The 57107-nt window shown below is 67.4% G+C and carries 49 protein-coding genes and 1 tRNA gene (1 of these 50 running past the window's edge); 25 read left to right on the forward strand and 25 right to left on the reverse strand.

The window, feature by feature from the left end; translation table 11 throughout:
* Nucleotides 1–1248: 1248 nt before the first annotated feature.
* Entirely contained in the window at nucleotides 1249–2358 is a 1110-nt protein-coding gene (locus ACI3KU_RS12940; RefSeq protein WP_404922714.1) for an ROK family protein, read from the reverse strand.
* Between the two features lie 76 nt (nucleotides 2359–2434).
* Between ACI3KU_RS12940 and ACI3KU_RS12945 the strand changes: the two genes are divergently transcribed.
* The 5 genes from ACI3KU_RS12945 (at nucleotide 2435) to ACI3KU_RS12965 (ending at nucleotide 6922) form a co-directional block, all read left to right on the forward strand.
* Complete coding sequence (locus tag ACI3KU_RS12945) at nucleotides 2435–2956, forward strand: amino-acid N-acetyltransferase (protein WP_404922715.1); 522 nt, start codon at nucleotides 2435–2437, stop codon at nucleotides 2954–2956.
* Between the two features lie 61 nt (nucleotides 2957–3017).
* Entirely contained in the window at nucleotides 3018–3695 is a 678-nt protein-coding gene (locus tag ACI3KU_RS12950) for a hypothetical protein (protein ID WP_404922767.1), read from the forward strand.
* Between the two features lie 315 nt (nucleotides 3696–4010).
* Nucleotides 4011–4412 carry a dehydrogenase gene (locus ACI3KU_RS12955; RefSeq protein WP_404922716.1) on the forward strand — a complete coding sequence of 134 codons (402 nt, stop codon included), beginning with the start codon at nucleotides 4011–4013 and terminating at the stop codon, nucleotides 4410–4412.
* Nucleotides 4409–4849: a hypothetical protein gene (locus ACI3KU_RS12960; RefSeq protein ID WP_404922717.1), complete on the forward strand. Its 441-nt coding sequence runs from the start codon at nucleotides 4409–4411 to the stop codon at nucleotides 4847–4849. Before ACI3KU_RS12955 ends, ACI3KU_RS12960 begins: the two co-directional genes overlap by 4 nt.
* 90 nt (nucleotides 4850–4939) lie before the next feature.
* Nucleotides 4940–6922 carry a beta-galactosidase gene (locus tag ACI3KU_RS12965; protein WP_404922718.1) on the forward strand — a complete coding sequence of 661 codons (1983 nt, stop codon included), beginning with the start codon at nucleotides 4940–4942 and terminating at the stop codon, nucleotides 6920–6922.
* Between the two features lie 8 nt (nucleotides 6923–6930).
* Here ACI3KU_RS12965 and radA read toward each other — a convergent pair whose 3' ends face one another.
* Nucleotides 6931–8301, reverse strand: a complete 1371-nt coding sequence (radA, locus tag ACI3KU_RS12970) for a DNA repair protein RadA (protein WP_404922719.1) — start codon at nucleotides 8299–8301, stop codon at nucleotides 6931–6933.
* Between the two features lie 83 nt (nucleotides 8302–8384).
* Between radA and ACI3KU_RS12975 the strand changes: the two genes are divergently transcribed.
* Nucleotides 8385–9440, forward strand: a complete 1056-nt coding sequence (locus tag ACI3KU_RS12975) for a hypothetical protein (RefSeq protein WP_404922720.1) — start codon at nucleotides 8385–8387, stop codon at nucleotides 9438–9440.
* 72 nt (nucleotides 9441–9512) lie between these two features.
* On the opposite strand, the gene ACI3KU_RS12980 is transcribed toward ACI3KU_RS12975, so the two are convergent.
* Nucleotides 9513–10889, reverse strand: coding sequence for an MFS transporter (locus tag ACI3KU_RS12980; protein WP_404922721.1), 1377 nt, complete (start codon nucleotides 10887–10889; stop codon nucleotides 9513–9515).
* Between the two features lie 163 nt (nucleotides 10890–11052).
* Here ACI3KU_RS12980 and ACI3KU_RS12985 point away from each other — a divergent pair, with 163 nt between their 5' ends.
* From ACI3KU_RS12985 to ACI3KU_RS13005, 5 genes are all read left to right on the forward strand, one after another.
* Complete coding sequence (locus ACI3KU_RS12985) at nucleotides 11053–12060, forward strand: siderophore ABC transporter substrate-binding protein (RefSeq protein WP_404922722.1); 1008 nt, start codon at nucleotides 11053–11055, stop codon at nucleotides 12058–12060.
* A 101-nt stretch (nucleotides 12061–12161) separates the two neighbouring features.
* Nucleotides 12162–13145: an ABC transporter permease gene (locus ACI3KU_RS12990; protein WP_404922723.1), complete on the forward strand. Its 984-nt coding sequence runs from the start codon at nucleotides 12162–12164 to the stop codon at nucleotides 13143–13145.
* Nucleotides 13138–14130, forward strand: coding sequence for an iron chelate uptake ABC transporter family permease subunit (locus ACI3KU_RS12995; protein ID WP_404922724.1), 993 nt, complete (start codon nucleotides 13138–13140; stop codon nucleotides 14128–14130). Before ACI3KU_RS12990 ends, ACI3KU_RS12995 begins: the two co-directional genes overlap by 8 nt.
* Nucleotides 14127–14885, forward strand: a complete 759-nt coding sequence (locus tag ACI3KU_RS13000; protein WP_404922725.1) for an ABC transporter ATP-binding protein — start codon at nucleotides 14127–14129, stop codon at nucleotides 14883–14885. The genes ACI3KU_RS12995 and ACI3KU_RS13000 overlap by 4 nt, the downstream gene beginning before the upstream one ends.
* 65 nt (nucleotides 14886–14950) lie before the next feature.
* A tRNA-Ser gene (locus tag ACI3KU_RS13005) sits at nucleotides 14951–15041 on the forward strand.
* Nucleotides 15042–15398: 357 nt separating this feature from the next.
* Here ACI3KU_RS13005 and ACI3KU_RS13010 read toward each other — a convergent pair.
* The 3 genes from ACI3KU_RS13010 to ACI3KU_RS13020 all read right to left on the reverse strand — a co-directional run bounded on the left by ACI3KU_RS13010 (nucleotide 15399) and on the right by ACI3KU_RS13020 (nucleotide 18338).
* Complete coding sequence (locus tag ACI3KU_RS13010; RefSeq protein WP_404922726.1) at nucleotides 15399–16694, reverse strand: type II toxin-antitoxin system HipA family toxin; 1296 nt, start codon at nucleotides 16692–16694, stop codon at nucleotides 15399–15401.
* Entirely contained in the window at nucleotides 16691–17122 is a 432-nt protein-coding gene (locus tag ACI3KU_RS13015; protein WP_404922727.1) for a helix-turn-helix transcriptional regulator, read from the reverse strand. The genes ACI3KU_RS13010 and ACI3KU_RS13015 overlap by 4 nt, the downstream gene beginning before the upstream one ends.
* Before the next feature lie 196 nt (nucleotides 17123–17318).
* Nucleotides 17319–18338, reverse strand: coding sequence for a LacI family DNA-binding transcriptional regulator (locus ACI3KU_RS13020; protein WP_404922728.1), 1020 nt, complete (start codon nucleotides 18336–18338; stop codon nucleotides 17319–17321).
* Nucleotides 18339–18465: 127 nt separating this feature from the next.
* On the opposite strand from ACI3KU_RS13020, the gene ACI3KU_RS13025 reads away from it, so the two are divergent.
* Nucleotides 18466–19956 (forward strand): MFS transporter, encoded by a 1491-nt coding sequence (locus ACI3KU_RS13025; protein WP_404922729.1) that lies wholly within the window; start codon nucleotides 18466–18468, stop codon nucleotides 19954–19956.
* Between the two features lie 31 nt (nucleotides 19957–19987).
* A complete protein-coding gene (locus ACI3KU_RS13030; RefSeq protein ID WP_404922730.1) occupies nucleotides 19988–22438 on the forward strand; it encodes a glycoside hydrolase family 2 TIM barrel-domain containing protein in 2451 nt (816 codons plus the stop codon).
* 256 nt (nucleotides 22439–22694) lie between these two features.
* On the opposite strand, the gene ACI3KU_RS13035 is transcribed toward ACI3KU_RS13030, so the two are convergent.
* A complete protein-coding gene (locus ACI3KU_RS13035; protein WP_404922731.1) occupies nucleotides 22695–23825 on the reverse strand; it encodes a sensor histidine kinase in 1131 nt (376 codons plus the stop codon).
* 47 nt (nucleotides 23826–23872) lie between these two features.
* Nucleotides 23873–24538: a response regulator transcription factor gene (locus tag ACI3KU_RS13040; RefSeq protein WP_404922732.1), complete on the reverse strand. Its 666-nt coding sequence runs from the start codon at nucleotides 24536–24538 to the stop codon at nucleotides 23873–23875.
* 159 nt (nucleotides 24539–24697) lie between these two features.
* On the opposite strand from ACI3KU_RS13040, the gene ACI3KU_RS13045 reads away from it, so the two are divergent.
* From ACI3KU_RS13045 to ACI3KU_RS13060, 4 genes are read left to right on the forward strand one after another with little or no spacing between them, the layout of a single operon-like run.
* Nucleotides 24698–25243: a hypothetical protein gene (locus ACI3KU_RS13045; protein ID WP_404922733.1), complete on the forward strand. Its 546-nt coding sequence runs from the start codon at nucleotides 24698–24700 to the stop codon at nucleotides 25241–25243.
* Nucleotides 25236–26366, forward strand: coding sequence for a peptidoglycan-binding protein (locus tag ACI3KU_RS13050; protein ID WP_404922734.1), 1131 nt, complete (start codon nucleotides 25236–25238; stop codon nucleotides 26364–26366). The genes ACI3KU_RS13045 and ACI3KU_RS13050 overlap by 8 nt, the downstream gene beginning before the upstream one ends.
* Nucleotides 26363–27079 (forward strand): ABC transporter ATP-binding protein, encoded by a 717-nt coding sequence (locus ACI3KU_RS13055; protein ID WP_404922735.1) that lies wholly within the window; start codon nucleotides 26363–26365, stop codon nucleotides 27077–27079. Before ACI3KU_RS13050 ends, ACI3KU_RS13055 begins: the two co-directional genes overlap by 4 nt.
* Nucleotides 27076–28260, forward strand: coding sequence for an ABC transporter permease (locus ACI3KU_RS13060; RefSeq protein WP_404922736.1), 1185 nt, complete (start codon nucleotides 27076–27078; stop codon nucleotides 28258–28260). Before ACI3KU_RS13055 ends, ACI3KU_RS13060 begins: the two co-directional genes overlap by 4 nt.
* 117 nt (nucleotides 28261–28377) lie before the next feature.
* Here the strand turns inward: ACI3KU_RS13060 and ACI3KU_RS13065 are convergent, their stop codons facing one another.
* Nucleotides 28378–28872: a MarR family winged helix-turn-helix transcriptional regulator gene (locus ACI3KU_RS13065; RefSeq protein ID WP_404922737.1), complete on the reverse strand. Its 495-nt coding sequence runs from the start codon at nucleotides 28870–28872 to the stop codon at nucleotides 28378–28380.
* A gap of 114 nt (nucleotides 28873–28986) precedes the next feature.
* Here ACI3KU_RS13065 and ACI3KU_RS13070 point away from each other — a divergent pair, with 114 nt between their 5' ends.
* Entirely contained in the window at nucleotides 28987–29778 is a 792-nt protein-coding gene (locus ACI3KU_RS13070; RefSeq protein ID WP_404922738.1) for an SDR family NAD(P)-dependent oxidoreductase, read from the forward strand.
* A gap of 58 nt (nucleotides 29779–29836) precedes the next feature.
* Here the strand turns inward: ACI3KU_RS13070 and ACI3KU_RS13075 are convergent, their stop codons facing one another.
* Nucleotides 29837–30838, reverse strand: a complete 1002-nt coding sequence (locus ACI3KU_RS13075) for a serine hydrolase domain-containing protein (RefSeq protein ID WP_404922739.1) — start codon at nucleotides 30836–30838, stop codon at nucleotides 29837–29839.
* A gap of 218 nt (nucleotides 30839–31056) precedes the next feature.
* Between ACI3KU_RS13075 and ACI3KU_RS13080 the strand changes: the two genes are divergently transcribed.
* Complete coding sequence (locus ACI3KU_RS13080) at nucleotides 31057–32058, forward strand: aldo/keto reductase (RefSeq protein ID WP_404922740.1); 1002 nt, start codon at nucleotides 31057–31059, stop codon at nucleotides 32056–32058.
* A gap of 76 nt (nucleotides 32059–32134) precedes the next feature.
* Here ACI3KU_RS13080 and ACI3KU_RS13085 read toward each other — a convergent pair whose 3' ends face one another.
* The 7 genes from ACI3KU_RS13085 to ACI3KU_RS13115 form a co-directional block, all read right to left on the reverse strand.
* The gene (locus ACI3KU_RS13085; protein WP_404922741.1) at nucleotides 32135–33031 is read right to left on the reverse strand and encodes a carbohydrate ABC transporter permease; all 897 of its coding nucleotides are present in this window, start codon (nucleotides 33029–33031) and stop codon (nucleotides 32135–32137) included.
* Between the two features lie 10 nt (nucleotides 33032–33041).
* Entirely contained in the window at nucleotides 33042–33992 is a 951-nt protein-coding gene (locus tag ACI3KU_RS13090) for a carbohydrate ABC transporter permease (RefSeq protein WP_404922742.1), read from the reverse strand.
* A 1-nt stretch (nucleotide 33993) separates the two neighbouring features.
* Nucleotides 33994–34899, reverse strand: a complete 906-nt coding sequence (locus ACI3KU_RS13095; protein ID WP_404922743.1) for a phosphodiesterase — start codon at nucleotides 34897–34899, stop codon at nucleotides 33994–33996.
* Between the two features lie 23 nt (nucleotides 34900–34922).
* On the reverse strand, nucleotides 34923–35675 hold the full coding sequence (locus tag ACI3KU_RS13100) for a tyrosine-protein phosphatase (protein WP_404922744.1): 753 nt from the start codon (nucleotides 35673–35675) through the stop codon (nucleotides 34923–34925).
* Nucleotides 35672–37018 carry an extracellular solute-binding protein gene (locus ACI3KU_RS13105; protein ID WP_404922745.1) on the reverse strand — a complete coding sequence of 449 codons (1347 nt, stop codon included), beginning with the start codon at nucleotides 37016–37018 and terminating at the stop codon, nucleotides 35672–35674. Before ACI3KU_RS13105 ends, ACI3KU_RS13100 begins: the two co-directional genes overlap by 4 nt.
* Before the next feature lie 26 nt (nucleotides 37019–37044).
* Nucleotides 37045–38181: an ABC transporter ATP-binding protein gene (locus ACI3KU_RS13110; RefSeq protein ID WP_404922746.1), complete on the reverse strand. Its 1137-nt coding sequence runs from the start codon at nucleotides 38179–38181 to the stop codon at nucleotides 37045–37047.
* Nucleotides 38182–38309: 128 nt separating this feature from the next.
* Nucleotides 38310–39215 (reverse strand): MurR/RpiR family transcriptional regulator, encoded by a 906-nt coding sequence (locus ACI3KU_RS13115; protein ID WP_404922747.1) that lies wholly within the window; start codon nucleotides 39213–39215, stop codon nucleotides 38310–38312.
* Between the two features lie 97 nt (nucleotides 39216–39312).
* On the opposite strand from ACI3KU_RS13115, the gene ACI3KU_RS13120 reads away from it, so the two are divergent.
* Nucleotides 39313–39690, forward strand: coding sequence for a hypothetical protein (locus ACI3KU_RS13120; RefSeq protein ID WP_404922748.1), 378 nt, complete (start codon nucleotides 39313–39315; stop codon nucleotides 39688–39690).
* Between the two features lie 9 nt (nucleotides 39691–39699).
* Here ACI3KU_RS13120 and ACI3KU_RS13125 read toward each other — a convergent pair whose 3' ends face one another.
* The 4 genes from ACI3KU_RS13125 to ACI3KU_RS13140 all read right to left on the reverse strand — a co-directional run bounded on the left by ACI3KU_RS13125 (nucleotide 39700) and on the right by ACI3KU_RS13140 (nucleotide 43202).
* Complete coding sequence (locus ACI3KU_RS13125; protein WP_404922749.1) at nucleotides 39700–40593, reverse strand: TolB family protein; 894 nt, start codon at nucleotides 40591–40593, stop codon at nucleotides 39700–39702.
* A 48-nt stretch (nucleotides 40594–40641) separates the two neighbouring features.
* Nucleotides 40642–41328 (reverse strand): hypothetical protein, encoded by a 687-nt coding sequence (locus ACI3KU_RS13130; protein WP_404922750.1) that lies wholly within the window; start codon nucleotides 41326–41328, stop codon nucleotides 40642–40644.
* Between the two features lie 72 nt (nucleotides 41329–41400).
* Nucleotides 41401–42705, reverse strand: coding sequence for a hypothetical protein (locus ACI3KU_RS13135; RefSeq protein WP_404922751.1), 1305 nt, complete (start codon nucleotides 42703–42705; stop codon nucleotides 41401–41403).
* A gap of 20 nt (nucleotides 42706–42725) precedes the next feature.
* Nucleotides 42726–43202 carry a hypothetical protein gene (locus tag ACI3KU_RS13140; protein ID WP_404922752.1) on the reverse strand — a complete coding sequence of 159 codons (477 nt, stop codon included), beginning with the start codon at nucleotides 43200–43202 and terminating at the stop codon, nucleotides 42726–42728.
* A gap of 224 nt (nucleotides 43203–43426) precedes the next feature.
* Here ACI3KU_RS13140 and ACI3KU_RS13145 point away from each other — a divergent pair, with 224 nt between their 5' ends.
* The gene (locus tag ACI3KU_RS13145) at nucleotides 43427–44410 is read left to right on the forward strand and encodes a hypothetical protein (protein ID WP_404922753.1); all 984 of its coding nucleotides are present in this window, start codon (nucleotides 43427–43429) and stop codon (nucleotides 44408–44410) included.
* A 59-nt stretch (nucleotides 44411–44469) separates the two neighbouring features.
* On the opposite strand, the gene ACI3KU_RS13150 is transcribed toward ACI3KU_RS13145, so the two are convergent.
* Nucleotides 44470–44682: a hypothetical protein gene (locus tag ACI3KU_RS13150; RefSeq protein WP_404922754.1), complete on the reverse strand. Its 213-nt coding sequence runs from the start codon at nucleotides 44680–44682 to the stop codon at nucleotides 44470–44472.
* Between the two features lie 329 nt (nucleotides 44683–45011).
* Here ACI3KU_RS13150 and ACI3KU_RS13155 point away from each other — a divergent pair, with 329 nt between their 5' ends.
* Complete coding sequence (locus tag ACI3KU_RS13155; RefSeq protein WP_404922755.1) at nucleotides 45012–51650, forward strand: hypothetical protein; 6639 nt, start codon at nucleotides 45012–45014, stop codon at nucleotides 51648–51650.
* Nucleotides 51651–51714: 64 nt separating this feature from the next.
* Here the strand turns inward: ACI3KU_RS13155 and ACI3KU_RS13160 are convergent, their stop codons facing one another.
* Together ACI3KU_RS13160 and ACI3KU_RS13165 are read right to left on the reverse strand one after the other, a co-directional pair.
* Nucleotides 51715–52758, reverse strand: coding sequence for an NAD(P)-dependent alcohol dehydrogenase (locus tag ACI3KU_RS13160; protein WP_404922756.1), 1044 nt, complete (start codon nucleotides 52756–52758; stop codon nucleotides 51715–51717).
* A gap of 100 nt (nucleotides 52759–52858) precedes the next feature.
* Nucleotides 52859–54409 (reverse strand): DHA2 family efflux MFS transporter permease subunit, encoded by a 1551-nt coding sequence (locus ACI3KU_RS13165; RefSeq protein WP_404922757.1) that lies wholly within the window; start codon nucleotides 54407–54409, stop codon nucleotides 52859–52861.
* A gap of 164 nt (nucleotides 54410–54573) precedes the next feature.
* Between ACI3KU_RS13165 and ACI3KU_RS13170 the strand changes: the two genes are divergently transcribed.
* Nucleotides 54574–55023: a MarR family winged helix-turn-helix transcriptional regulator gene (locus tag ACI3KU_RS13170; protein ID WP_404922758.1), complete on the forward strand. Its 450-nt coding sequence runs from the start codon at nucleotides 54574–54576 to the stop codon at nucleotides 55021–55023.
* A 2-nt stretch (nucleotides 55024–55025) separates the two neighbouring features.
* Here the strand turns inward: ACI3KU_RS13170 and ACI3KU_RS13175 are convergent, their stop codons facing one another.
* Nucleotides 55026–55703, reverse strand: a complete 678-nt coding sequence (locus ACI3KU_RS13175) for an NUDIX domain-containing protein (RefSeq protein ID WP_404922759.1) — start codon at nucleotides 55701–55703, stop codon at nucleotides 55026–55028.
* A gap of 49 nt (nucleotides 55704–55752) precedes the next feature.
* On the opposite strand from ACI3KU_RS13175, the gene ACI3KU_RS13180 reads away from it, so the two are divergent.
* Nucleotides 55753–56505 (forward strand): DeoR/GlpR family DNA-binding transcription regulator, encoded by a 753-nt coding sequence (locus tag ACI3KU_RS13180; RefSeq protein ID WP_404922760.1) that lies wholly within the window; start codon nucleotides 55753–55755, stop codon nucleotides 56503–56505.
* A 25-nt stretch (nucleotides 56506–56530) separates the two neighbouring features.
* Nucleotides 56531–57107, forward strand: the 5' portion of a protein-coding gene (locus ACI3KU_RS13185) for a PhzF family phenazine biosynthesis protein (RefSeq protein ID WP_404922761.1). 284 nt of this gene lie beyond the right edge of the window; only the first 577 of its 861 coding nucleotides appear in the window; the start codon lies at nucleotides 56531–56533; the stop codon falls past the right edge of the window.

A 57107-nucleotide genomic window follows, 5' to 3' on the forward strand; every position in this document is an offset into this window, starting at 1 on the left:
AGTCGCCGCTTGTGAGACCACGCCCCGGGCTGGTCTCACAAAGCGTTGCGACACACGGCGGTGGCAACAGAAGCTGAGAGCGGTCAGCTGGAGGCGGTCGCGGATGGCGGCTGAGTGGAGGAGCGGGCCGCGGCGCGGGTGTCGGAGCCGACCTCAGCCACTGGCCGGGGCGGTGGCGAAGGCTGTGGTCTCATGATCTGCTCTCTTCGGCGCGCCCAGTCGCCGCTTGTGAGACCACGCCCCGGGCTGGTCTCACAAAGCGTTGCGACACACGGCGGTGGCAACAGAAGCTGAGAGCGGTCAGCTGGAGGCGGTCGCGGATGGCGGCTGAGTGGAGGAGCGGGTTTGCGGCGCGGGTGTTGGGGCCGACCTCAGCGCTGGCCGGGGCGGCAGCCAGGACTGTGGTCTCACGATCTACTCTCTTCGGCGTGCCCAGTCGCCGCTTGTGAGACCACCCCAGGCGCTGGTCTCACAAACGTCGTGACGCACCGCGGTGGCAGCAGAAGCTGAGAGCGGTTCAGCCCAGGAGACGGTCACCGGACGGCGGCTGAGTGGAGGAGCGGGCCGCGGCGCGGGTGTTGGGTCGACCTCAGCGCTGGCCGGGGCGGCAGCCAGGACTGTGGTCTCACGATCTGCTCTCTCCGCCGCGCCCAGTCGCCGTTGGTGAGACCACGCCGGGTGCTGGTCTCACAAAACGTCGTGACGCACCGCGGTGGCAGCAGAAGCTGAGAGCGGTTCAGCTCGGGAGTCGGTCAGGGGACGGCGGCTGAGCTGAGGGGCGAGCCGCGGCGCGGAGGGGCGAGCCGCGGCGCTGAAGGGCGGCCTGCGGCGCTGAAGGGCGGGCTGCGGCGCGGGTGGTGGGTCCGAGCTGAGCCACAGGCTGGGGCGGACGCGAGGGCTGTGGTCTCACGATCTGCCTTGTCCGCCCCGGTCCAGGCGCATCTTGCGAGACCACGCCGCACGCTGGTCTCACAAGACGTCGTGACACACGGCGGGGGCTGCAGAAACTGAGAGCGGTTCACATCAGGAGGCGGTCACGGGACGGCGGCGCGGAGGAGCGGGACGGAGGAGCGGAGGGCGTGAGCCCCGACGCCGATGTAGGGGCGGCGGCCGGGGGAGGTGGACAGCGCTGTGGTCTCACCATCTGGCTCTCTCCGCCCCGTGCCGGCGCATGTTGTGAGACCACGCCGGGCGCTGGTCTCACAAACGTCGCGACGCAGCCCGGCGACAGCAGAAGCTGAGAGCGGTTCAGCTCAGGAGACGCTCGCGGACGGCGGCGGCGGAGCGAAGCAGCGCGCCGCGGCACGGCGCATCGGGGCCCAGCTCCGACAGCCGGAACTCGATCGGGAACATGAGTCGGCGGGTGATGGCCTCCTGCAGCAGGGCGGGCAGCGTCGACTCCGACCGCGGGATCGTCGTGTTGAGGATGATGGCGTGCGGGTCCAGCGTGAGTGCCATCGCGGCAGCACCGAGCGCGATCTGCTCTGCGAACGCACGCACGGCGTCGAGCGCGGTCGGATCGCCCTCGTCGGCGGCCTCGAAAGCCTCCGCCACGGTGTCCGCACTGCCCGCCGTGAGCGCGAGACGAGCGCCGCGCCAGCCGATGTTCGCCAGTGATCCGATCTCGCCCGCCGCACCGTTCGCGCCCATCGCCACCTCGCCGTTGATGATCGAGGCGGCCGAGATCCGGTGCCCCGTCCGCAGCAGCACCACGGTCTCGCCCGGCACGACGGATCCGGACATCGCCTCGAGGTGCGCCGCCAGCTTCGTGTCGTTGTCGAACGACACCGCAACGGTCGGGAAGGCGGCCAGGACACCCGTGCGCAGGTCGTCCGTGATCCATGCGGGCACCACATGGCTCAGCACCGGTGACCCGGTCGGGTCGATCACCGCCGGCATCCCCACGACGAGCGAGTCGATGCGTTGAGAATCCAGCCGGCCATCCTGCACGAGCGCGTCCACCATGGCGCGGATGGCGGCGAGCGCGGCACGCGAATCGCGCAGATCCGTCTCCCACCGCAGGGGATGCGTGAGCACGCCGCCGCGCAGATCGCTCGCCAGCCCGGTGATCGCGCCGGGACCGATGTCCACCGCGATGAGTGAGCCGCGCGCCGCGTCGAACGCGAATCGGCGCGCCGGTCGTCCTGCCCGACCTGTGCGTGTGGTCTCCACGGTGACGTAGCTGGATTCGGTGAGGTCGGCCAGCACCGCCTCCACGGTGGTGCGGGAAAGCCCCGTGGCCTCGGCGAGCTGGGTGGAGGTGAGGGCCTTGTCCGCGTCCCACAGGCTCGCGAGCACCGCGCGCTCGTTGAGCCGGCGCATCATCGCCAGATCGGTGCCCGTGATATCGCTCGCCATGCAATCTGGAATATCACAGCGGCGCACGCCGCGTCATCTCGGGATGCGCCCACCTGACGGGCCTAGGATTTTTGACGTGTCCGAGATCGTCGTCCGCCCTGCCCGCACCGATGATGTGCGTGCCATCCACAGCCTCCTCGAGCCTCTCGTTGATCGAAAGATCCTGCTCGGCAAGGAGATGGTGGCGCTGTATGAGGCGGTGCAGGAGTTCATGGTCGCCGAAGTCGACGGACAGATCGTTGGCTGCGGTGCACTGCACGTCATGTGGCGCAGTCTCGGTGAGGTGCGCACGCTGCTGATCCGCGAGGACTGGCTGCGACACGGCATCGGCGGCCGCATCGTGGACGCTCTGGAGGAGAAGGCCCGCGCGCTGGGCCTGCGGAGGCTGTTCTGCCTCACCTTCGAGGTGGAGTTCTTCTCCCGCCACGGCTTCGAGCCGATCGACGAGAAGCAGGTGGTCAGCGACGAGGTGTACGCGCAGCTGCTGCGCAGTCCCGATGCCGGTGTCGCGGAGTTTCTCGACCTCGCGCACGTGAAGCCCAACACTCTCGGCAACACGCGCATGCTGAAGCAGCTGGGCCACACCGGGCGGGCGTAGCGGCCGACGCTCGGTGCGTCCTCAGGCCCGGCGGGGGCGAGCGGATTAGCCTGGTGTCGTGATGAACGCCACCCCTCGTCGTCGGCAGTCGCCCGCCGTGTATCGGCGCCGGCGCTTGGCCGTGCTGCTGGTGTTCCTGGTCGTCGCCGCCGTTGTGGCGGTGCTGATCTGGCAGCCGTGGCGCACCGGAGCCGCGACTCCCGACGCGACCACGTCGCTGACGACTCCGCCGGCCGGCGATTCCGTGCCCCCTGCGGCGGACGCGCCGACGACGGATACTCCCGCGAGCGATGCGCCGGAGCCGTCCGGGGCGCCGATGAGCACCGAGCCGCAGGCGTGCACGGCGCAGCAGGTGTCGGTGACCGCGGCCACGGACAAAGATCAGTACGCGGCCGGGGAGAATCCGCAGCTCACGCTCACCCTGTCGAACACCTCGGCGGCACCCTGCACCCTGGATGTGGGAACCGCCCTGCAGGTCTTCAGCATCTCGAGCGGGAGCGATGTGTACTGGCGCTCCACCGACTGCCAGGCCAACCCCACGAACCAGGCCGCGACGATCGAGGCGGGACAGACCGTGTCCTCGCAGACTCCCGTCATCTGGGACCGCACACGGTCGGATCCGGCCACCTGTGACGATCCCAATCGCGAGGTCGCCCCTGCTGCCGGCGCGTCGTACCATCTGACGGTCTCGATCGGCGGCATCGCCTCCACCGAGACCCGCCAGTTCCTCCTCTACTGACCCGCGAGACTTCCGTCTGTGGGTGAGAATCACCGCAACGCGCCGATTCTCGCCCACAGAGGGAAGTCTCGCGGACATGAGAGGGTCGCATGGTGGCGGCGAGTGGTATAGGCTGAACGCAGCTCCCGGATCACTCGATTGTGAGTTGTCCCCAGCAGCGAATGCCGGCAAACGTCCCCAACTTCAGCCGATGCATCAATCGTTCCGGAGAGCAGCGGGCCCTCTCACATGCCCCGGCCCCCAATGGGTCATCTGAGAGGGCCCACCCCCTCTCTCGATCGCGGTGACGCGCGCCGAGCCAGATACCCTGGATTCATGGCGTCGGCTCGCAAGAAGATCACCACGAAAGAGTTCCGTTCCGAGGCGCTCGCACAGGCGCTGGAGAAGCAGGACATGGCTGCCGTCGCGCTGGCGCTGCGAAACGGCAACACGGTGGTCCCGCTGCTCAAGCCGGGTGGCCGGGACAACCCGCTCGACGGCGGCGAAGTGTGGACCTATCGTGATTCGACAACGGGGCAGGTGGCTCTGCTGCTGTTCAGCGACGCTCGCAACAAGCCGGCCAATCTCCCGCCCGGGGTCGGCCTGTTCTCGCCGCTGTGGCTGCACGACTTCCTCGAGGAGCACCGCGACGAGATCACGACAGTGTTCTTCGACATCGCCGGTCCGCATGCGATGCAGGCGGACGTCGACGACCTGCGTGCGGCGCTGGCACTGTGAACGTCGCTCTGCGCCGCGGCGCGCTCGTCGCCGCCGTCCTGCTCGTCGGTGGAATCCTCACTGGCTGTTCTGCCTTCTCAGCAGCGGGCGATGAGGAGGTCCCGGATTCCGGACCGGTCGCGTTCTATCCGAAGGCGAGTTCCGACCTCACTGACACCGCGACGGGAACGCTGACGGCGACGGCCGACTGCGTCTCGGTTACCGCCGAGGACGGCAGCTCGGTGCTTCCCGTGTTCCCGGTGGGCCAGGCGACATGGGATGGGGCCACGCTCACGACCGCCACTCAGACGGTCGCTGCGGGCGGAGAGATCGACCTCCGCGGCGGATATGTCGACAACGGACTCATCGGGCCCGTCACCTACGTTCCCGCCGGATGCACCTATGATCGCATCTTCTTCGTCGCCGCCGCGAAGGCCTCCGCGTCTCCGTCAAACTGATTCGTTTCATTTCCCGTTTGACCTCCGCGCCGTCGATCGGCAGGATCGATGTTGACGATCACATTTCAACGTTGACATGGCGAGGAACGAATGCACTACGGCGGCGATTACAACCCGGAGCAGTGGCCGCGCGAGGTATGGGACGAGGACATCGGGCGCATGCGCGAAGCCGGTGTCACGATGGTCAGCCTCGGCATCTTCTCGTGGTCGCGCATCCAGCCGGATGAGGGAGTCTTCGACTTCGAGTGGCTCGATGACATCATCGGCCGCCTGCACGCGGCCGGGATCACCGTCGATCTGGCAACCGCCACGGCATCGCCGCCGCCGTGGATGCACCTGAAGTACCCGGAGATCCTGCCGGTGACCGCCGAGGGCGTCACGCTGGGGCCGGGAAGCCGCCAGCACTACGCGCCCAGCTCGCCGGTGTACCGACGGCTGGCCGCAGACCTGGTCACCGCGATCGCCGAACGCTACGCGGATCATCCCGCCGTCGTGATGTGGCACATCAACAACGAGTACGGCTGCCACCTGGTGGCGGACTACTCGGACGCGGCTGCCGTGGCGTTTCGCGCGTGGCTCCGTGCGCGCTACGGCTCGGTTGCGGCGCTGAATGCGGCGTGGGGGACCAGCTTCTGGTCGCAGATGTACTCCGACTTCGAGCAGGTTCTACCGCCGCGTGCCGCTCCGTACCACCACAACCCGGCGCATCGTCTTGACTTCCATCGTTTCACGTCCGATTCGATGCTCGAGCTGTACCTCATGGAGAAGGAGATCATCCGCGAGTCCGGTGCTCGTCAGCCGATCACCACGAACTTCATGGGGCAGTCGCCGACCGTGGACTACTGGAAGTGGGCACCCCACCTCGACGTGATCAGCGACGACTGCTACCCGGACCCTAACGATCCGGAGTCGTTCCGCACGGTCGGCGGGTTCCATCGCGACCTGATGCGCTCATTCGCCGGCGGACCGGGCTGGCTACTGATGGAGCAGGCCTCGGGCGCGCTGAACTGGCGACCCGCCAACGCGCCGAAGGCGCCGGGACAGATGGCGGCCCTCAGCATACAGGCGGTGGCACGCGGCGCGGACGGCGTGCTGTTCTTCCAGTGGCGCCAGTCGCGCGCCGGCACCGAGAAGTTCCACTCGGCGATGCTCCCGCACGCCGGCACCGACACCCGAATCTGGCGCGAAGTCGTGGCGCTGGGCCAGACTCTGGCCGAGCTGCCGACACTGCCGGAAGCCGACGACACGGCGCGGATCGGGCTGGTGTTCGAATACGAGAACATGTGGGCGCTGTCGGGCACCGACCACCCGGTCGGCATCGACTATCTCGAGATCATCAAGCAGTGGTACGCCGCGTTCGATGCGGCCGCGATCGGTGTGGACTTCGTGCACCCGGCGGCCGATCTGTCTCGGTACGACCTCGTGGTCGCACCGCAGCTGTACCTGCTGGCCGATGCGGCGGCGGAGAACCTGCGGGACTACGTCGCGGCGGGAGGCACCCTCGTGATCGGCGTGTTCAGCGATGTGGTGGACGAGCAGGACGCGTTCCTGCCCGGCGGCTTCCTCACCCGACTCGGCGCGACGCTGGGTGTCCGGCTGGAGGATTTCGGGGGGCTGGTGCCGGTGACGGAGCAGGGACCCGGCGAGCGGATCGTGCGCGTGGTCGCGGGGGATGATGCCCTCCCGGCTTTCGACGGAGAGCTGCTGGCGGAGGAGATCCACGCCGTCGGCGCTGACGTTCTGGCACGCTTCAGCGGCGGTCGACGCGATGGCGATCCGGCTCTCACGGTCAACACCAGCGGTGCCGGGCGCGCGTTCTACCTCGCCACCGTCCCGACGGCCGCTGCGACGAGAACGTTGGCACCGTACTTCGCCGCACAGGCGGGAGTGACGCCGTTGATCGAGGGCCTGCCAGCGGGGGTCGAGGTGGCACGGCGCGGGTCGGTGCTCACGGTGATCAACCACTCGGCTGAAACGGTGCGTGTCACGGTCGCGGGCGCCGACTTCCGCACGGGCGAGCGGGTCGTGGATCCGGCACTGGAGCCGTTCGGCTGGGTGATGCTGCGCGCCTGAGCGCCGATTCAGAACTCCGGTGATTCCTCGCCGGCCCGCGCAAGCGTGCGCGTGTTGAGGATGTTGAGCACGCCACTGAGGTCTTGGAACCGTTCGTCGACCACGTGCGCGTAGCCGAGGCGCGCTGCCTCGCTGCGTCGTCGTGCCGCTTGGGTGACAGCCCGAACCTCGCTGGCCAGGGACAGTTCGCCGATGGCCGCAACCGTTCGCGGGATCGCTCGATTCTTGACGGCGTGATACACCGCCACGGCGATAGCGAGATCGGCTGCAGGCTCGGTGAAGCGCACGCCGCCGACCGTGGAGACGTACACATCCTGGCCGCTCAGGCGGAGCCCAGCGCGACTCTCGAGCAGGGCGAGCACCATCGCCACACGTGCCCCATCGACCCCCTGCACAACGCGTCGGGGGTTGGGCGCACTGGTCGCGATCGTGAGCGCCTGCACCTCGACCGCGAGGGCGCGACGACCCTCCAGAGCGATTCCCACGCACGTGCCGGGCTGCGGCTTGCCGCGGGACAAGAAGCGCTGCGAGGGGTCGGGAACTTCGGCGATGCCGTCGCCGGTCATCTCGAAGCAGCCGACCTCATCCGTGGCGCCGAACCGGTTCTTCAGCGAGCGCAGGAATCGCAGCGCCGTCTGTGGGTCGCCCTCGAACTGACACACCACATCGACCAGGTGCTCCAGGATCCGTGGCCCCGCCACCTGCCCGTCTTTGGTGACGTGGCCGACGATGATGATGGGCAGGTCCCGCTCCTTGGCCACCCGCACAAGCGTGGCGGCGACCTCCCGCACCTGGCTCGGGTGACCGGCCGCGCCATCGGACAGCGCGGAGGAGACGGTCTGCACGGAATCGACGATCACCAGCCCCGGTTCGACGGCGTCGATGTGGCCGAGGATGGTGCCGAGGTCCGTTTCGGAGGCGAGGTAGAGCTCGTCTTCCAGCGCGCCTGTGCGCTCCGCGCGCAACCGCACCTGTGCTGCGGATTCCTCACCGCTGGCATACAGAACGCGTCGCCCCGCGCGGGCCGCCGCCGCCGCGACATCGAGCAGCATGGTGGACTTGCCGACACCGGGTTCGCCGGAGAGGAGGATCACGGCGCCCGGAACCAGACCGCCGCCGAGGACCCGGTCGAACTCGCCGACGCCGGTGGTGCGGCGCGGGACCTGGGTGGTGTCGATCTGCGTGATGGGTCGCGCTGAGCGGTCGGTGGCGGGCGCGGTCGCCTGCACCTGCGGTCGGGCGATCCCGGTCTGCTCGGCCAGCTCTACCACCGTTCCCCACTGCTGGCACTCCCCGCAGCGCCCGACCCACTTGGGCGCCGTCCAGCCGCACTCGGTGCAGCGGTATCCGGCGGTGCTCGCGCGCTTGGTGGTGGCCATGTCTCCAGGCTAGGCGGTGCCACCGACACTGTCGGCGCGCTGTGAAACGATGGAGGAGAACCACCCGAGTGAAGCGAGATCTCATGTCACAGCCCCAGGGCGCCCTGCTGGTCGGCAGCGTCAACTACCCCGACGCGGAGACCACGTTCCGCACCGCAGCGGAGGTTCTGGGCGCACGGCTGAAGCGCATTCCGGACGGCGAGGTGGGCAAGCGGTTCCACTGGATCATGTGCCAGCCCGATATCCTCGGCGAGACAGAAGGAATCGAGCGCGTCGGCGCCGAGCCGATTCCCTTCCCCGCCGGCCTCGACGCGCGCCCGCTGCGCATCGCCGACGGCGTTGACGCGGCCGAGCTCCGACTCCCGCCGCTCGGCTATGCGGCCGCGGCGCGCGAGTCGTACGCGGTGTTCACCCGCCTCCGCGCGGAGGGCGTGATCGCCGCGGGCACGCGCTTCGAAGTGGCGCTTCCCACGCCGCTGGCGGTGGTGAACTCCTTCTTCCCGTTCGAGCAGCGCGCGGCTATCGAGCCGGTCTACACGGCGGCCATCGAGCGCGAGGTGGCGGAGATCCACACCACGATCCCGCACGAGGACCTGGCGATCCAGTGGGACGTCGCCCCGGAGATGGGCATCATCGAGGGGGCGGAGACCTACGGCACGCGCATGCGCGCCTGGTGGACCGACGAGGATCCGCTCGAAGACCTCGCGGCGCGCGTCGCCCGGATGATCGACCTCGTGCCCCGCGACGTCGAGGTGGGGGTGCACCTCTGCTACGGCGACGTGGCGGAGAAGCACTTCGTGGAGCCGACCGACGCGGGCAACCTCGTCGCGATGGCCAACGCCACCGTCCGCGCCGCGTCGCGTCCGATCACGTGGCTGCACTTGCCCGTGCCGATCGAGCGCGACGACGACGCCTACTACGCGCCGCTCGACGGCCTCGCGCTCGCGGCCGAGACGGAGCTGTACCTCGGCCTGATTCACCGCGAGGACGGTGTTGCGGGCGCGAACCGTCGCATCGCCGCCGCGCTTCCGCACGTGTCCGTGTTCGGCGTGGCCACGGAGTGCGGGTGCGGCCGCGCGCCGCAGGAGGCGACTGCCGGGCTGCTGGCCACCCACGCGGAGGTTGCCGCCGCCTGGTGAAAGCGTGTCGAGGCAGCCGCAACGGAGCGGCTGTCCCGACGTTGCGCGAGGAACGCGGTCGGCCGTCGGCGCTCAGTCCGAGGCGGCTTCTTCCTCGCGGGGCGCGTTGCGGATGCCGAGCCAGCTGACGATCCCGCCGGCCGCGAACAGCCCCGCCGTGACGAGCGCGGCGGAGTGGAAGCCGGCGAGGTTCAGCGATCCGCCGACGATCGTCGACAGCATCGCGATCACGATCAGTCCCGCGAACCGCGAGACCGCGTTGTTCACGGCGGAGGCGATGCCGGACTGCGCCGGTCCGATCGAACCGAGGATCGCCGACGTGAGTGGGGAGACCGTCACCGCGAGTCCGAAGCCCATGACGATCATCGCGGGGAGCACCTGCCACCAGTAGTCGAAGTCGCGCGCCACCAGCAGCAACAGCAGCGCGCCGACCGCCATGATCAGCGGTCCGACACTCATGAACAGCCTGGGTCCGAGCTTGCCGCTGAGCGCTCCCATCCGCGAGCTGAGCAGGATCATCATGATGGTGACGGGCAGGCTCGCGAGGCCCGCCAGCGTCGCCGACATCCCCGCCTCCTCCTGCAGGTAGATCCCCATCACGAATCCGTTCAGCGGAAGCGCGGCGTAGATGAACAGGGTGGCGAGGTTGCCCCACGCGAAGTTGCGTACACGGAACAGCGAGAACGGCAGAATCGGGTTGGACACGCGTGTCTGTCGCCAGAGGAACACCGCCAGCACGACCGCACCGCCCACGAGGAAGCCGATCGTGAACGGCGACGTCCAGCCGAAACGCGGCTGTTCGATGAGGCCGACGGTGAGCAGCCCCAACCCGACGGCACAGGCGATACCGCCGAACCAGTCGATGCGCAGGCGGCTGTTGGTGTCGGCGTCCGTGAGTCGGGTGAGCAGCCAGAGAGTGACGGCGATCGGCAGGACATTGATGAGGAAGGCGAGACGCCAGGAGGCGTGGTCGGTGAGCAAGCCGCCCAGCACCGGTCCGACCAGCATCGCGCCGGTGGTCACGGCGGTCCACATGCCGATCGCATGTCCCTGCGACGGCCCAGAGATGCGTGACGTGATCAGCGCGAGGGAGCTGGGCAGGAGGAAGGCTCCGGCCGCACCCTGCACGACGCGGCCGACCACCAGCATCGTGGGATCGATCGAGGCCGCGATCACCAGGGAGGCGATGCCGAACCCGATCAGGCCGACGCGCATCACGAGCATCCGGCCATAGGCATCGGCGATGGAGCCCGCCAGCAGCATGAGGGCGCTGAGGCTCACGAGATACCCGTCCACCACCCACTGCTGGGTGATGAGGCCGCCGTGTAATTCGCGTTCGATGGCGGGCAGTGCCACGTTGACGATCGACGAATCCAGCATGGTGACGAAGGACGCGAGGATCGCGATCGTGGTCACCAGACGCTGCTGGCCGGTCAGAGCAGTGCTCATCGGGCTCCCTTCGTTGATTCGCGGAACACACTACTCCTCAACATCACAGAACCATCACGAAACATCAGATGAAGTCGCGGAGGTAGGTAAGGCTTACCTATGTTGGAAGGGCGGCCACGTCTGCCGCGGCAATCCACACACCGTCAATCGACAGGAGTTCCTCGTGCGCGCACGACCCATCTTCCGACGCTCGCTCGCTGCCGGAGCGGCCCTCGCCGCCCTCGCACTGATCGCCACCGGCTGCTCCGGTGAGGCCGCCGGAGCAGGGGTCGAACCCACGGCCTCCGCCACCGAGGCCGTCGCCACGGAGGTCACGATCACCGACAACCACGGCGAGATGACCGTGCCGGTGAACCCGAAGAGCGTGGTCGCGCTCGACAACACCGTGATGCAGACGCTCAGCGACTGGGACATCGCGCTCACCGCCGCGCCGAAGGGCGTCATGGGAACGGTGTGGCCCAAATACACCGACGATGAGAAGGTGCTCGACGTGGGCATGCACCGCGAGCCGAACCTGGAGGCCATCGTCGAGGCCGAGCCCGATCTGGTGATCGGCGGCTACCGCTTCTCCTCGTTCTACAACGACATCATCGCGCTGGCTCCCACCACCATCGAGCTCAGCCCGCGTGACGGCGAGGACCCGGTGAAGGAGCTCAAGCGTCAGACCACGATCCTCGGCCAGATCTTCGCCCGCGAGGATGACGCCGAGAAGCTGAACGCCGCAATGGATGAGGCGCTCGCGGCCGCGAAGCAGAACTACGACGGCACCTCCACCGTGGCCGGACTCATCACCTCGGGTGGCAAGATCAACTACGCGGCCCCCGGTGAGGGACGCGGCGTCGGCTCGCTGTTCACCGAGCTCGACCTGGTGCCGGCGATCGACAGCTCGGGTTCCACGAACCACCAGGGTGATGAGATCAGCGTGGAGGCGATCGCCGCCGCCAACCCGGAGTGGCTGATCGTGCTCGATCGCGACGGTGCCTTCCAGGAGGACGGCTACCTCTCCGCGGCAGAGCTCATCGAGAAGTCCGAGGCGCTGAAGAACGTGCCCGCGGTGCAGAAGGGGCAGATCGTCTACCTCGACAACAACTTCTACCTGACCGAGGGAATCCAGGCCTACACCGGCCTCTACGACTCGGTGGCGAAGGCCTTCGCGGGCGCGAAGAGCTGAGAACTTCCGAACCGGGCTGGCCGGTTCGGATCCCACGTCGCGGGTCGGAGGCTCCTCTCCGGCCCGCGGCTCCCTGTCCGCTTCTTACGGATACGCAACGCATGACTGACTTCGCACCGCCCACCACTCGCATCCGGCGCGTGCCGGCCTGGCTCCCTCCGGCCCTGGGGGTGATCGGCGTTCTGGGGCTCCTCGCCCTGTCGCTGTCGGTCGGCGCGTACGACCTCGGTCGTGACGAGTTCGGCGGTGAGCTGTTCTGGATCACGCGTGTCCCGCGAACGATCTCGCTGGTGCTGGCCGCGATGGCGATGTGCGTGGCCGGACTCATCATGCAGCTGCTCACGCAGAACCGGTTCGTCGAGCCGACCACGACGGGGACCACCGAGTGGGCGTCGCTGGGTCTGCTGCTCATCACACTCCTCGCGCCGCAGGCCGGGATTCCGGTGCGGATGATCGTGGCGTCGGCGGCCGCCTTCGTCGGAACCATGCTGTTCATCCTGGTACTGCGTCGGATTCAGCTGCGATCCTCGCTCATCGTCCCGCTGGTCGGCATGATGCTGGGTGCCGTGGTGTCGGCGTTCACGACCTACCTCGCCGCCTCCACCAACATGCTGCAGATGCTGGGCACCTGGTTCCAGGGGTCCTTCTCCGCCGTGGTCCGTGGGCGTTACGAGTCGCTCTGGGTGGTGGCGATCGTGGTGGTGCTGGTGTGGATCGCCGCGGATCGGTTCACCGTGGCCGGGCTCGGCAAAGATGTCGCGACCAGCGTCGGACTGAACTACGAGCGAGTCGTCTTCGTCGGCACGGCGCTCGTGGCGATCGCCGCGGGCGTGACGACGGTGGCCGTCGGCTTCCTGCCGTTCCTCGGGCTCGTCGTCCCGAATCTCGTGACCATGGCACGCGGCGACAACCTGCGCTCCAACATCCCGTGGGTGTGTCTGGGCGGCAGCGTGCTGGTGCTCGCCTGCGATGTGGTGGGTCGGGTGATCATCTTCCCGTTCGAGATCCCGGTCTCGATGATCCTCGGGATCGTGGGTGCGGCGGTCTTCATCGCGCTGCTGCTGAAGGGACGTCCGCGTGGCTGAGGCGGTGAGTGTCCGCCGCGGCATCCCCGTTGCGCTGCGGTTTGCGATCGTCGCTGGCGTCGTCGTGATCGCCGCCGTGCTGGTGATGACCTGGGACATCGGACCCGAGCCCGGCAGCAAGGGATTCTGGCTGATCGTGCGCATGCGGTCGGTGACCGTGGTGACGATCCTCCTCGTCGCCGCATGTCAGGGGATTGCGACGGTGCTGTTCCACACCGCCACGGGAAACCGCATCCTCACACCGTCGATCATGGGCTTCGACGCGCTCTACGTGCTGATCCAGACCGGGACGGCGTTCTTCCTCGGCGCGCAGGCACTGAGTGCCACCGACGGTGTGCCGAAAGTGCTCGTGCAGAGCGCCGTGATGGTGGCGTTCGCGACGCTGCTGTACGGCTGGCTGTTCGGCGGCCGGCGCGGCAGCCTCCACGTCACGCTGCTGGTGGGTCTGGTGCTCGGCGCAGGGTTCGGGACGCTGTCGAGCTTCATGCAGCGCATGCTGGTGCCCGGCGACTTCGACATCCTGTCTGCGCGACTGTTCGGCAACATCTCCAACTCCAACGCCGAGTATCTGCCGGTGGGCTACGGCATCGTGGCGGTGATCCTGGTGCTGGTGTTCCTGCGTCGGCATCGGCTGGACGTCCTCGCTTTGGGGCGCGACACCGCCACCAACCTGGGCCTGAACCACAAGCGCGAGGTCATCACGACCCTCGTGATGGTGGCGGTGCTGGTGTCCATCTCCACCACGATGGTGGGGCCGATGACGTTCTTCGGCTTCATCGTGGCAACGCTCGCGTATCAGCTCACCGGGTCGCAAGAGCATCGGCGCGTGCTGCCGTTCGCCGTACTGCTGGGTGCCGCGATGCTGCTGGGCGCCTATTTCATCCTTCATCACGTGTTCAACGCCGCCGGTCTCGTCACCGTCATCATCGAGTTCGTCGGCGGCCTCGCGTTCGTGATCCTCCTGCTGCGAAAGGGGTCGATGTGATCTCCTTCACCGACGTCTCCAAGTCCTACGGCGACCTGCGTGTGCTGGGTCCCGTCACCCTCGAGATCCCGGCCGGGGGAGTGACCGCGCTGGTCGGTCCGAACGGGGCCGGGAAGTCCACGCTGTTGACGATCGCGGGTCGGCTGCTTGACCCATCCACCGGGACGGCGACGGTCGGCGGCCACGACGTGCAGCGCACGCCGTCGCGCGAGCTGGCGAAGGTGGTGTCGATCCTGCGCCAGGAGAACCACTTCGTCACCCGGTTGACCGTGCGTCAGCTGGTGGCCTTCGGGCGCTTCCCGTACTCGCAGGGACGGCTGACCGCCGCCGATCGCGAGGCCGTGGATGCCGCGCTGGAGTTCCTCGACCTGGTGCCGCTCGCCGATCGCTACCTTGACGAGCTCTCCGGCGGACAGCGCCAGCGGGCGTATGTCGCGATGGTGCTGGCGCAGGAAACGGACTACCTGCTGCTCGACGAGCCGCTCAACAACCTCGACATGAAGCATGCCGTCGCGATGATGAAGCAGCTGCGTCGTGCGGCCGATCAGCTGGGCCGCACCATCGTGATCGTCCTCCACGACATCAACTTCGCCGCCGCATACGCCGACCGCGTGGTGGCGCTGCGCGACGGGCGGGTGGAGCACGTCGGGACGCCGGCCGAGTTCATGGTCCCCGAAGTGCTGGAACGCGTCTTCGACACCCCCATGCAGGTGCGCACCGACGGCGACTTCCCCCTGGCCGTCTACTACCGCTGAGCCGACCCGCCCGGCGGGTTTGTGGTGGTTTGGAGCATGGGTCTGTGTGCCGTAAGCTTGATCTCGGTGACGTGTCCGAGCGGCCGAAGGTGCAACTCTCGAAAAGTTGTGTAGGGTAACCCCCTACCGTGGGTTCAAATCCCACCGTCACCGCCATGGAAACCCCCGAGAAATCGGGGGTTTTTCCGTATCCGGGGTGTGGTGTATTTGGCCTATAAGCCCATTTTCTTCCTGCAGTTGCGCCGCGGACGAGATGCGGTCGATGAGCGGACGTGTGTGAGGAATGTGTGAAAACTCCGACGTCCGTCACGGGCGAAATTGCTGCTCGCGCACACCGTCACCGCCACCACGAAGGCCCCGACTCGGCGGAAACACTGGGGGCCTTCGTCATGCGTTCGTGGACGTCGATCCGCTCCGTCAGCGTTCCGTCGTCTCCGGAGTCGACAGAGGAAAGGTGGGTTCACTCCCACCGTCAACCCGGGGCGATGTTGCCCTCCTGGGGCGCTGGCCCGGTCAGGTGAGGGCGTCGATGACTCTACGCGACTGCGTGTACGTGGCGTGCGGGTAGAGCGTGACGGCGGGGAGCTCGTTCAGGCGATCGGGGATTGATTCGGTGACGACGGCGACGGCGGGCTGGAGGCCGGTGGCGATCTGGAGGGCGAACTCCCGCAGGTGTCCTCCGGAAAGCCCTGCGTCGGCTTCGAGGCGTCGGATGCTGTCGGCGTTGAAGGTGCCGAGGGTGTTCGCACCGTCGACGGTGAAGGCGAGCTCTACGTCGTCGAAGAGGGTCGGGTCGTGGGCGAGGACTTGCGCTCGCTGTTTGAAGGGGAGCGCGCTATTGAGGTCGTAGAAGGGCGCGAGCACGCTACGACCAGGCACATGCGTGAGGGAGTAGTTCTTGGAATGGCCGTCGTTGTGGCCGATGATCCAGGAGAAGACGTGCAGCTTCGCGAACCGTCCCTTGGCGCTCTTCGCGTCGGCGACGCTGAGGTTGCGGTCGAAGACGGTGAAAATATCGCGGTAGCCGGGGCCGCCGTCGGATTCATACTTCAGAACGGGCGAGGTCCCGGTAGCTTGCGCGAGGTCTTCCTGATGGAGTCGGCCGATTGCACCGTTATTGTCGAAGCGGTCGAAGCGCTCCACGATGAGGACGTGCTCGCCGTCGAACTCGGCTATCACGGAGACAGCCGCGTCGATCCCGAGCAGACGCGCGACCTGCAGGGTGATGTGCTCGGTGACGTCGGAGCCGGGCAGCGGTTGGATGCCCGGCTTGAAGATGTGTGTCGACGGCTGCCTTCCAGACGGCTCGAACCACTGACCGTCGCGAAGGGTGAGCGCGAACTTCCCCTGAGCACCGCCGAGCGAAAACCCCTCTTCGACGGCGCGGTGCTGCAGCCAGTCGGAGTCGTCTCGACGGATCTGCCGGATCCGGTCGCCGATCTCCTCGTCGGTGAGCGGCGTCAACGTGGCTTCTTGCCTGGGGGAGGTGTCTGCGGGGTAGAACTCGAGCGCACCGGCGACGTCGGCGCCGTAGACGGTGAGCAGGGTGAAGGTGCTGTCGCTGGTCAGCTTCGCCTTCCGCGCCCAGCGGGAACGGACGTCGGCGCGGTCGGGCATGAGGTTGTCGAGGAACCGCTTCGTTTCGTCGTTCCCGAAGGGAGTCGTCACGACGGGGAGTGTCACGGAGATGGGGACGGGGGTGTCCGACTCGACGTACTCGGGCAGGTAGCGCAGTTGTAGGTTCTCGCCTCGTCGGGTGATCGTGGCAACGTGCGCGTCGTACAGGTACACGTCAAGGGCGCGGATCATTCGATACCCCCCACGGCGTCCGGGTCAGCATCCGCTCGCGCTTCCGCAGCGTCGACCCGGGCTTTCGCCGCTCGCGGCGGATTGATGAGGACGGAACCGGGGACGCTGAGACGCTCGGTGAGTCCGCGGGAGGCTGGAAAGAGGATCTGCTTGTTGAGCGCTTCGGCTGCGGCCTGGGCGGCACCACTCGTGGCGACTGCGGCGGGAGCGGGGGTGTCTCGGTCGGTGGTGGCGTCCAAGTGGATGCCGAGGTGGTCGAGGATGAGCAGCACCGTGTCGAAGGAGGTGCCACCGTTGCCGCGTTCGAGGCGAGCAAGGGACTGACGCGTGATGCCGACGGCGTCGGCGACGTCCTGCTGGGTGAGGCTCCGCTGGACGCGGGCGTTCTTGACCAGACGGGCGAGGTCCGATGGTGTCAGCAACTTCATGTCGACCATCTCCCATTCATGTTCGAAAAACAACACCGCGAACCATTGCTCGAAAAATCTACCACCGGCTTGATGTGGAGTAAAGAGAACAATCTGCCGATGTGCGAAAAATGCACCACGTCCGGTCGGGGCGATCCGGCAGGCCTGGAAGACCTCGACACCTCACCCGATGCAGTATCACTCGATCGCCGAGCGCCTACGTCGTCTCCCCCCGGACCAGTTCCAGCACACGATGGAGGTCGACCTCGTAGCGCTGAGACTCCGTATCCGCACGTCGCGTGGACAGGCCAGCCAGGTCCTGCACGAGCGCATCCATGAGGAGGGGCTGATCGATGGCCACAGTGGTGAGCCTGGGACTGACGAGCTGGCCGACAGCCGTCCTGTCGACGCCGATCACGGCGACGTCCTCGGGCACCCGCAGCCCGAGCTCGCGACTGGCGGCGATGACCGCGATCGCCACGTCGTCGTTGTAGGCGCAGATACCGAGGGGAGCGGGGCCCGCCTGGTCTCGCACCCCTTCCAATGTCCTCATGGCGCCCTGGACGTCGAGCGGGATGCGCGGGGTGAGCGGCGCGTCGAGGCCGCGCTCGTGTGCCTCGCGTCGGATGCCCTCGAGACGCGGCGGGCCGAACGGGTCCAAGCGCTTGTCCTCGAGTGCCGCGTAGACCAATCGCCGAGGGCCGTTCCGCAGCACTTCGCGCACCTGGATCCGCCCGATCTCGATGTCGATCGGATCGGGGTCGGAGCCCTCGCTGACATTCGCGCGCCGAGGAACGACGAACGTCCCGGATGCCTCGATCCGGTCGCGCTGCTGCGCGGTGAAGACACCGAAGTCGACGACGGCGGCCGGTCGCAGATCGAGCACGGAGGTGAGAGCCGTCTCGTCCTGCATCCTTGCGAATCGCACGACGACGCTCATGCCGGCGGTCGCACTGGCACCCGTGATCCGATCGACAGAGTCCTGCAGGTGAGGTCCGAAGGTCGCGTGGGGAACGACGAGCACGACGATGTCGCTGAGGCCGGTGACGAGTGCGCGCCCTGCCCGTGAGGGGCGGTAGTTCAGAGCTTCTGCGGCGGCCCGCACGCGTGCGCGTGTCTCGGCGGGGAACCGCTCGTCGCCGTTGAGGATCTGACTCACCGTCGAGCGAGACACCCCCGCACTCGCCGCCACGTCTTTGCTCGTGGCTCGTCGAGAAGGCTGCAGGTCCACCGTCATGGCCCCAGTCTGTCACATCGCTATTGACACGTGACACCGCGGGGATCTACCGTGGTGTCGCGTGTCACTGACACGTGACACTGCCGGTCGATGTGACCGGTCCCAGTTCATGACGAAGGAGTCAGCCATGGCCAAGGATTCGACCCGGACCTCGGCGGCGCAGCAGCGCGCCGCAGTGGCCGTGAGCGCCGAGGAGTCGGTGACAGCGTCCCTGGCCGCCGTCGCGGTCGGCGAGACGATCGGCGACCCGAGCGGTGAGAAGCTGAAGGTCCGCGAGCGGCTCGCGTACGGCGTCGGAGACATCGGCGGGAACCTGATCTTCGCGCCGATCTCCGCGTTCTTGCTCTTCTACTTCACCGACACGGTCGGGATCGGCGCAGCGATCGCCGGAACCCTCCTGCTTTTCGGTCGCGTGCTCGACGGCACGATGGACCTCATCCTCGGCACGTTCATCGACCGCACCTCCACTCGTTGGGGCAAGGCGCGACCCTGGATCCTGTTCTCCGCTCCGGTCGTGGTCATCTCCTTCATCCTGCTCTTCAATGTGCCCGCCGGGCTCGGGGCCGGGGCGAAGGAGCTCTATGCCTTCGCCATGTACTTCCTCTGCCTCGGCGTCGGCTTCGTCGGTTCGAACCTGGCCTACCACACGCTGCTCTCGGTGATCACGAGCAACTCGAAGATGCGCGTTTCCCTCACAGTCATCCGCACGTTCTTCGCTCTGGTCACCACGCTGGTCGTGAACTTCGTCACGATCCCGGTCGTGACAGCGAACGGCGGGGGTCAGGCGGGCTGGACCATGATCTCGGTCATCTACGGCATCATCGCCGCGGCCACGTTCCTCATCGTGTTCTTCGGCACCAAGGAGCGCGTCAAGGCGACGATGAAGCAGGACGACGGGAACAAGCTCCCTCTGGGCGCGTCCCTGCGCATCCTCTTCCGCAACCCCTACTTCTTCCTCGCGTTCGGCTTCTTCCTGCTCAACTACCTGCTCACGGGCACGGCGGGTGTGGGCATCTACTTCGCCAAAGACGTCCTCGGCGACCCGAACGTCTACAGTTTCCTCGGTCTCGTCCAGCTTCTCCCGCTGATCATCGGGCTCTGGTTCATGCCTGCGTTCATCGCGCGCTTCGGCAAGCGCAAGCTCATCCTGGTCGGCGTCATCGTCACCGTCATCGGCATCCTCATCTCGCTCATCGATCCGAGCAACATCGCCCTCGTGATCGCCGGTGGCCTCGTCCGTTCCGTCGGAGGCATCCCCGCCGCGGCCGGGCTGTTCGCTCTCGTCGCCGACGTTGTCGACTACGGCGAATGGAAGAGCGGCTACCGACTCGACGGCATGACCTACGCCGCCGCGACCGCCGGGCAGAACTTCGGCGCGGGGCTCGGTGTCGCGCTCGTCGGCTGGCTGCTGGCGGCCGGCAGCTACGACGGTCAGGCCACGACGCAGCCGGGGAGCGCGGTGAGCATGGAGATCTTCCTCTACCTCTGGCTTCCGCTCATCGTCGCTGTGCTCATGGGCGTCATCATCTGGTTCCTGAACATCGACAAGAACCTCTCCCAGATCCAGCGCGACCTCGCCGCCCGGCGGGTTGCGACGGAATCCGCCTCGAACGACTGAACAGCCCCACCGCACGACCGAAGGAGACCCGATGAAGCGCACGACATTCAATGATGGTTGGCAGTTCCGACAGAAGCAGAACCCGTTTGCCGAGCTCGGCGGACTCAGCACGCCGTACACGGACGTCGTCCTCCCGCATGATGCCCTGATCCACGAGGAGCGCGATCCTGACGGAGAAGGTGCCGTCGCGTACTTCCCCGCTGGCGCTTTTCAGTACCGCCGGATGTTCACCCCGCCGGCCGACCTCGCCGGCCGGCGGATCGTGATCGAGTTCGAGGGCGTCTACCGCGACGCGACCGTGCACATCAACGGGGCCTTCGCCGGTCAGCGTCCGTACGGCTACTCGGGCTTCACCATCGACGCCGACCAGTTCCTCCGTCCGGGCGAGGAGAACGTGATCGAGGTCGAATCGCGGCACGGCGGTGACTCCCGGTGGTACACCGGGGCGGGCATCTACCGCGACGTCTGGCTCCACGTCGGAGCGGCCGTCCACGTCCCGGTCGACGGAGTGCGGGTCAGTGCGACGGACATCGAATCGGAGGGCGCCGTGGTGGAGGTCGACGTGGTCGTCGCGAGCACGAGCAACCGCCGCGAGACGGTCGACGTGTCCGTCACGCTCGCTGACGCCGACGCAACGACCGTCGCCTACGGCACCGTACCGGTGACCGTGGAGGCCAACGGACACTCGCGCAGCAGGCAGCGGCTCTATGTCCGCACGCCGAAGCTCTGGAGCGCCGAGAGCCCGGTTCTCTACTCCGCCGCTGTGCAGCTGAGCGTCGACGGAGCGAACATCGACAGCGCATCGACGGCCTTCGGCATCCGCACGCTGCGGGTCGATCCCGTGCACGGGCTGCGCGTGAACGGCGAGGTCGTGAAGCTCCGCGGGGCCTGTGTCCACCATGACAACGGGATCCTCGGGGCAGCGACCTGCGCTGACGCCGAGGAACGCCGGGTGCGGCTGCTCAAGGAGGCCGGCTTCAATGCGATCCGCTCCTCGCACAACCCGATGAGCGTCGCCATGCTCGAGGCGTGCGACCGGCTGGGCGTGTACGTCATGGACGAGACCTTCGACATGTGGACCTCGAACAAGATGCCCCACGACTATTCACTTCATTTCACCGAGTGGTGGGAGCGTGATGTCGAGTCGATGGTGGCGAAGGACTTCAATCACCCGTCCGTGATCATGTACTCCATTGGCAATGAGATCCCCGAGACTGGTTCGCCGGCAGGCGGACTCACTGGTCGCGCACTTGCCGAAAAGGTGCGCGCACTCGACCCGACACGGTACGTCACGAATGCGGTGAACGGGATGCTCGCGGTCATGGACGACATGAGAAAGATCGCCGCGCAACGCGGAGACGACGATGGCGGCGACACCGCCGGGATCAACACGCTCATGGCCGGGCCGGGGGAGTTCATGAACCAGATCGGCACCTCGCCGCTGGTCACGGACAAGACGGCAGAGTCTTTCGGCGTGCTCGACATCGCCGGCATGAACTACCTCGACGGACGCTATGCGATGGACAAGGAGCTGTTCCCCAATCGCGTGATCGTCGGCACCGAGACGTTCCCCACGCGCATCGACCACAACTGGGCCCTCGTCACCGAGAACGCGCATGTGATCGGCGACTTCACCTGGACCGGCTTCGACTATCTCGGGGAGGTGGGGATCGGCCGCGCTCACCACCTCGCCGAAGGGGAGACGCCGAGCCTCAGCGGACCGTATCCGTGGATCGCCGCCTGGTGCGGCGACCTGGACCTGATCGGCTCCCGCCGTCCCGCCTCGTTCTATCGGGAGATCGTCTTCGGGCTCCGCACGAGCCCTTACATCGCCGTAAACCGCCCGGGCAATGAGGACAAGACCTTCTACGCGGGACCGTGGACGTGGAGCGACAGCATCGGAAGCTGGACGTGGGCCGGACACGAGGGAGCACCGCTCGCGGTCGAGGTCTACAGCGATGCAGAGGAGGTGGAACTCGCTCTCGACGGAGAAGTGATCGCCGCAGCCGCCGCAGGTGCGGACAATCGCTTCACGGCCGAGTTCACCGTCACGTACCGCCCGGGCGAGCTGACTGCCACAGCGATTCGAGGGGGTGCCCGCGCCGAGACGTTCTCCCTCACCAGTGTCGGCGAGGCATCTCGCCTCGAGGCGAGAGCGGAGAATGGCAGGTCCGGAGAGCTGATCTTCATCGAGATCGCCGTCGTCGACGCGGACGGACGAGTCAATACCGACGCGGACCAGCTCATCGACGTTCGAGTTGACGGCGACGCTGTGCTCGCCGCGGTGGGCAGTGGGAATCCGGCCCCGACGCACACCTACGACGGACCGGAGAATCGGACGTTCGATGGCAGGGCCCTGGCCGTTGTCCGACGCATCGGTTCCGGGGCGGTGACGGTGACGGTCTCCGCACGCGACGAGATCGCTCCGGCGACCGTCGTACTTGAGGAAGTGGATCGTCACGGGGCAGCAGCCAGATCGTGAGACCGAGTCGCCCGTGGCGGTTGCGGTGACGGGCCGGGGCAGCGAGCGCAGGCGCGCGGCCCCGGCTACCCGGGGGGAGAACTCGGGTGCACCGGTGACATCGGTGCCGTAGGCCTCGCCTCCCTCACCCAGCGGGAACGGACATCAGCGCGGTCAGGCATGAGGTTGTCGACGAACCACTGGGTTTCGTCGTTCCCGAAAGGGGTCGCGACGATCGCAAAGGTTGCACTGTCGCCACCATTGAGCACGTCGTCGGTCAGCTACCAGAGGCGGGGAAGATCACCCGGACTCGGAGCCCCCCAGACGGTCGGGGCTCGAGGTCAAGCTCGGCGCGATGCCGCCGAGCGATGGCCGCGACGATCGCGAGGCCGAGCCCATGGCCGCGATCCGCCCCGCTGCGCCCACTGAGCCGGATGAACGGCTCGGTCAGCTGATGGGATTGCTCGGGAGTGATCGCCGTTCCGCTGTTCTCGACCTCCAGAATCACCCGATCCTGCTCGGTGGCTACGCACACCCTGGCGAAGCCTCCCTCGATGTTGTGGCGCACCGCGTTCACGATCACGTTGTCGGCGAGGAGGCGGAGCAGCCGGGGATCTCCGGTGATCGTGGCCGCTTCCAGATCGGCGGTGAGACTGATACCGCGCTCACGCGCACGCTCGCCGACGTCGCCAGCGCTCGCCTTCACGAGGGACGCCAGGTCGCAGCGCGCATCGGTCGTCCCGGGCGCGGATTCGATGTCGGCCAGTTCGAGCAGCGCGGTGACGGTTTCGACGCTGCGCTCGTTCATCTCCCGCAGCCCGACGAGCACTTCACGTTTCGGCACCGTGCCCGTCGCGAGCGCCACATCGAGTATGGCGCGCGTGGTCGCCAGCGGGGTGCGCAGCTCGTGGGAGGCGTTGGCGGCGAATCGCTGGTGGCTGTGGAACGCGGTCTCCAGACTGCCGAGCATGTCATCGAAGGTGGCGGCGAGCTCCGTGAGTTCGTCGCGCGGAGTGCCGAGGCCGATCCGGTGATCCAGGCGCCCGGTGGCGGCCTGCTTCGCGGCAACGCTCACCTCGTGCAGTGGGGCCAGCATCCGCCCGGCGATCCGCCAGCCGATGTAGCCGCCGAGCACTGCCACGGCGAGCAGCAGAACACCGCCGACGGCCAGGAACAGCTGCATCAGGTCCTCTCTGCTGGCCACCTCCAGGGCGGGCACGGAGAGCTCGTTCGCGAGCCCGGTCTCCAGCGGCAGCGGTGTGCTCGCAGTGTCTTCGGCGAGCGCCGCGACGGTCGCGGCCGGAGTGAAGCTGTAAGTCGGGAACCAGATGATGATGACCGCGGTCAGCGTCAGCAGCACAGCGCCGGAAGCGGTGAGAAGGCCGGCGTAGGTGAGCGCCAGACGCATGCGAAACGTCAGGCGACGAGGACGCGGCCTCCCCGCCGACGCGGCCATCACGGCGCGATCCGCATCGTGTAGCCCGTGCCGGTGAGGGTCTGGATCGGCCATGGCTCGCCGAGCTTGCGGCGCAGCGCCGAGATGGTGACCTTGACGGTGTGGGTGAACGGATTGGCGTTCTCGTCCCAGGCGCGGGCAAGCAGCTGCTCGGCGCTCACCACGGCATCGGGATCGCGCATGAGCACCTCGAGCACGGCGAACTCCTTACGGGTGAGATGCACGAAATGACCGCGGCGGGTGACCTCGTGCCGGGTGGGATCCAGCCGGATGTCGCGGACCTCGAGTACCACCGGCTGCGCGGCGAACGGGCGGCGGGCGAGCGCATACAGACGTGCGACGAGCTCGGGGAACTCGAACGGCTTGGTCAGGTAGTCATCCGCCCCGAGCGCCAGGCCGTCCACGCGAGACTGCAACGAGTGGGCGGCCGTCAGCATGATCACCGCGGGGCGAGGCGAGCGTTGGGCGATGGTGCGGCAGACCTCGTCGCCGTGGATGACGGGAATGTCCCGATCCAGGACGACCACATCGTAGGCCGTGAGATCGACGGCGATGAGCGCGGCCTCGCCGTCGCCGACGACATCGGCCGCGATCGACTGCAGTTCGAGGCCCGCACGGATCGCCTCCGCCAGCAGGGGTTCGTCCTCGACGATGAGTACTCGCACCGGTCTTCGCCTTTCGGTTTCGTTCGCGTCGGTTCGACGCGAACCCATTCCACGCCCTCACCGGTAAGGGAAACGTAAAGCACCCGGCTTACGCCAGTGTGACCGCCTTCGCGATGTCCTTGCTGAGCGCCCTCCTGGCGCACAGACGGAAGGAACACCATGACACTCACACGATCGCGAGGACGGCTTGCCGTCGCGGTAGCGGGCATCGCCCTGATGTCGGGGGCGCTGCTCACCGCCTGCGCATCGAGCAGCGGATCGGGGGACGGCGCGAGCGGCAGCGGCGGCGGAGGCGTGAGCAACGCCACCTTCGAGCAGGAGATGACCGCGTGGACGGAGAAGTTCGACTCCTGCATGCGCGATGAGGGAATCGACGTGCCGAAGCGCTCGTCGAGCGAGACGCTGGACCTCGATTCGCTCGGCATCGACGGGGAGACGTACCAGGCCACAGCCACGACGTGCACGAAGAAGATCGGTCAGCCGCCCGTCGATCCGAACGTTCCCAGCGCCGATGAGCTCTACACGATGCAGCTCACGTTCGCGAAGTGCATGCGCGACGCCGGGTACGAGTGGGACGATCCGGCACCGCCGTCCGACGCGGGTGCGGCCGGCACAGCGGCGATCGAAGCAGGCAAGTACGACGAGAAGACACTCGAAGCGTGCGCGGTGAAGGCCGGGTTCGGAACGGATCAGGACAATGGCTGATCAGGCAGGCAGCGCCGTCGACGGGAGCGAAGCAGACCGGGACATCGGACCTGCGCGCACCGTTCGCCCTCGACGCCGTCTCGTGATCGGCGTGGTTGCGGCGGCGGTGCTGGCAGCGCTCGGCGGCGGTGCGGCGATCGTCGTCCCCGCCCTCGCACGGCCGTCCGCCGAGGAGACCACACCGCGCGTGCAGACGGCGACCGACGTGGTGAGCCGCGGCGATCTCACGGAGCGGGTGCGCGCCGCGGGGAAGCTCAGCTACGGGAACGGACGCACGCTCGGATCATCGCTGTCGGGCACGGTGACATCCGTGCCGGCGATCGGGGCGGTGATCGGCCGCGGCGAGGAGCTGTTTCGGATCGATGACCAGCCGGTGGTGCTGCTGTTCGGGCCGCTCCCGGCGTGGCGCGGATTCACGAGCGGGATGAGCAACGGGCGCGATGTGCGTCAGCTGGAGGAGAACCTGCGCGAGCTCGGCTTCTTCGACAGGGAGCCCGATGAGGAGTTCAGCTGGTGGACCTCCGAGGCCATTCGGAACTGGCAGAAGGCGCGAGGGCTGGAACGCACGGGCGAGCTGCCGCTCGGCAGTTTCGTGTTCGAGCCCGCGGCGGTGCGGGTCGCCGCTGTGGATGCCGCCGCGGGCTCGCCCAGCGGTGCGACGGTGATGACCGTCACGGACACCGGCAAGCAGATCACGATCGATATCGACGCCGACCTCGTGTCGGTGACCGCGAAGGACAGCCGGGTCCAGGTCTCACTTCCCGACGGCACGGTCGTCGAGGCGACCGTGCTGAGCGTCGGTGCCGCGGTTCAGAAGGACGGCGGCAACGGTGAGAAGGTCATGAAAGTGCCGCTGGTGCTCGCCCCTGACGACCCCGCGGTCGGGGGAGCCCTCGTGGATGTCGCCGTATCCGCCACCTTCACGCGCACTCACGCGAGCGGTGTGCTCCGGGTCCCGGTGCTCGCGCTCCTCGCCGGACCCGATGGGACGACGCAGGTCGAGGTCGTGGAGGGCACGAAGACTCGCCTGGTCACGATCACCACCGGTGCGTTCGGCGACGGGCTGGTCGAGATCTCCGGCGGCGATGTGGCCGAGGGCGACGACGTGGTGGTGGCTCAGTGACCTCCGTCCTCGAGCTCCACGACGTCACCCGCTCCTACGGATCCCCTCCGACGCAGGCCCTGCGCGGCATCGACCTGCGGGTCGATGAGGGCGAGTTCGTCGCCATCGTCGGCCCGTCGGGGTCGGGGAAGTCCACGCTGCTGAACCTCATCGGCACGCTCGACCGGCCGAGCGCCGGCGAAGTGCTCATCGCAGGGGAGCGGGTGCACGATCTGTCCGATGCCCGACTGAGCGCAGTGCGGGCGCACATGATCGGGTTCGTCTTCCAGCAGTTTCACCTGAGTGACGGACAGACCACCGTCGACAATGTCGGCTCCGGGCTGCTCTACACCGGGATAAATCGCGCGCTGCGACGTCAGCGCGCGCGAGAGGCGCTCACCTCGGTCGGTCTCGGCCACCGGCTCGATCACAAGCCTCGCCAGCTCTCCGGCGGTGAGCGCCAGCGGGTCGCGATCGCTCGCGCGATCGTCCGTCGCCCCGCCCTCCTGCTTGCCGACGAGCCCACGGGAAGCCTCGACTCGGTGTCGGGGGAGACCGTCGTGCAGCTATTGCGAGAACTCAACGACGCCGGGACGACGATCGTGCTGATCACGCACGATCGTGAGCTCGCGGAGCGCCTGCCCCGGCGGGTCGCGATCCGCGACGGTCTGATCGTGTCGGACTCCGCTGATCCGGCGCTCGCGGACCGGCTGACGGCGGGGGCGGTGGCATGAGCGCGCCCCGATCGCGGTTGCGTTCCGCCGACCTCGCCGGCCTCGCCTTCCACGGCGTTCGCGCGCATCCGATGCGGGCGGTTCTCTCGGGGCTGGGCATCGCGATCGGCATCGCCGCGATGATCGCCGTCATCGGCATCTCGACCTCCAGCCAGGCGCTGGTGCAGCAGCGCCTCGCCGAGATCGGCACCAACATGCTCACCATCACCGCGGGCAAGGACTTCCTCGGCAACGAGACAAAGCTCAGCCCGGACGCCGTCCCGCGGGTCCGACATGTTGACGGGGTGGAGGAGGCCTCGTGGACCAGCGACGTGAAGATCCACGTCTACCGCAATCCGTCCGTCCCGGAGGGAGCAACTGGCGGCCTCGTAGTCCGCGTCGCCGACCAGCGGCTCCCGGAGACGGTTGGTGCGACGCTGGCGCAGGGCTCCTGGTTCACGAGCGTCACGAGCGGGCTGGACACGGTGGTGCTCGGCAGTGCGACCGCAGAGAAGCTCGGGATCACTCGGATCGGGATGCAGGTGTGGACGGGGGACCGACTGTTCACCGTCGTGGGCATCCTCGATCCGGTGCTGCTGGCTCCGGAGCTGAATACGGCCGCGATGGTGTCGCCGGAGCGTGCGGCTGCGGTGTTCGGGTTCGACGGCATCCCCACCACCATCTACGAGAGATCCGCCGACGCCGACGTGATGCGCATCCGTGACCGACTTCCGCAGACCGTGAAGCCCTCGTCCCCGGGTGACGTGAAGGTGTCGCGCCCCTCCGACGCGCTCGCCGCGAAGAACACCGTGGATCAGGTGTTCACCGGGCTGCTGGTGGGGGTCGGGTCGATCGCGCTGCTGGTCGGTGGCATCGGTGTCGCCAACACGATGGTGATCACGGTGCTGGAGCGGCGTCGGGAGATCGGACTAAGACGATCCCTCGGTGCCACCCGACCCCACATCCGCGCGCAGTTCCTCGCCGAGGCGATCCTGCTCGCCTTTCTCGGTGGGCTGGCGGGAGTGCTGCTCGGGGTCGGGGTGACCGCCGTGGTCGCGCTGGTGAACGGCTGGCCGCTCGCCGTGCCGCTGCTGATCCCGGTCGGCGGTCTTGTCGCCACGGTCGCGGTCGGTGCGATCGCCGGGGTGCTTCCGGCGATCCGCGCATCCCGCACGCCTCCGACCGCGGCGCTAAGCTCGTAGGCCGGCCTGGTGGGAGAGGGAAATCGTACCTCCCATGTTCGTGCGCGGTGCGATCTCCCTCTGTCACGGCATACGGAGCGGTGATTCGCCGCGCCGAAGCCCGGCGTCCTTGATGGCTCAGGACGCCGCGGGTGGGCGCCAGATCTCTGTCGAGTCGATCGCCGTCGCGATTTTCGTGCTCACGGTGCGCAGCTGACGCGCCTGCGCCGCCGTCAGGGTGTCGAACACGAGCCGACGCACGAGGGCTTGGTGCGCCGGAGTCGACTCCTCCACCTTGTCGTGACCCGCCGCCGTGAGCACGCCGAGCGTGAATCGCCCGTCGGCGGGATCGATCTCGCGCCGCACCCATCCCTTCGATTCGAGTCGGGAGATCGCCCGCGACAGGCGGGAGAGGGTGCAGCTCGCATAGGTCGCCAGCACGCTGAGGCGCAGGGTCCGGTCGGGCTCGGAGTCGAGCGCGAAGAGGATCCCGTGCTCGAAGTGCGTGAGGCCGCTGTCGCGCTGCAACTGGGTGTCCAGTGCGGTGGGCAGGCGCTCGAGAAGCGTGGCGAGGCTCGCCCAGGTCTCCAGCTCCTCTCCGTTCAGCGGCGCGGGGATCGGTTGCTCAGGCATGTGTCAAGGATAGCCTTCTCGTCGTCTGACTTGCTCAGGCAAGTCGGAGAGGCGTAAAGTCACTTGCCTGAGCAAGTGAATGAGGCGCCGAGGACGCGCCGCGAAGGAGTGATCATGGAGCTACGGCTGCAGGGCAAGACGGCGTTCATCAGCGGTTCGACGCAGGGAATCGGGTACGCGATCGCGGCGGTGCTCGCGGCAGAAGGCGTCGCGGTCACGCTGAACGGGCGTGACGCGGCGCGTGTCCACGCCGCCGTCGCGCGACTGCGGAGCGAGCAGCCGGAGGCGCAGGTCGCGGGTCTCGCGGCCGATTTCGCCGATGTCGAACAGGTGGACGCGCTCACGCAACAGCTGGGCGACGTGGACCTCCTGGTGAACAACGTCGGCCTCTTCGGACTCGCTGACTTCGCCTCGATCCCCGATGACGAGTGGGCGCGCTACTTCGAGGTCAACGTGATGAGCGGGGTGCGCCTGTCGCGCGCCGTACTCGGCGGGATGCTCGAGCGTGGGTGGGGGCGCATCATCTTCATCAGCAGTGAGTCGGGAGTGAACGTCCCGGCGGACATGCTGCACTACGGCATGACCAAGGCGGCGATGCTCGCGGTGAGCAACGGACTGTCGAAGCTCACGCGCGGCACCGCCGTCACCGTGAACACGGTGCTCGGAGGACCCACGTTCTCCGACGGAGTCGCGGCATCCGTCGCTGCCGTTGCGGAGGCTCAATCGCTGTCGCACGACGTGATGAAGGCCGCCATCATCGGGCAGAACAGCACCACGCTGCTGGAGCGCTTCATCGAGCCGACCGAGATCGCGAACCTCGTGACCTACCTCGCGAGCCCGCTCGCCTCGGCCACGAACGGCGCCGCGCTGCGTGCGGACGGAGGCGTGCTCACCGCGATGCTGTGACGTGCGGGGAGCTGGAAAACGCACCTCCCGAGCGCGTCTGAGATGCGATATCCATCTTCTAGCGGGCGTCCGCGGCGAGATATCGGGCGGCGAAGAGGTCGATACGGCGGTGCGTGGACGTCAGCGCCACCACCGCCTTGCCCGTGGCGGGCTGCACGCTGAACTGGGCCTGCGACCCCCACGTGCCGCCGGAGTGCGCGATCTCCCGCGTCGATCCGGTCCCGGAGAGGAACCAGCAGAGACCCAGCTGCGCCTTCTCATCGAGGTGATGATGAGCGGTCGTCGCCACACGGAGCCCGTCCGCAACCGGGGCGGGAGGGGTGTCGATCAGCGCGTCGGCGAGGAGCTGGAGGTCCGTGATCGTCGACGCGTACATCCCGGCCGCCGGCATCTCGTCCTTCAGATACGGCAGCGCGACGCCCTTCCCATTCATCGGGCGCGACACCACATCCGGGCCGGTGGTCGGTCGATCCAGGCCCGTGCGCGTCATGCCGAGCGGCTGCAGCAGTCGGGTACGGACCAGCTCCTCGAACGAGAGGCTCATAGCCGCTGCCAGGGCATCGCCGAGAAGACCGACGCCCATGCTGGAATACCCGAACCGGTCGCGGCCACGCGCGCGGCGGGCGGCAGTACGCAGATGGGTCCGATATGTGTCGTTCGTCACGCCACGCCACGGATCCTTCGTGCTGAAACCCAGGGCAGTAGCCATCTCGCGAAGGAAGAGGGCGCGTGGTGTGTTCGGCAGTCCCGACCGGTGGGTGGCGAGATCGACGAGAGTCGGAGCGGCGGCGCGCCACGGAAGACGTTCGCCGAGGACATCGTCGACCGGCACCTCGGGGTCCACATCACCGCCCGCGATGAGCACCCCGAAAAGCGAACCCGTGAGCGCCTTGCTCACCGATCCGATCTCGAAGCGGCTCTCACGCGCGGCATCGGACGAGCCGTACCGCGTCCACTGTCCGTCACTGTCGCGTACCGCCACCGCGAGGTCGGCGTTCCCGGACGCCGCCAGTGTCGCCAGCTCCGTCTCGATGTCGCCGAATGGCTCCGCTCGTGGCATTGACGTTGTCTCCTCACTTCGTCCCACCACCGTATGGCGACCTGTGGCAATCGCACATCCATCGAGAGACGGACATGGCGGATGAAACACACGCCGCACGGGTGCGGGGGAGAGGTGGTTTTCATCTCTCACCGTGGCCGCGGGCCCGCCGAAGTCGATAACCTGCTGACAACGCGCTGCTCAGCGTCGACGCGACGAATCCCCCAGAAGGCACACCCATGACATACACCGCCGATCCCACACGATATGAAACGATCCACACCGCACGTTCCGGACGCAGCGGCCTGATCCTGCCGCGCGTGTCCCTCGGGTTGTGGAACAACTTCGGCGACGACCGCACGCTGGACACCCAGCGAGCCGTGCTGCGCCGTGCGTTCGATCTGGGCGTCTTCCACTTCGATCTCGCGAACAACTACGGCCCGCCCGCCGGCAGCGCAGAGCTGAACTACGGCAAAATCCATCAGCTGGACTTCCGCCCGTATCGCGATGAGCTGGTCATCTCGACGAAGGCCGGCTACCAGATGTGGGACGGGCCGTTCGGGGAGTGGGGATCGCGCAAGACGATGATCGCCTCGCTCGATCAGTCGCTGCAGCGCCTCGGCCTCGATTACGTCGACATCTACTACTCCCACCGCCCCGACCCGGAGACGCCGATCGAGGAGACGATGGGGGCGCTGGCCACCGCGGTACGCCAGGGCAAAGCGCTCTACGCCGGCATATCGAACTACTACACCCCCGAGCAGACGAAGGCGGCGGCGGCAGCGCTGCGGGCGGAGGGCGTTGCGCTCACCATCCACCAGCCGCGCTACAACATGTTCGATCGGCGCGTCGAGGAGACTGGGCTGCTGGACACCCTCACGGAGCTCGGCACCGGAGCGATCGCCTTCTCCCCGCTGGATCAGGGTCTGCTCACCGACCGGTACCTGAAGGGCATCCCGAGCGACTCGCGGGTTGCCACCGGTCGGTGGATGAACGAGTCCACCATCACCGAGCAGTACCTCGATCGAGCCCGTGCCCTGAACGAGATCGCGGTCTCTCGCGGGCAGACGCTCGCACAGCTGGCGATCCGGTGGGTGCTGCGCGACTCCGTGATCACCAGCGCACTGATCGGCGCATCCAGCGTGCGACAGCTGGAGGATTCTCTGCGCGCGCTGGAGGGCGAGCCGTTCAGTGACGAAGAGATCGCACGCCTCGACCCGCTCGCGGCAAAGCCGGTGTGAGGGCAAGCCGGTGTGAGAACGAGAGCTGGGCGAGCCGCCATGCGACTCGCCCAGCTCATACCCGTGAGGGCACGCGTCATTTCAACCCGGACCGCACGAACGCGTCGACGACGTAGCGCTGCAAGAACACGTAGATCAGCAGCACCGGAACACAGGCGAGACCAGCGGCGGCCATCGTGGCACCCCAGTTGTCGCCCTCCGCGGTGAGGAAGCTGCGCACACCCACCTGAATGAGGGCGTTTCCCTGCCGCATGATGAGCGCCGGCCACAGGTACTCGTTCCACGCCGAGATGAAGGCCATGATCCCCAGCGCGGCGAGCGCGGGCTTCATGTTGGGCACCACCACGGTCCACAGCGTGGACCAGCTGGAGCGACCGTCCAGCTGCGATGCCTCGATGAGCTCGCGGGGGAAGGCCCGCATGTGCTGCACCATCAAGAGCACCGCGAACGCCCCGGCCAGCTGCGGGATCACCACGCCGCCCACGGTGCCGAGCAGACCCAGCTGCGACACCAGGACGTAGTTCGGGATCATGGTGACCTGAAACGGGACCAGCCAGGAGCCGATGAACAGGAACATCAGCGCCTTCTTGCCGACGAAGTCCCACATCGCGAATCCATATGCGGCGAGCACCGCGATGAGCAGCTGCGCGACGGACAGGATCAGCGCCATGCCGAAGGTGTTCAGCAGCATGCCGGCGATCGGGATCGTGTTCCACACGTAGGCGAAGTTCTCGAAGCTGAGCGGCCACGGCAGCAGCGTCTGATCGAGCGCGTCCTCCGGCGCGCGCAGCGCGGTGGCGAACATCCAGTACACGGGGAAGATGCTGAACACGGCCAGCACCACCAGCACGATGTGACCGACGGCCACACCTCCGCGGCGACGCGTGCCGACGGCGAGATCCTCACTCCGGGACTGCACGCGATTGGCGGTTCCGGAGACGGACGCCGGGGGTGCGACGGTGACGAAAGTCATGACGGACCTTTCAGTTGTCGTAGAAGCTCAGTCGGTCCTGCAGCTCGAGGAACAGCAGCGCGATCAGACCGAAGCCGAGGAAGAAGATCACTCCGGCGGCCGAGGAGATGCCGGCGTCGAAGTTCTGGAAACCAAACTGGTAGAGCAGGTAGTAGATGTTGGTCGTCGCATTCGACGGCCCGCCCTGCGTGAGCAGATCGATGATCGGATACGTCCACTGCGCGGCGAGCAGGATCGTCATGAGAGCCAGGAACACGATCGTCGGCGACAGCAGCGGCATGGTGATCGTTCGGGTGATCCGGGCGAAGCCGGCACCGTCGAGCGATGCGGCCTGGCCGTACTCGGGACTGATGCCCGCGAAGCCGGCGGCGACCACCAGCACACCGAAGCCGAGCATCTGCCATCCGACGATCACGATGACCGCCCAGATCGCCGTGGCCGGATCGCGGAACACGTTCGGCATGTCCACTCCGAACTGGGCCATCACCGTGGCAAAGGCACCCTGTTCGGCGAACAGCCATCGCCACACCGCGCTGGTGGCGACGGGCGTGATGAGGAACGGCACGAAGATCAGCGCCTGGTAGATCGTGCGCGCCCGGCCCTGCACCTGCCGCGAGACGAGAGCGATCACGATCGGCAGCACGAGCGAGAAGAGGAGGAAGGCGCCGATGTACACGACCGTGTTGATGATCGCGGTGTGCAGCTCGGGCAGCTGCACCACCTCGGCGTAATTGTCGAGGCCGACGAAGGTCTTCGGGCTGGTGGGAAGTAGGTTCCAGTCGTAGAAGGACAGCGCGAAGGTCTGCACCAGCGGGCTGTAAGTCCACAGCAGCAGGAACGCCACTCCGGGCAGCACATAGAGGTAGGGCAGCAGCGTCCGAGGACGGAGGCGGCGCCGCGACTGCGGCACCGCCTCCACCGGGACCGCCGTCGCCTCGGGGGCGGTGACGGTGACGAACATGTCAGCTCTGCAGCGAGGCGTTCGCGGCCTCAAGGCGCTCGTCGGCGCTCATCTTCATGAACCCCTCAAGCATCTCGGGCGTCATCTCGTACACGGTCGGGAACTGTCCGATCGGGACGATCGAGTGCAGCACGCGATCGCCGTAGACGTGCACGAGGTTGTACGACTGCGCGCCGTCCTGGCCGCGAGCGCCCGGGTAGGAGACCGTGAGGTCCTGCGTGTAGCAGGTGGCCGAAGCGACCGACACCGGCACTCCCGCGAACGTGCTGTGGGTGGAGTAGTGCAGGTGGCCGCCGAGGATTCCGCGGACGTCGGTGCCGCGAATCACCTCGGCGAGGCGATCCTGATCCTTCAGCTCGACGAGGGCCAGCAGTCCGAGCGGGCTCGCCACCGGCGGGTGGTGCAGCGCGATGAGCGTGCCGTGGGGAGCGGGGGTGGAGAGGACGTCGGCCAGCCAGGTCAGCTGCTCCGCGGTGATCTCGCCGTGGTGGTGGCCGGGGACCGTCGAGTCCAGGGCGATGATGCGGAGGCCATTGATGTCGAAGACGCGGTCGACCGGCTCGCTGTCGTCGGCGACCTGATCCAGCAGCCCGCGACGGAAGGCCACCCGCTCATCATGATTGCCCATGACCCAGATCACCTGGGCGCCGAGCGCCTCCGCGGCCGGCTCGACCAGCGCACGCAGTCGCGCATAGGCGTCGTCGCGACCGGTGTCGGCGAGGTCGCCGGTGAAGACGATCGCCTCGGGGCGAGTGTTCGAGCGCGCGAAGCCCTCGAACAGCTCGGCGAGGTTCTTGTCCGAGTCGATGCGCTCGTGCAGCAGCTCGCCATCGCCCACGAAGTGCGTGTCGGAGAGGTGAAGGATGAAGTGGTCGGGGGTGGGGAACTGCCCGTCGAAATCGTTCATGTTCGTGTCCTGTTCTGGAGTTCTCAGCCGATGAGGAACGCCGTGAGACGCTCCAGCTCGGCGGTGGTCAGTCCCTGCGCAAGCAGGTAGTCGCGCATCGATCCGTGTTCGCGATCGATTCGTTCGAGGAGGGCGGCGAGGACGGGGGCGGGGCTCGCCGTGATGAGCTCGGTCACCTCGGGCGGCAGCTCCGCGTCGCCGGCGCCGTGCTGCGCGAGCATCGCGCTCGCCCATTCGCCGCGGAGGTTGTCGGCCGTCTGCGCATAGTCGGCCACCACCTCATCGCGATCGACACCTGCCGCGGTCAGAGCGAAGGCGATCACGAGGCCAGTGCGGTCCTTGCCCGCGGTGCAGTGCACGAGCACCGCCTCGCCGTCGGCGGCTTCAGCGATCACACGGATGGCGGCAGCGAGGTTCGCACCCCGCTCGTTGACCATGTGGTCGTAGATCGGTGCGAGTCCGATGCTGAGGTCGAGCTGTGCCGTCGGCCCCGCCTCATCGAACACCGGGAGGTGGTGCACGGTGAGGTCGAGTCCGTCGACGTTGCTCGGCGCCGTATCCAGCTCCGTTGAGCCGCGGAGGTCGACGATGTGCGCGATCCTGAGGTCACGCAGCAGCGCTCGTCCGTCGTTGTTCAGTAGGTGCAGCGCGTCGGATCGGAATAGGCGTCCCCAGCGGGAGCTTCCCGCGCCGGCGGTGTAGCCACCGGTGTCGCGGAGGTTGTAGACGCCGGGAGTCTCGTAGCGGCGGACGCCGGTCTCTTGTGCCGTGGTCACTTGATCAGTCCCTGCGCACGCTCGGCGGCGGCCTGCATCGTGGACGCGGGATCCTTGCCGAAGAAGATGGACTCCTCGATGGCGGTGGCCAGCACCGTGTCGACCTGCGCATAGCTGTCGCCCGGGTAGGAGACCCACGGCTGCAGGTCGTCCAGCTGGCGCAGGTTGGGCTTCACGAGCGGGTTCGCCTCGACCCACTCGTACAGCGGGCCACCCTCTTCGGTCATCGTGTTGCGCAGCGGCAGGTAGCCGATGCCGGTGGAGATCGTCTCGTACGCGTGCTCGCTGGTCATCCACTGGATGAGCTCCCACGCCGCCGCCTGCTTCTTCGCGTCGGTCGAGAAGATGGCGAGGAAGGATCCGGAGTTGGTGGGAATCACGTCCTTGTCGCCGAACGACGGGAGCGTGCGCGCATCCAGCGTCCAGCCGGCACCCTTCGCGCCGCCCATGAATGCGCTCTGCAGCGCGGAGGTGTTGACGTGGATCGCGGTCTTGCCCTGCGCGAACGCCTCGTACATCGAGGTGCTGTCCTGGTTGGCGAGCACGCCGGCATCGAACATGTCGCGGAACGTCTGCACGGTGTCGACCGCGGCGTCGGAGCCGAAATCTATGGTGGTGCGATCATCGCTGAGCACCTGCGCTCCGTTGGAGCGGAACAGGCCCTGCATGCACCAGCTGCCACCGGTCACGGTGCAGGAGATGCTCACCGACGGCCCGCCGGTGCTGGCGCTGATCGTCTGGCCGGCGGCTTCGATCGCATCCCACGTCGACAGGTCGACCGTCTTCGGGTCGAGTCCTGCCTGCTCGAAGAGCGACTCGTTGATCCACAGCACGGGCGTCGAGAACACGTACGGGATGCCGTAGGTGGCACCGTCCCAGTCCGCGAGCACACGGGCGCGCTCGTGGTACGGGTACTCGCCGCCGAACTCGTCCGCGAGACCCTGCTCGCCCACGAGAGCCGTGAGGTTCTGGGCTCCGAGGGTGGTGGCGGCGAAGTCCAGCTCGTTGAAGGTGAGCTGGGCGACATCCGGGGCACCGCCGGCAAGCAGCTGCTGCTGCACGCTTCCCGCGGTGGAGGTGGAGCTGGAGGGCTGAGCGTTGACCGTGATGTTCGGGTGCTCGGCCATGAACTCGTCGATCAGACCCGTGATGGTGTCGCTCCAGGCACCCGCCTGGGCAAGGTTGTACGACTCGAAGGTGATGGTCACGTTGTCGTCGGGGGTGAGTGTGGCCATGCTGCCGGACGAGTCGACCGCGGAGGCGGTGCCCGCACAGCCGGCGAGCGCGGTGAGGGCGAGGGCGGCGACACCGGCGAAGCCGGCGCGACGGATACGGTTGTTCATCGTTTCTCTCTCTCTGGGGGCTGGGTTTAGGAGACGAGGGCGGGTTCGGCGGCGCGATCAACGCGCGTGACGGGTTCGGTGACCCACTCGAGGCGGCGACCGCTGGAGCGCTCGAAGAGGTGGACGTGCTCGGCGTCGGCGCGCAGCGTCAGATCGGTGCCGGTGGCGACGCGGACATCCCGGGAGGTGCGCACGTGAACGCGGCCGGAGCCGGTGGTGCAGGTGAGGATCTGCTCGCCGCCGAGGTTCTCCACGATGTCGACGGTGACCGCCAGGCGCACACCGCCGCGTCGTCCGTCCTCTGTCGCGATCTCGAGGTGTTCGGGGCGGATGCCGAGAACGACGTCGATCGGATCGGTTGTGCCTGCCCACAGGTCACCGGCCAGGTTCGGCGCGGTCACGGCGACGCGCCCATCCTCGGCCACGATCTGCGCATCGAGCAGGTTCATGGCGGGGCTGCCGAGGAAGCCGGCGACGAACACCGACTCGGGGCGGTCGTAGACATCCTCCGGGGTGCCGTACTGCTCGATCTGACCCGCGTTGAGCACCACGATCTTGGTCGCCATGGTCATCGCCTCGACCTGATCGTGGGTGACGTAGACGAACGTGGCGCCGAGACGGCGGTGCAGGGCGGTGAGCTCCTGACGGGTCTGCGTGCGCAGCTTCGCGTCGAGGTTCGACAGCGGCTCGTCCATGAGGAACGCCTTCGGGTTGCGCACGAGCGCGCGACCGACGGCCACCCGCTGGCGCTGACCTCCCGAGAGCTCCTTCGGCTTGCGGTCAAGCAGGTGATCGATCTCGAGAGAGGCCGCCACATCCTGCACGCGGTCGGCGATCTCCGTCGCGCTCAGCTTCTGCACGCGCAGGGGAAACGCCAGGTTCTTACGAACGCTGAGGTGCGGGTAGAGCGCGTAGCTCTGGAACACCATCGCGAGATCGCGCTTCTTCGAGGGCAGCTCGGTGATGTCCTCGTCGTCCAGCAGGATCCGTCCGGTCGTCGGCTCGAGCAGGCCTGCGATCATGCGCAGCAGGGTCGTCTTCCCGCAGCCCGAGGGGCCAAGCAGGACGAGGAAGTCGCCATCGTCGATATCCAGGGTGATGTCGCGGACCGCGGTGGTGCTCGTGAAGCTGCGTCCGATCCCGCGGAGCTGAATGGTGCCCATGGGTCGCCTCCCGCAAGCGATCCAGGGGCGGGACTCTCCCGCGTAATTCGCTTACCTAGGAAGCTTCTTCAGTGAAAGTGAATTGCGAGCGAACGTGAGGACAACGGCACTCGCTGCGCGGGCGAACGTTATGACACGGACGCGGCGGAATCGTCGTCGGCGTCTCTCGGCTCCGCCACGATGGCACCCAGTTCATCGCGGATCGCCCAGCGCGCGCGTTCCGCATCGTCGCCGTCCATGCGGTCCGCCACGGCGAGCTGCAACACGGACAGCAGCAGGTACTGAACCAGTCCGGCACCGACAGCGCCCTGATCCCAGCTCTGGAACCGCGCTCCGGCGACCAGCAGGATGTCGGAGTGCTCCGCGAGGGCGGAGCGGGAGAAGCTCGTCACCCCGATCACTGTGGCCCCTGCCTCCACGGCCGCTGCCGCCGCAGCCAGCGTGACGGCGTTCCCGCCGCTGGAGCTGACGACGATGCACACGTCACCCGGGCGCAGCACACGCGCGGTGAGCTGCTGCGAGACGCCGTCGACGGGTGCCTCGCACGGTCGGCCGTTGATGGTGAGCTTCAGAGCGATCGCCTGCGCCGCGGGACCGGAGGCGCCGGTGCCCACCAGCAGCACGCGGGGCGCGGCGACGATCGCATCGGCCGCCGCTTCGAACGCCGCCACGTCGACGGAGGCGAGCGAGGTGCGGAGGATGTCGCCGGCTCCCTCGGCGATGCTGTGCAGCCACCCCGCCGTGCCCGCCTCGCGCGAACGTGTGGCGCGCGCGGCGGCACCGAGATCGCGAACGAGCAGCATCCGCAGATGCTGGAAGCCCCGGAATCCGAGGGCCTGGCAGGTGCGGCTCACCGTTGCGGCCGACGTCTCCGCCGCCGCAGCGAGATCGGCACCCGACATCTCCGCGACCTCCTCGGGACGCTCCGCGCAGATGCGGGCGACCCGCTGCGCGCTCGGGATGAGCGAGGGCAGGACGGAGAGGATGTGGTCGATGGTGCCGCCGATCGGCGGCTCCGCGGTGCGCGCGTTCATAAGGGAGAGGTCTATCACGAGTGGGTGCACGCATCGCGACGCCGAGGTGACGCGATGTTGCGATAGCGGGTGCAACCCCTTGCTCTAGGGTGAGGGAATGTCGAAGGCGATGGCACCAGCGGGGCAGAGGGGCCGGGTGGCGGGCTTCGTCGGACGCTCGAGCGCGGCATCGCTGTTGTTCCTGCTGTATGCCGCGCTGCTGTGGGTTCTCTTCCAGCTCTCGCAGATCGGGTCGCAGTGCTATTACACCGACACCTGTGATGACGGGCTGGCATCGGTCGCGGACATCGGGATCGTGGTGAGCCTCATCGCGACGCTCATCGGCATCTGGTTCGCGGCGCACCGGGTGAATGTCCGCGGGTTTCGAGCCTGGCCCGTCTGGATTCTCGGCTACACGCTGGCCAGCATGTGCTTCTACGCGTGGGCCATGGTGAAGGGGTACGCGCTGCAGACGCCCTCGTGGATGATCTTCTGATCGTCCCCGTCACAACACCGGGTAACTGATGTAGGCGAAGCGCGCGGAGTCGGGCGCCCAGCTGTTCACGTTGATCGTCCCCTGCCCGCCGAAGAAGCTGTCGACCGTGCGCGGGTGTGCCCAATCATCGCCCGCGACGAGCTTCAGCTCCACGTCGGCGTTCTCCGGATGTCCGATCGTGCCCGCGGGGAAGGACAGGTAAACGGCGTGCTGCTCGTCGGAGGCGAGGTGGGGGAACCAGTTCACGACGTCGTCCTGGGTCAGCTGCTCCAGCTCACCGCCGGTGACGCTCATCCGCGCGATCTGGGCATGACCGGCGGTGTCGGAGAACGCCTCCGTGTTGAGGTAGATGAAGGGGGAACGCGGCGCGTACTCGCTGCCGTCCGCGGGGCCCGGCCCGTGGGTGAGGCGAGTGTCCGTGCCGTCGCGCAGGGAGACGGTGAACACGTCCGCCCCGCGCCAGCCATTCGGGCCGTCCGGTTCGATGCCGATGTAGGCCAGCGCCTCGCCGTCGGGACTCACGCCGTGCAGGAAATGCAGACGACGCGGATCGCGATCCGGCGTGATCCGCCGCCCGGCCCCGCCGGCGAGCGGAGCCTCGTAGATGTGTCCGTCATACGCCGAGAGGAAGATGCGCTCACCATCCGGCGCGAGGACATGGTCGTTGTTGATCGCCGGCACGCCCTCCAGCGATATGTGCGTGAGGGCCGGCTCATCGAGCGCCAGCGACCACAGGTGTCCGTCACCGTTCACGATGAGCCGCTCGCCATCGAGGGTCCAGTTCGGTGCTTCGATCACCAGTTCGTCGGTCTCGAACAAGACCTCGGACGGGCGTCCGTCGGCATAGCCGATGTGCACGCGGCAGATCTGGCCGGGCAAGAGCTGTCGGAACTCAGGATTCATGGGTGCCACCTCGCGCACCATCCTGCCGCATCGAGTATGCCGCCGGCACTATCCGCGGTGCTGCTGATCGAGCAGTGCGGTCACCGCCTCCGCCAGATTCACCGCGGCTGCGTAGTGGGTGAGGTTCTGCACCGGCTTGCCGCGGAAGAGCGGCGCACCGCCGTATTCGTGATGAAACACTCGTTGCGCCGCGGGGATGGCTTCGCGATCCACGAGCAGATCCCACAGCTCGCGCGTGCGCGCACCGATCGGGATATACAGGGTCGAGGGGCCGATTCCGAGGGCATCCTGCTCGGCCTGGAACCCGGAGATGACGTGCGCGTCGAGGTCGAGCGATCCGGATCTGACCTCGCGGGGGAGGCGAGTGGCGTACTTACTCGGGTAGTCCTTGACGAGATCTGTGAGGTACGCGCCCTCCAGCGGACTGCCGCCGATCGCCCGGCGCAGCTTGCTGTCGCCGCGGCTGGTGGAAGCATGGAAGTTCTGGAACGGGCGGAAAGGTCCGGCGTCGCCGCCGAGCCCGAAGTTCGCGCCGATGAGCACCACGTCGGTGCGGAGTCGGGGCGCTACTGTGGCCGCGTCATCGAAGATCGACAGGTCATCGGTGGTCGCCCCCCACAGTGCCCAGCTCCCGCCCTGACGGGACGGCAGTGCTCTGCTCTGCTCGAACTGGGTGGGGGAGACCGTGATGCCGACGGAACTCAGATGGTCGCGAAGAGTGGAAGGCGTGCTCATGGCGTTGACGCTAAGGCACGGACCGATGGTGGGGAGATGGCTGACCACCGTTTCCGAACAACTCCGAACAGGTCATTCGAAGGACGTGGTGCTGCCTCCCGGCTGCGCGGTCATCCGCCGCCCCGTCTGCGGATCGATCATGATGGCAGAGCCGGTCTCGTCTTTGAGGAGCTGACTGAGGATCGCATGAAGGATCACGGAATCCTCGGCACGCTCGTCGTAGTCCGCTTCGTTGCTCAGCCACTCCAGCAACGTCGGCAAGCCCACCGCAGGCACTCCGCCGGGATAGACGATGTCCTCGATCGTGCCCAGCCCATCGCCTTGTGGCATCATCACAACCACGGGGCGGAGATCGAAACGCAGTCCTGACCGTGACAGGCGGCTTCGGAACGCCTCGGTGGCCAACGACATGTTCACCGACATGGGTCGCGGCTGACCGACGTAGCCTCCCGTGACAGCGTCCGTGGCTGACAGCAAGTGCGAGCCGCTGGGAGAGTGCTCCTCCACGCGCCACACGACATCGCCCTGCTGATAGTTCTTCATGTCCAGTAACCACACTGTCGAGCCACTGACCAGCACGCAGTCCACGTCTGCTTGAGTCTCGATGCTCGCGCCAAGCGCTGCGTCGGGCACATGCACTGACCAATAGCTCGCAAAGCGCGCGAGCAGACCGTCCTTCTGCAGGCCCTTCGCGAAGTTGACTTCCCCATCTTGCCCGCGCTTCACACTGCGAGCGTCGAAGCCGGAGCCGCCGAGTCCCGCCCCGGGCGATCCGAACATGCGCGCCGGACGTTCGAGGACGACATCCGCGAGGCGCTTCGGCTCGTAGCCCGTCAGCGCACCGGGCCGGGTGGCGCGATCCTGCGCTCGTCTCACCCGCTCGATCTGCGCGGCGTACTCGAGTTCCCGGCGGCGTTGCTCGTCGTCGTTCTCCCGCTGGTTGGCTTCGCCCTCCAGCCGCGCCTTTTCGGCTTCTGCGGCAGCTCGGGCTTGACGACAGGCGATCGCATCCTTCACCACCTGCCGGTCTCGCAGCGGTATCACGATGAGCAGCAGCGAGAGTGCGAGCAGCACCCACGCCCACTGCAGCGCCAAAACCCAGAGTGTGCGGGAATCGACGATTCGCACATTGCCGAACGCGCCGCTGAAGGCGAGTGTCATGAAGATGGTGACGGCAACGAGAACGAAACTCAGCGCACCTGACCAGATCCAGGCAGCGCGCTCCTTATCGGGCAGGAGGATGACCACGGTCGCAGCCCCGGATATGACACCGCCGATGACGCCCCCGACCATGTCGTTCGAAAGCCAGAGAATCACGACCGCAACGGTGACGAGGACGAGGAGCACGGAAAGTGCAACGCGCGTGATGAAGAGCATGAGGGATCCGTCTCGTGGGTCTATGCGCCAGAGGGCGCGGGTGAGTCGTCGTCATTCGAGGAGAGAAGACCTCTGGCCGCCTCAGCGTCGCGGGCATCAGCAACGCGCTGCGCGTGGTCGAGTTCGGCCTGCCGATGAGCGGCGATATCCGCCTCCTGCACTCGCGCTGCGGTCTCCGCTTTCTCTCGCTGCAGCCGAACGTCCGCCGGGCCTTCGGGGATCTGCCGTCTGACCTGCTCTGCCGCGGCGGCAACCTCCGCGGCTACGAGCACCTGGGTCGGAAGCGGATTCCTTCCCGACAGCAGACGAACGATGGGAAAGGGTCGCAGGGTTCGGCGCAGTCCAAACACGATGACGGCCGAGGCGACGAGCGGTACCCCGATGATGAGTTGCGCGTAGTAGCTCCAACTGGGCGCCACCGTGAACAGCGCCAGACTCAGCACGGCGATGCGCCAGCACAGCATCATCGCGATCTGCAGGAAGAGGACGAAGCGCATCGATCAGGTCGCCCTGCCATACCTGACGGGCGGGCGGGAGCGATCACGGTGGGTTGTACGGGTCACGCGTCCAGCTTGGAACGCCGCCGCCGCACCGCCACCCCGTCGAGATGCACGGCGCGGTTCCTGAATAACTCTGAACAGTGTCGGCGGGGTGCAATAACATCGGATCACGCGGTTCGAGATCGATGCTTCGGGCGGCATATACCTCAGGGGGGCGGGGCATGTCGGAATCACCGGTGCGGGGCGACGAATCGCTGGACGACATCGCCCGCGACCTGCAAGCTCTCCGTCATGACGCCGGACCCGTCTCTTATGCCGAGATTGTCCGTCGCATCGCTGCTCTCCGGATGGCGCAGGGAATGAACCCGGCCGCGGCCACGCCCGCTCGTTCCACCGTCTACAACGTCTTCCAGACCGGGCGCACTCGGATGGATACGGCGCTATTGCGCGATGTTGTGAGGGCCCTGGGCGAGCGCGACGGATCAGCGGATGCCTGGGTGCAGCGATGCCGTGCGGCGACGCGCCTCCGCGGCGAAAGTACGGTGCCCCTCGCCTCCAATCCCGTGGTGCGGCGCGAGCTGCGACCGCCCGCACTGGTGCTGGCTCTGTTCGGCCTCGTCGTCCTCAACCACGCATCGCACTGGTTCCTCGCGAGCCCGCTGGATCTGCCGGTGTACCTCGACATGGTCGGCACCGCGGTCGCAGCACTGGCGTTCGGCCCCGGGCCCGGGGCCGCAGTCGCCATTGTCACGGGCCTCACCGGACCGCTGTTCGAAGACGGAATCCTGGCGTTCACGCTCGTGAACATCACAGGCGCGCTGGTGTGGGGGTTCGGTGTCCGACGCTTCCGGCTCGGTCACGACATCGCCCGCTATTTCGTGCTCACCGTTCTGGTGGCCACCGCCTGCTCGCTCGTCGCGACTCCGATTCTCGTGGTCATCCGCGGCGGCGCCTATGGCAGCGTCGGGAGGATCGCGGAGTCGCTGCAGGAGGCGGGTGTGCCGTTCCTCGCCGCGACCTTCGCCTCGAACATCTCCACATCACTCATGGACAAGCTGATCTCGGGATTCGCCGCGCTCACGATCTTCGCGGTGCTGCATGCGCGGTGGGGGCTGTCTGCCGGTCACATGCCGCTCGTCGAGCGGATCGGGGCGCTGCGTGAGTCGCAACGTCCTGTCGGCGCGCGCGGTGCGTTATCGGTGTGACGCCGAACGCACGATGGCCGCCCACCCGGGGGTGGACGGCCGTCGTGCGGAAGCGCGGATCAGGAGTGCGGGACGACGACCGCGCGGCCCGAGAGCTGACCGGCCTCGAGCTTGCGGTAGGCCTCGAGAGCGTTGTCCATCGTGAAGCGCTCCACATCGGGGACGATCTGCCCGGCGCGATACATGGCCGCCACATCGTAGAGGTCCGAGATGGAGCCCCAGTAGGTGCTGTGGCCGAGGCCAACCTCGGTTCCCGGGGAGGACGCCGTCATCAGGCGTATGCCTGAACACGCATATAGTTTTCGCGTCCGCGCCATCCGCATCCGCGCCCCCCCAAACACAGGCGGAGTCCAACGCGTGATTGATCGCCACCAGGAGGGCGAGAGAGCCGATCAGCACGAGCGAGTTCAGAGCACGGCCTTCTCCGATCGGCTTACCGCATCACCGGAAAACTACTGAGCTTGTCATTCGGAAACTACTGAAACTGAGCTGGATCAACGCAGAAGCCGTTGTGGCTGCGAGAAAAGCTCAGCTAGCGTCCGGCTTGGCGGTCATTGGGTGACCGTCATCTGGACGGAGCCGTCCAGGGGGAGGGGCGATCATGCCTCAGCATCAGCGTGCGACAACGAACCGATTCTCGCGGATCATCGCGACACTCGCGGTCAGTGCGGTGCTCGTCGCGAGCGGTGCCGTGGCCGCGACGGCCGCGACGCTGCCACAACCGGTGCCCACCCCCGCGATCCAAACCGCGTTCGAGATCGACGGCAACCTGAGCGGTGCCAACGATTGGGACGGTATCGCCAGCACCCCGTACGGCCCCTACACCACCGCGAGCGGCAACCCGTCAACGGGCATCCTCGACTACACGAGCGGCAACGACGGCTGTACGGGCTCCGACGCCAGCGCGTTCCCCGGAAGCCAGACGATCAACACCAACCCGTGGACGATCGCGCCCGACACCGTCAACAACAAAGCAGACCTGTGCGCCTCGGGTGCCGCCTACGAGATCGTGCGCGTCGACGGGCAGCAGCACATCATCCTCTACCAGTACTGGACGCGCTCTCCTGATGGCACAGGCGATCTGACGATCTACCAGATGCTCGAAGGCCCGCTGCCGGGCCGTTCCGACGACTACCTGATCCAGTTTGACTACGACTCCTCGGGCGGGGGCGCGATCTCGATCAGCGCACTCAGCTGGAACGGGTCCAACTGGGTCGTCAACGTGGCCGGCGTTTACTACCAGGCCGCATACGGCCAGGTAGCGGCAACCGACCAGGCCGGCACTTTCGGTGAGATGGCCATCGACCTCACCGCGTCGGGACTCCTTCCCGAAGACGAGTGTGCGTCAGCGGACACCGGCGCCGTCCTCACCCGCACTGGTAACAGCTCCACCGCACAGCTTCAGGACTACTTCCTCGGCGCGCCGATCGAGCTCAGCACCTGCACTTCGCTGACGGTGACGAAGGCCGGCACCGGATTTCCCGACGACACGACCTTCCCGTACATCATCGACCAGGCCGATGGTGCGACGGTCCACGACGGTTCGCTCACCGGGACCGTCGCCGACACGGATGCCTCCCCCGCCAGCATCAGCGCGCTGATCGGTGTCGGTGATACGCACACGTGGAACAACGTCATCGCTGAGCCGGACTATCGTGTCGCCGAGATCACGAGCGGCTTGCCGCCAGGCGTGACACTCGACACCGTGGTGTGCACGTACACCGATCTGTACGCGCCGGAACCGAATGAGCGGACGGTGATTCTCTACGAGAACGGCGCCTCCACCGGCAACACCTTCACGCTGTTCCCGAGCACCACAGGTGTCGCCCCCGCGCCATCGTGCATCATCACGAACACCGCGACATCACTCACGTTGAACAAGAACTTGGTGAACGATCACGGTGGAACGGCGACGCTGGCGGACTTCGTCCTCTCCGCAACGCCCACGACCGGCCCCGCCGTAGCTGTCCTCAGTGGCACCGACCCCTCCTCCGATCCTGCCGAGGGTCTGGTGGGCTTGGTCGCGCCCGGGTCGTACACACTGGCTGAGACGAACATGCCTGGCTACACCGCGAGCACCTGGTCGTGCACGGGGGCGGCCTTCGACAGTGCCACCGGAGTCGTCACGGTGCAGCAGGGCGAGAGCGCCGTCTGCACGATCACGAACGACGACATCGCCCCACGACTCACTCTGGTGAAAGAGGTTGTGAATGACTGGGGTGGGACGGCTGTTGATACTGATTTCACGCTGACGGCGGTGGGGCCGGTGTCGGTGAGTGGTGTGGAGGGCTCTGCGGCGGTGACGGACGCGAGTGTGTCGGCCGGGAGCTATGTGATTGGCGAGGAAGCGCTCGCGGGTTACGAGCTCGATGGTCTCACCTGTGTGGGTGGTTCGTTCGATGCGGCGAGCAGCACCCTCACGCTCGCGCTGGGTGACGACGCGACGTGCACTCTGCGAAACAGTGACCAACCGGGGACGCTGACGCTGATCAAGCAGGTCGTGAACGATAACGGTGGTCTGGTTGATGTCGGTGACGTGACGCTCACCGCGACTGGTCCGCAGACGATCACTGGTGTCACGGGAGATCCGGCTGTGACCAACGCGCAGGTCGGGGCGGGTGACTACACGCTGTCGGAGGATTCCCCCGCGGGTTACGACCCCAGCAACTGGGTCTGTCCTGGTGCAGCGCTGGTTGATGATGTCGTGACTGTCCCACTGGGTGGGAACGTGACCTGCACGATCACGAACGATGACATCGCGCCGCTGCTGACTCTGGTCAAGGAGGTCGTCAATGACGATGGTGGCACTGCGGTCGCAACGGATTGGACTCTGGCGGCGGATGGCCCGACTCCCGTGACCGGGACCACGGGCGGTGCGAGCGTGACGGTTGCACCCGTCAGCGCGGGTGAGTACACGCTGAGTGAGTCTGGCGGCCCTTCCGGATATGCCGCTGGTGATTGGGACTGCGCGAACGCGGACCTGACCGGGAATGTGCTCACCCTCGGCCTGGGCGAGAGCGTGACCTGCACCATCGTCAACGACGACATCGCCCCACGACTCACCCTCGTGAAGCAGGTCGTGAACGACGACGGTGGAACGATGACCGTCGCTGATTGGACGCTCACTGCGACCGGTCCGAGCACGGCGACCGGCATCACCGGTGAGGACACCATCACGAACGCGGCCGTCCTCGCGGGAACCTACGCTCTCACGGAAAGCGGCCCTGACGGCTACACCGCCGGAGACTGGTCCTGTGTCGGCGGAACACAGACCGCTGCCGACATCACGCTTGCACCCGGTGATGACGTCACCTGCACGATCATCAACGATGACCGACCCGCGACCCTCACCCTGATCAAGCAGGTTGTGAACGATGACGGCGGTCAGGAACTGCCCACTGCTTGGACTCTGACCGCTACCGGCCCCACCACGGGCGTCACCGGTGTCACCGGCGACGCGGCGATCACGAACACTCCCGTCACGGCGGGGGCTTACATCCTCAGCGAGTCCGGCCCCTCCGGGTATGCCGCATCGGCATGGACCTGCGAAGGCGGCACTCCCGTCCTCGGGGTCGTCATCGTCATCCCCAACGGCACCAACGTGACCTGCACGATCGTCAACGATGACATCGCCCCGCGGCTCACTCTGGTGAAGGAGGTCGTCAACGACGACGGTGGAACGATGACTGTCGCTGATTGGACACTCTCTGCGACCGGTCCGAGCACTGCGACCGGCGTCACCGGTGAGGACACCATCACGAACGCGGCCGTGCTCGCGGGTACCTACGCTCTCACGGAGAGCGGCCCTGACGGGTACACCGCTGGGGACTGGACCTGTGTCGGCGGAACGCAGACCGCTGCCGACATCACCCTCGCACCTGGTGACGACGTCACGTGCACCATCATCAACGACGACCAGCCCGCGACGCTCACCCTGATCAAAGAGGTTGTGAACGACAACGGTGGTCTGATTGATGTCGGTGACGTGACGCTCACGGCGACTGGTCCGCAGACGATCACTGGTGTCACGGGGGATGCCGCTGTGACCAACGCACAGGTCGATGCGGGCGACTACACCCTGTCCGAGGATTCTCCGGCGGGTTACGACCCCAGTGCTTGGGTCTGCCCTGGCGCGACGCTGGCTAATGATGTGGTGACTGTCCCTCTGGGCGGGAACGTGACCTGCACCATCACGAACGATGACATCGCACCGCTGCTGACTCTGGTGAAGGAAGTCATCAATGACGATGGTGGCACTGCAGTCGCGACGGACTGGACTCTGGCAGCGGATGGCCCGACCCCGGTGACGGGGACCACGGGTGGTGCGAGCGTGACGGTTGCACCGGTCAGCGCGGGCGAGTACACGCTGAGTGAGTCTGGCGGCCCTGCCGGGTACGCCGCTGGTGATTGGGACTGCGCGAACGCGGACCTGACCGGGAATGTCCTCACCCTCGGCCTGGGCGAGAGCGTGACCTGCACCATCGTCAACGACGACATCGCCCCACGACTCACCCTCGTGAAAGAAGTCATCAACGATGCCGGCGGCACCGCGGTCGCGACGGACTGGACACTGACCGCAACGGGCGAGAGCACCATCGCGGGAGTCACGGGCGACGCCGCCGTCACCGATGCACCCGTGATGGCGGGCACCTACGCTCTCACGGAGAGCGGCCCCGACGGGTACACCGCCGGAGCGTGGAGCTGTGACGCAGGCGCCCTCACCGGATCCGACATCACGCTCGCACCCGGCGATGACGTCACGTGCACGATCGTCAATGACGACCAGCCCGCCACTCTCACCCTCATCAAGGAGGTGATCAACGACGACGGTGGTACCGCGGTCGCGACGGACTGGACCCTGACCGCCACCGGCCCGACCACGGGAGTCACTGGTGTCACCGGCGACGTGTCGATCACGAACACTCCCGTCACGGCGGGGGCTTACATCCTCAGCGAGACCGGCCCGTCCGGGTATGCCCCCTCGGGATGGAGCTGCGAAGGCGGTGTCCCCGTGCTCGGCGTCGTCATCGTCATCACGAACGGCACCAACGTGACCTGCACGATCACGAACGATGACATCGCCCCACGACTCACCCTGGTGAAGGAGGTCGTCAACGACGACGGTGGCACCGCGGTCGCAACGGACTGGACACTGACCGCAACGGGTGAGAGCACTATCGCGGGTGTCACGGGCGACACCGCCGTCACCGACGCACCCGTGATGGCGGGCACCTACGCTCTCACGGAGAGCGGCCCTGACGGGTACACCGCTGGGGACTGGACCTGCGTCGGCGGAACGCAAACCGCTGCCGACATCACCCTCGCACCCGGCGACGACGTCACGTGCACCATCGTCAACGACGACCAACCTGCGACGCTCACCCTCATCAAGGAGGTTGTGAACGACGACGGTGGTCTGCTTGATGTCGGTGACGTGACGCTCACCGCGACTGGTCCGCAGACGATCACTGGTGTCACGGGAGATCCGGCTGTGACCAACGCGCAGGTCGGGGCGGGTGACTACACGCTGTCGGAGGATTCTCCGGCGGGTTACGACCCCAGTGCTTGGGTCTGTCCTGGCGCGACGCTGACTAACGACGTGGTGACTGTCCCACTGGGCGGGAACGTGACCTGCACGATCACGAACGATGACATCGCGCCGCTGCTGACTCTGGTGAAAGAGGTCGTGAACGACGATGGTGGCACCGCGGTCGCAACGGATTGGACTCTGGCGGCGGATGGCCCGACTCCCGTGACCGGGACCACCGGCGGTGCGAGCGTCACGGTTGCACCCGTCAGCGCGGGCGAGTACACGCTGAGTGAGTCTGGCGGCCCTTCCGGGTACGCCGCTGGTGATTGGGACTGCGCGAACGCGGACCTGACCGGGAATGTGCTCACCCTCGGCCTGGGCGAGAGCGTGACCTGCACCATCGTCAACGACGACATCGCCCCACGACTCACCCTCGTGAAGCAGGTCGTGAACGACGACGGTGGCGAGCGCACGCCGGCTGACTGGACACTGACTGCGACGGGCGAGAGCACCATCGCGGGAGTCACGGGCGATACCGCCGTCACCGACGCACCCGTGATGGCGGGCACCTACGAGCTCACCGAGGCAGGGCCCGCCGGCTACACCGCCGGAGCGTGGCGCTGTGACGGAGGCGCCCTCACTGAATCCGCCCTCACCCTCGCACTGGGCGATGACATCACGTGCACGATCGTCAACGACGACAAGCCGATCGATCTCTCGATCGACAAGTCGGACGGTGGGCTCACGGCAGAGGCCGGGATGGAGTTCGTCTACACCATCACCGTCACCAACGTGGGCCAACGCGACATGGACGATGACGTGGTGACCGTCACCGACCGCCTGCCGGACCACCTCGTCTACGTCGACGGGCCCGAGAACTGCACGGCTGTCGGCGCTGTCGTCACGTGTGACATCGATCCATCGACCCTCACCGCGGGGGCCTCGATCACCCTCGAGCTCACCGTGCTCTTCGATGCCGATGCACCTGCGGGCACGTACACCAACCTGGCGTCCGTCACCACGGAGGACGACAGTGCACCCGTGACACCGACGTGCCCCGAGCCTGAGGCGCGTGACGCCGGTAACAACGTCGACTGCACGCACACCCCGTTGAAGCCGGTGACCAACCTCGTCGGCGTCAAGTCGGTGCAGGAACTGGTCGATGGCACCTGGGTGGCATCCGACGGAAAGGCCGCCTATGGCGACACCATCCGGTATGCCATCACGGTGACCGCCGGCGGGAATGCGAACCAGGAGGATGTGACGGTCACCGACACGCTCGACGCAGGTCTCATCTTCGGGGCCTCGGAGGGATGCGACCCCAGTTCTCCCTGCGACGTCACCTACGACGCCGAAACGCGCCAGGTGCGCGCGGAGCTGGGAACGCTCGCCCCTGGGGAGAGCGCGACCGTGACGTTCAGCGCCACCCTGCCTGCCGCACCGAAACAGGCAGCAGGCACGACGGTGACCGCGGAGTTCGACAATGTCGCGGCCGTGTCCTCGACACAGGTGTCGCCGAAGCCGACGAACACCGTGACGACGAAGGTGACTCGGACGCTGCCTCCCGTCGCCCCGCCTGCACCCACGCGGCCGCCGCTTGCCGTGACGGGAGGTGCTGATGTGCTCGGCGGAGCATGGATCGCACTGGCACTCATCGTGATCGGCGCAGCGGCTGTCCGCGTACGGCGTCGCATCGAGACGAGACGATAGGGATTCACCGCACACACGACGGCCGCCCACCCGGGGGTGGACGGCCGTCGTGCGCAAGCGCGGATCAGGAGTGCGGGACGACGACCGCGCGGCCCGAGAGCTGACCGGCCTCGAGCTTGTGGTAGGCCTCGAGGGCGTTGTCCATGGTGAAGCGCTCCACGTCGGGGACGATCTGCCCGGCGCGATACATGGCCGCCACATCGTAGAGGTCCGAGATGGAGCCCCAGTAGGTGCTGTTCAGCGTGGACTCGTAGGGCGTGCCGAAGAAGTTCCACTCGACGGTGCCGTTGGCGATGCCCACGATGACGATGCGCGAGCCGATTCCGGCGGCGGACTTCACGAGGTTGACGGTCGGGGCGACTCCCACGAAGTCGAAGGCGGCGTCGACTCCGCGGCCGCCGGTGATCGCGCGAATGGCCTCCAGCTGGCCTTCGCCGCCGGGAACGGTGACGGCTCCGTTGGCCTCGGCGCGCGCCATGGCGTCCGGCTTGGAGTCGGTGGCAATGATCGTGGCGCCGGTGAGGGCGCGCAGGATCTGCACGGCGATCTGTCCGAGTCCGCCCAGGCCCACCACCAGGGCGAACTTGCCGCCGCCGGCCAGATTCGGCAGGGCCTGCTTGATCGCGTGGTACGGAGTCAGTGCCGCGTCAGAGAGGGGTGCAGCATCCACGGGGTCGGCGTCGCCGAGCGGGATGAGGTGGTTCGCGGGGACGGTGACGTACTCCGCCATGCCGCCGTTGCGTCCGAGGCCCACGGCCAGCGCCGGGTTGGTGGCGGCGTTCTCGCAGTAGGTCTCCAGACCCTGAGCGCACATGCGGCAGCGGCCACAGCCGGTGGGGCCGTACACGAGGTACGCGTCACCCTTCTGGAAGCCGGTGACGCCGTCGCCGAGCGCCTCGATCCATCCGGAGACCTCGTGTCCGAGCACGAAACCGGGGGTGATGGAGCCCGGACCGTCGGCCGTGAAGTCGTGATACACCGCCACATCGGAGTGGCATGCGCCGGAGCCGGCCACCTTCAGCAGAACCTCGCCCGGCCCCGGCGTGGGGGTGGGGACCTCCGTGAGGGCGGGGAAGGTCTGATAGTTCTCGAAGACGACAGCGCGCATGGTTGAAACCTCCTGGTGCGGCAGATGCGGCCCGGTAGACAGGGGTACCGGATCCCGCTCTTTCACTCTATTCCTGGGGTGACGGGGAGTGGCCCGGACGTCAGACCGCACCGACCACGCCCTCCAGGGTCTCGGTGACGACGTCCTGTGGTGCGGGCCGGCGACGGGTGCGCAGCAGCGCGAACGCGAGCACTGCGACGACAGCGGTGACGACGGCGCCGACCGTCATCGCGCCGTGCAGCCCGGCGAGGAACGCGTCCTGCGCCATCGCGGTCTCGGCAGCAGTCAGCCCTGCCGGCACGACGCCCTGTGCCAGCGCATCGGCCTCTGCGTGCGACAGCGCCAGGCCGGCGGTTCCGCCGGCTGCAGCGGCACCAACCACCGCGGCGAACACGGCGGTGCCCAGCGCACCTCCGAGCTGCAGCATCGTCGCCTGGAACCCGCCGGCGACGCCCGCGAGGTGAACGGGCGCGCTGCCGACGACGGCGTCTGCGCCTGCGGTCATGGTGAACCCGACGCCGAGGGCGAGCGTGACGAACGGCACTGCCATCGCGAGGTAGGGGGAGTCGACGCCCGTGAGGGTGAGTGCGGCGAGCGAGAGGGCGACCAGACCGAGGCCCACGGTGAGGGTGATCCGCGGACCGACGCGGCTCACGAGCACGGCGCCGATCGGCGAAGCGACGATCGAGACCGCCGACAGGGGAAGCAGCATCACACCGGCGAACACGCCGTCGATCCCGCGGAGGTTCATCAGATACAGGCTGAGGAAGAAGGTCACGCCCAACAGCGCGAAGAAGTTGGCGCCAACGGCGAGGCCGCCGATCGAGAAACCCGGTTCACGGAACAGGGACATCGGCAGGAGCGGATGGGTGCTGCGCCGCTCGACCAGGACGAAGCCGATGAGGACGATCACGGCGCCGGCCAGGATCAGCAGGGTGCGCGGGTCGCCCCAACCCCAGTCCTCGGACTGCACGATGGCGAGCACCAGCCCGCCGAGCCCGAGGGCCAGCAGGAGTACACCGGGCACGTCGAAACGCACCCTGGCCTGGCCCGCGGTGGATTCGCGAACCACGAGCGCGGTGAACACGACGGTGATGAGCGCGATCGGCGCATTGATGAAGAAGATCGACTCCCAGCCGATGGCGGCGACGAGCGCGCCCCCGACGATCGGACCGGCGGCGATGGCCACGGACGACACCCCGCCCCAGATCCCGACGGCCATGCCGAACTTCTCACGGGGGAAGGTCGCTCGCAGAATCGACAGCGTCTGTGGCATGAGCAGCGCTGCGCTGATGCCCTGCAGGGCGCGGAACGCGATCACTCCGACCACGCTGCCCACGAGCCCGATCGCCACGGACGAGAGAGCGAAGGCGACCACGGCGATGAGGTACATGCGGCGGCGGCCGAAGCGGTCCCCGAGGGTGCCGCCGAGGATGAGGCAGACGGCAAGACCGAGCAGGTAGGCGTGGGTGATCCACTGCAACTCGGTGAAGGACGTCCCGAGGGAGGCGGCGATCGCCGGGTTCGCGATCGAGACGACGGTGGCGTCGAGGCCGACCATGAACAGTCCCAGCGAGACGGCGATCAGAGTGGCGACGGGATGTCCGCGTCGGGTGCCGTGGCGCGGTGGGGCGAGAGGTGTGGAGGTCATGGCGTGCTTTCGTCGGTGGCGGTCTGCGGCGCAACGAGCACAGGCTTCGCGAGGTGCGCCCTCGGGTGCCCTGGGACCCGGGGTGGCAGCGACGGCGGCTACACGAGCACAACCGACCCTCGTGGCGGATGTGCTCCCTCAGAAGCGTATGAAACAATACAGTAATGACGAGCCAAACGCCAGTGACCGACGCCGCCCTCGCGCGTTTCGCCGACGCGGTGATGTCGATCGCGCACCGGATCGAGCCGCGCGGGCTGGAGATTCCCGGCCGCCGTCACCTCACACCGCGCGAGGTGCTCGTGCTGCACGAGGTGGCGGTGTCACCGGGAATCACGGCCACTCGCATCGCGCGGGGCCTGGGGCTACAGCGCAGCAACCTCAGTGCGACGCTGCACGGGCTGGAGCGCGAAGGTCTGCTGGCGCAGACAGCTGCGACGGTTGGGCGAGGGGTGGGATTCCACCTGACCGATCAAGCGCAGGGGGAGCTCGCGCTGGTGCGCGCGCATCGTACCGAGCGACTGCGTAGCGCGTTGCCGGACGTGCTGCGCGACGTCGTCGATCAGGCGGATGTCCTCGCCCGCCTCGCCGACAGCATCGGAGACCTGCCCGAGTAGCCTCAGGGCGCGAGACGCTGCAGTGCCCACCACTGCAGCAGCATGATCGTCTTGCCGTCCACGATGCGTCCGTCGGCGATCATGTCGAGCGCGTCGGGGAGGGCGAGCTCCACAACCTCGATGTCCTCGCCCTCCTCGCTCAGTCCGCCGCCCGCGCCGGTACGATCAGCCCGCGAATAGGGTGCCGCGTAGAAGTGCACGCGCTCGGTCACCGAGCCGGGACTCATGTAGGCCGCGAAGACCGGCGTCACGGCGCCGACCTCGACTCCGAGTTCCTCTGCCACCTCGCGCCGGATCGCCGTCTCCGCGTCGTCTCCGTCGAGCAGCCCAGCCGCCGCCTCAACGAGCATGCCGTCGGGGTGCTCGTTCACATAGGCCGGGAAGCGGAACTGCCGTGTGAGCAGCACCGTGCCTCGTCGTTCGTCGTAGAGGAGGATCGTCGCCCCGTCGCCGCGGTCGTAGGTCTCGCGCTGCAGTGTGGTCCACGCGCCGTCACGGCGCCGGTAGTCGAAGGTCGTGCGCCGCAGCACGTGCCAGCCATCCGAGGTGATCTCCACATCACGGATCCGCACGTCGGGATTGCGGGTGAGGTTGCGTCCGGTGGCGTCCAGACCGGTGCGTCCGCGTCCGTCCGGGATCGCCTCACCCGGGGTGTCCCGACGCTGCATGTCATGAGCCATGAGGCTAGAGTAGGACAAAACGTGCACAAACGTGAAAGAACGGATACCCATGCTTGCAGCAGAACGTCGTGACCACCTGTTGGCCACCCTGCGTCGCGACGGGAAGATCGTCGCGAAAGACATCGCCGCGCAACTCGGCCTGTCCGAGGACAGCATCCGGCGAGACCTTCGCGATCTCGCCGCCGACGGGCTGTGTCAGCGCGTGTATGGCGGTGCCGTCCCCGTCTCTCCGGCCGTCGCCGACTACGCGGGGCGCACACTCATCGGCGCGGAGGGGAAGCAGCGCGTGGCCGCGGCCGCCGTGCGTCTGATTGACCCGGGCAGCACCGTGATCCTCGATGGCGGCACTACCGCGCTGGCGATCGCCGGACTGCTGCCACCGTCCCTGGAGTGCACCATCGTGACGCACAGTCCCACCGTCGCGGCCGCACTCATCGATCACCCGCGAGTGGACGTCTTCATCCTCGGCGGGCGACTCTTCAAGCACTCCGCCGTTGCGAGCGGCGCGGCAGCGGTCGAGGCCGCGCAGCGCGTCGCGGCGGACCTGTTTCTGCTCGGGGTGACCGGCGTCCACCCGGATGCCGGACTCACGACCGGAGATCCCGACGAAGCAGCCATGAAACGCGCACTGGCCTGCCGAGCGGCGGACACGTATGTGCTGGGATCAGCAGAGAAGATCGGCACGGCGTCCCCGTTCACCGTGCTCGACTTCGCGGAGGTGTCCGGCGTGATCACCGATGCGGATCCCACCACCGACACGATGCGCCTGCTCGCCGAGCGGGTTCGCCTCCTTCCCGCCTAACCGGTTCGACCAGAAAGCACCGATCATGACCGTGACCTACCGGCACGTGGATGTCTTCGCCACCCGCCCCTTCACCGGCAACAGCCTGGCCGTGTTCCCCGGCGGTGCCGACCTCTCTGCCGAGCAGATGCTCGTGATCACGCAGGAGCTGCGGCACTTCGAGACCATCTTCCTCGGCGAGCCGGGCGCGGACAATGTGGTCGACGCGCGCATCTTCGACCTGTTCGAGGAGCTCGACTTCGCCGGACACCCGCTGCTGGGAGCGGCCGCTGTTCTTCACGAATCCCGCGGCAGCGACGAGGAGCTGCGGTGGGGATTCCGGCTGCAGGATCGCACCGTCACGATCACGACCCGACCAACCGCGGACGGCTACCGGGTGGCGCTGAACCAGGGAGCGCCGCAGTTCCTCGGCACCGTCGAGGGCGACGATCGCGGCGAGATCGCGGCGGCTCTCAACTTGGACGCCCTCGCCGATCTCCCACTGGACGTCGTGTCCACGGGGCTTCGATACCTGATCGTCCCGGTGCGCGGGGGACTGGACCGCGCGCGAATCGTGCGGGACGACTTCGCGGAGCTCATCGGTCGACACGGCGCTCAGTTCG

The organism is Microbacterium sp. ZW T5_56, from assembly GCF_044987425.1.
Classification (GTDB): domain Bacteria; phylum Actinomycetota; class Actinomycetes; order Actinomycetales; family Microbacteriaceae; genus Microbacterium.

What these genes read in the sequence shown, in the direction of transcription:
- ACI3KU_RS13035 (WP_404922731.1), bottom strand. Translation starts at nt 23,825, where the DNA reads ATGCGTCTGGCGCTCACCTACGCCGGCCTTCTCACCGCTTCCGGCGCT.
- ACI3KU_RS13180 (WP_404922760.1), top strand. Translation starts at nt 55,753, where the DNA reads ATGCTTGCAGCAGAACGTCGTGACCACCTGTTGGCCACCCTGCGTCGC.
- ACI3KU_RS13165 (WP_404922757.1), bottom strand. Translation starts at nt 54,409, where the DNA reads ATGACCTCCACACCTCTCGCCCCACCGCGCCACGGCACCCGACGCGGA.
- ACI3KU_RS13145 (WP_404922753.1), top strand. Translation starts at nt 43,427, where the DNA reads ATGTCGGAATCACCGGTGCGGGGCGACGAATCGCTGGACGACATCGCC.
- ACI3KU_RS13105 (WP_404922745.1), bottom strand. Translation starts at nt 37,018, where the DNA reads ATGAACAACCGTATCCGTCGCGCCGGCTTCGCCGGTGTCGCCGCCCTC.
- ACI3KU_RS13020 (WP_404922728.1), bottom strand. Translation starts at nt 18,338, where the DNA reads ATGACGGTGGACCTGCAGCCTTCTCGACGAGCCACGAGCAAAGACGTG.
- ACI3KU_RS13080 (WP_404922740.1), top strand. Translation starts at nt 31,057, where the DNA reads ATGACATACACCGCCGATCCCACACGATATGAAACGATCCACACCGCA.
- ACI3KU_RS13085 (WP_404922741.1), bottom strand. Translation starts at nt 33,031, where the DNA reads ATGACTTTCGTCACCGTCGCACCCCCGGCGTCCGTCTCCGGAACCGCC.
- ACI3KU_RS13015 (WP_404922727.1), bottom strand. Translation starts at nt 17,122, where the DNA reads ATGAAGTTGCTGACACCATCGGACCTCGCCCGTCTGGTCAAGAACGCC.
- ACI3KU_RS13070 (WP_404922738.1), top strand. Translation starts at nt 28,987, where the DNA reads ATGGAGCTACGGCTGCAGGGCAAGACGGCGTTCATCAGCGGTTCGACG.
- ACI3KU_RS13010 (WP_404922726.1), bottom strand. Translation starts at nt 16,694, where the DNA reads ATGATCCGCGCCCTTGACGTGTACCTGTACGACGCGCACGTTGCCACG.
- ACI3KU_RS13025 (WP_404922729.1), top strand. Translation starts at nt 18,466, where the DNA reads ATGGCCAAGGATTCGACCCGGACCTCGGCGGCGCAGCAGCGCGCCGCA.
- ACI3KU_RS13050 (WP_404922734.1), top strand. Translation starts at nt 25,236, where the DNA reads ATGGCTGATCAGGCAGGCAGCGCCGTCGACGGGAGCGAAGCAGACCGG.
- ACI3KU_RS13095 (WP_404922743.1), bottom strand. Translation starts at nt 34,899, where the DNA reads ATGAACGATTTCGACGGGCAGTTCCCCACCCCCGACCACTTCATCCTT.
- ACI3KU_RS13075 (WP_404922739.1), bottom strand. Translation starts at nt 30,838, where the DNA reads ATGCCACGAGCGGAGCCATTCGGCGACATCGAGACGGAGCTGGCGACA.
- ACI3KU_RS13115 (WP_404922747.1), bottom strand. Translation starts at nt 39,215, where the DNA reads ATGAACGCGCGCACCGCGGAGCCGCCGATCGGCGGCACCATCGACCAC.
- ACI3KU_RS12980 (WP_404922721.1), bottom strand. Translation starts at nt 10,889, where the DNA reads ATGAGCACTGCTCTGACCGGCCAGCAGCGTCTGGTGACCACGATCGCG.
- ACI3KU_RS13150 (WP_404922754.1), bottom strand. Translation starts at nt 44,682, where the DNA reads ATGACGGCGTCCTCCCCGGGAACCGAGGTTGGCCTCGGCCACAGCACC.
- ACI3KU_RS13110 (WP_404922746.1), bottom strand. Translation starts at nt 38,181, where the DNA reads ATGGGCACCATTCAGCTCCGCGGGATCGGACGCAGCTTCACGAGCACC.
- ACI3KU_RS13045 (WP_404922733.1), top strand. Translation starts at nt 24,698, where the DNA reads ATGACACTCACACGATCGCGAGGACGGCTTGCCGTCGCGGTAGCGGGC.
- ACI3KU_RS12975 (WP_404922720.1), top strand. Translation starts at nt 8,385, where the DNA reads ATGTCACAGCCCCAGGGCGCCCTGCTGGTCGGCAGCGTCAACTACCCC.
- ACI3KU_RS12940 (WP_404922714.1), bottom strand. Translation starts at nt 2,358, where the DNA reads ATGGCGAGCGATATCACGGGCACCGATCTGGCGATGATGCGCCGGCTC.
- ACI3KU_RS13135 (WP_404922751.1), bottom strand. Translation starts at nt 42,705, where the DNA reads ATGCTCTTCATCACGCGCGTTGCACTTTCCGTGCTCCTCGTCCTCGTC.
- ACI3KU_RS13155 (WP_404922755.1), top strand. Translation starts at nt 45,012, where the DNA reads ATGCCTCAGCATCAGCGTGCGACAACGAACCGATTCTCGCGGATCATC.
- ACI3KU_RS12950 (WP_404922767.1), top strand. Translation starts at nt 3,018, where the DNA reads ATGAACGCCACCCCTCGTCGTCGGCAGTCGCCCGCCGTGTATCGGCGC.
- ACI3KU_RS13175 (WP_404922759.1), bottom strand. Translation starts at nt 55,703, where the DNA reads ATGGCTCATGACATGCAGCGTCGGGACACCCCGGGTGAGGCGATCCCG.
- ACI3KU_RS13060 (WP_404922736.1), top strand. Translation starts at nt 27,076, where the DNA reads ATGAGCGCGCCCCGATCGCGGTTGCGTTCCGCCGACCTCGCCGGCCTC.
- ACI3KU_RS13125 (WP_404922749.1), bottom strand. Translation starts at nt 40,593, where the DNA reads ATGAATCCTGAGTTCCGACAGCTCTTGCCCGGCCAGATCTGCCGCGTG.
- ACI3KU_RS13170 (WP_404922758.1), top strand. Translation starts at nt 54,574, where the DNA reads ATGACGAGCCAAACGCCAGTGACCGACGCCGCCCTCGCGCGTTTCGCC.
- ACI3KU_RS13120 (WP_404922748.1), top strand. Translation starts at nt 39,313, where the DNA reads ATGTCGAAGGCGATGGCACCAGCGGGGCAGAGGGGCCGGGTGGCGGGC.
- ACI3KU_RS13160 (WP_404922756.1), bottom strand. Translation starts at nt 52,758, where the DNA reads ATGCGCGCTGTCGTCTTCGAGAACTATCAGACCTTCCCCGCCCTCACG.
- ACI3KU_RS13130 (WP_404922750.1), bottom strand. Translation starts at nt 41,328, where the DNA reads ATGAGCACGCCTTCCACTCTTCGCGACCATCTGAGTTCCGTCGGCATC.
- ACI3KU_RS13065 (WP_404922737.1), bottom strand. Translation starts at nt 28,872, where the DNA reads ATGCCTGAGCAACCGATCCCCGCGCCGCTGAACGGAGAGGAGCTGGAG.
- ACI3KU_RS13030 (WP_404922730.1), top strand. Translation starts at nt 19,988, where the DNA reads ATGAAGCGCACGACATTCAATGATGGTTGGCAGTTCCGACAGAAGCAG.
- ACI3KU_RS13090 (WP_404922742.1), bottom strand. Translation starts at nt 33,992, where the DNA reads ATGTTCGTCACCGTCACCGCCCCCGAGGCGACGGCGGTCCCGGTGGAG.
- ACI3KU_RS12955 (WP_404922716.1), top strand. Translation starts at nt 4,011, where the DNA reads ATGGCGTCGGCTCGCAAGAAGATCACCACGAAAGAGTTCCGTTCCGAG.
- ACI3KU_RS12990 (WP_404922723.1), top strand. Translation starts at nt 12,162, where the DNA reads ATGACTGACTTCGCACCGCCCACCACTCGCATCCGGCGCGTGCCGGCC.
- radA (WP_404922719.1), bottom strand. Translation starts at nt 8,301, where the DNA reads ATGGCCACCACCAAGCGCGCGAGCACCGCCGGATACCGCTGCACCGAG.
- ACI3KU_RS12965 (WP_404922718.1), top strand. Translation starts at nt 4,940, where the DNA reads ATGCACTACGGCGGCGATTACAACCCGGAGCAGTGGCCGCGCGAGGTA.
- ACI3KU_RS13140 (WP_404922752.1), bottom strand. Translation starts at nt 43,202, where the DNA reads ATGCGCTTCGTCCTCTTCCTGCAGATCGCGATGATGCTGTGCTGGCGC.